Here is a 57,671-nt window from a genome sequence, read left to right on the forward strand (position 1 = left end):
ACTGGCGCCGACAACACCAGGCCGGTGCCCGCAGCAGCCACTACCAGCGTCAGACCGCCCAGCAGCCGTGATCAAGATCTACAGCTGGAGTACTAGCTGACCGTCTTTCCCCGACCCGGCGATCCGGAGCGTATATACGCGTCGGGGGCCGCCATCGCTCTCCTACGTGGCGACGCATACGTGCTCCGGGCGTGCCTTAAGCCGCTCCTCAGACCCGCGGTCCGTTCAGCCCCCTGGGACGCTGTACTCCGGCCGTTCCAGGTGCGACAGCACGGTCTGGTGGGCCCGCCAGCCGTCGGGGAACTTCGGCGGGACGTCCAGGTAGAGCGGCGAGGTGGACGGATGGCTGTCGAGGAGCTCGCGGATACCGGCGCGGCCGATCACGATGCAGGCGTGGCGGTGGCGGGAGAGCAGGACGCAGAGGCGGCCAGTTTCGAGGTGGAAGGCACTGGCATCGGCGCGGCCGGACAGGGGGTGCCAGACGAGGGTGACGTCGAACTCGCGGCCCTGAAGGCGGTTGGCGGTGTCGACGGTGATGTCGGCGAGGTGAGGACCTTGACGGTCGAGGTGTTCCCGGACGGCGGCGACCTGGTCGTTGTGAGTGGCGCCGATCGCGATGCGGGAGGCGGTGAGCTCTGCGGCTACCCCGGAGGAATGGGTGACGGCGCCCCGCTGCAGCAGGCGGTTGGCGGTGTCGGCGAGGGTGGCAGCAAGCTCGCCGTCGGTGCGCAGGGTGTGGCGGTGGGGTAGTTCGAGGTAACCCCATCCCGTGGCGGCGGCCTTCTCGAGAACCTGGTCGACCGGCGTGCCGCCGAGGGCAGCGGTGGCGAGGGTGAGGATCCGGTCGCCTTCACGGGTGCCAGGGATGAAGGGGTAGAAGGGGTAGAAGGCCTGCTCTACCAGAGGCGCGGTGGAGGCCGGCAGTCGCCAGGAGATGGGCAGTTGGTGAAGGGGCATGCCGGGGTTGTGGGCGAGGGCGACGTCGACGGCGTTGCGCAGCGGGTCCCAGGTGAGGCCGGCCCAGCGGTCGGTGTCCACGGTGGCGAAGGGGTCGAGCTGGCCGGGATCACCGACGAAGAGGGCGTGGTCGAAGAGTTTGCCGGTGCGTAGCAGCGCGTCGGAGCGCATCTGGTAGGCCTCGTCCACGATGGCCCAGTCCCACGAGACGTCCTTGACGAAGGCCCACTTCGCCGCGGTGGCGACGACGACCGGGAAGTCCCGCAGGTCGCCCACGTCGGCGGATAGGGCGACGTTGTCGAGGCCGAGGATGCGGCGCGGGGCGCTGTAGCCGGTGGCGTGCAGGCGGCCGATGCGCAGGTCGGGGCGGTCGGTGGCGAGGCGGGTGACGAGGTCGTCGACCTGTTCGTTGGTCTGGGCGACGATCATGACGGGGCGGTTCTGGTCGGCGAGGTGTCCGGCGGAGCGGACGACGAGGGTGGACTTGCCCGCGCCGGGCGGCGAGTCGACGACGATGCCCCGCTGATTGGTGGTGTCCAGGTCGTGGAGCACGGCGGAGACCGCGGCGTCGGCACGGGCGCCGGGGCTGCCCGAGTTCTGAGGGGCGGGGGACGTCGGCGTGGTCATTCCCAGACCTCCTTGGCATCGTCGTCGGTCGGCTGGTAGCCCTCGCGCGGGCCCCCGTGCGTCCAGGGGACGTCGGTGTCGTCCGGCACGGCGGCAGTGGTGAAGTGGCCACCGAGGACGGTGTAGAGGAGTTCCTCGCCGAGTTCGGGGACGGCGCCGGCAAGGGCCGGGGGTTTCTGCTTGCCGAGCCCGCCGGAGAGTTCGAGATCGACGTCGAAGCCGTCCTCCACCTCGCGGATGTCGATGATCAGGGCCTTTTGGCCGGTGCGGGCCGGACTGCGCACATCCTTGCCGTCTCCGGTGCGCGGCCTGGTCTCGGTCCGGAGCGTGATCAGGGGCCGGAACACCGCGCGCTTGGGCCCTTGGACCATGCGCTCGGCGTCCCTGGCCACCACCTGGCCGGCGAAGGCGGCGCCGTCGAGTTCGTACTCGGCCATGACCAGCGGATCGTCGAAGGCGCGGTCGGTCTGGTAGCGGGCGACGGCGTCCTCGAGACGGGCGAGGCGGCGGGCGGCGCCCGCCGCGTGGTCGCGGCGCGGCTGCGGTGCCCCGCCCTCGGCGATGTACTGCGAACGCATGGTGAAGGCCGTGCGGTCGTACGCCCAGCGCTCGGCAACGCTGCGGCCGGCCGACAGGTCGCGCAATAGGTCGATGCCGTGCCACATATCCCGCCACGTGGGCTGCAGTTGGGTGCGCAGTTCGGATTCGAGGGCACGGACGGCGGCGGCCTGGCGCTGCTCGTCGTCGCTTGCGCCAGCGGCGTCGTAGGCCGCGATCAGTTCGACCAGAGTGCGGTCGAAGACCGGGTCGGTGGCCGGGCCGGCGGGCGGGTGCTGGCTGGGGTCCTCGGCGAGCAGAGCGGCTTCGGGGCCGGTCAGGTCGGCGGGCGGGTCTATCCAGCCCAGCGCTGCGGCCAGGTTGCCGTCCTCGCTGCTGCTCTGGCCGGTGGCCCAGTGCGCGGTGAGCAGCCCGGTCATGCTCAGCAGCAGACTGGACCCGGGGAACTCGCTCTGGTCGCAGGCCCAGGTCAGCCAGTTGCCGAGCAGCGGCACGGCCGGGTCGACGGCATGTTCGCCGGTGGTGCGGCGCAGGCGGGTGGAGCGGCCTAGGAGACGGGTGAAGGCCAGACCGCCGGGGTTGGGCAGGAGGATCTGCGGGGCGTCGGCGTAGCGTTCGCGGGTCTCCTTGCCCCGGGCAGCCGTATAGGTCTCGGTCTGCTCACGGCACCAGTCGAGGTACGGCAGGAGCAGCGCGGCGAGTTGTTCGGTGAAGCGGAAGCGCTGGGTGCGGTTGCGCGGCTGGGGTACAACGAGCAGGTGCGGCTGGTCGCGGTCGGTTCCGGCCATGGCGGCGAGCGGCGCGCAGGCCTCGCCAGCCAGCTTGAGCGGGATGAGGACGAAGGGCCGCTCGGCGATGTGGGTGTGCCGGACGGTGGTGACCGGCTGAGCGCGGCCCGCCTGCTCGGCACGGAGTTTGGCGAGGGCGGTGAGGGTGCTCATGCGGCGCCTCCGATCCGGCGTGCGCGCAGCCGGTCGGCGGCGCGGAGGCGCTCGACGATGTCGGCCTGGGTGGGGTCCGGTTCGAGTGCGGCGTCGATGAGACCGAGCGCGGTACGGGTGGAGTCGATGCCGGGCAGTTCGTTGCGCACAGAGGTGCCCAGGCGGGCAGGTTCGCAAGCGGTGGTGGCCTGGTCCCGGCAGTACTGGGCGAGTTCGCAGAAGTCGAGGCAGGAAGGGCTGTAGGCGGCGGTGAGGTCGTCGAGGGCGTCCGCGAGTTCCCGGCGGGTACGGGCCGGCCTGCCGTCCCGGCCCACGGACAGGTCGAAGCTGGCGTCGGCCGGGAGCATGGCGGCGAGGTCCTCGGCCCGGTCGAGGCGGCCGAGTTGGAACTCGATCGCGTCCAGCTTCTGGCGCAGGTCGACCAGCCTGCCGTACGGCTGGTTCGCGAAGTCCTTGGGGCAGATGAGCAGGAACTGGTCGGCGACGGCGTCGGCGGCCGCTTGCGCGTCCAAGCCGACGGCAAGGAGGGTCTGGCGCAGCGCGATGACGTAGACGGCGGCCTGTTTGGCCGCCTCGGCGACCTTGCCCGGGTCGGCCTGGCCGTCGATCGCGGCGAACGACTTGATCTCGGCGACGTAGAACCTGCCGCCGATGCGGTGGGTGACGGCGTCGGGCTCGAGGTAGGCGGTCTGCCCTGCGACCTGGAGGGTGAGGACGGGGTGGTCCAGGATCAGGCGCTCGTCGACGCCTTTCGTGACGCGACCCAGCAACCGGCGGGTCTCGGCGGCGCGGAGCTTGAGATCGGTGTTCTGGCCGACCGTGTTGAGGTCGGCCACCCCGGCCTCGCGTACGGGTACGTCGAGTTCGGTGCGCAGCAGGGTGAACAGGGCGGCGTAGCCGTCGGCCTTGACCAGCTCCTCGAATGCGTTGCCGCGGGATATCGCGAACGGGGACTGCCCGAAGCGGGCGTCGAAGCCGACGCGGGCGGCGAGCGCGTTCTTGTCGACGCCCGCGGCGTCGAGCACGGCGCGGCGGGCGCAGCCGGGGTTGGCGGTCAGCGCGGTGATCTTCCGCGCGGTGTACGCCTGCGGGGCGATCGGTCCGCGCAGGCGCGAAAGCCTGTCATCGGTGCTGGGCGGCGGCGCCATGGCATCTTCCTGGGCGGTGCGTGCGAGCAGGGCTGGAACCGGGATCGGGCGGGTCGTTATGAGCCGTCGGTGCCCGTGTGGTCGGCGAGTCCGAGCGCCGGCGCGCCAAAGAGTTTCTGCGTGTCGGTCAGTTTGCGCGCGCGCTGAGCGGCAGCCTGCCGCTGTTCGGCGTCATCCGCGGCGTGGACCTCGGATTCGGTCGTGGCGGCACGGATGACCCGTTCCGGGTCGGCGGCACCGAAACCTTCGTGGGCTCCGGGTACGTTCTGCGCGAAGCGGTGCAGGAGTCGCCAGGCGGCGTCCGATGGCTGCTCGCCGGTCGCCTGGATGCGCTGGATCTGCTCGGCGACCCTGACGGCCTGGGTGAGGAAGTCGGTGCGCGGGCCGAGCGGCCCGACGATCCGCTGCTCCAGCGGCCAGGTGGACAGGGCGAGGAGCCCTCTGGCAGGGGTCAGCCGGTCGTGGGTGAGGGCCGCGCAGATGTAGTAGGGGCGCGCGTAGGCCTGTGCGGCGAAGGACCGCTCCTCATCACGTCGCAGCGACGCCAGGCGGGTGGTGACGATCGTGTCGGCGAAGAACGCCTCGTGAGCGGCGGAGATCAGTTTGGGAGCGGCGCTGGCACCGAGGACGGTGAGCGCCTGGTGCACCTGCTCACGTACGGGGATCACGCCGCCCACGGCACGGGCGAGCGTCCTTGCCGGAGAGTCCGGTCGTGGCCGCAGCGGGGTTTCGGCCGGCGGCGCCGCGCCCGGGCCCGCGCCCGTTGTCTCCGCGTCCAGGGCGTCGTTCCACGCCTGCTCCACGTCGCGCAGTTCACGTCGGGCCTTCGTCGCGGCGGCCTTGTCGCCCGCGCGCGTTGCTTCGCGCAGAGAGGCACGCAGGTCCGTCATCCGCTGTTCGAGTGCTTCGAGTGACTCGGGCATGACGGCAGCATAGCCCAGACTCCACTCGCTTCCAATGTTTTCCAAAGGCTTCCAAAGTTAGGCCGGATCGCGCTACGCTCCTGGCAACCGCACGGCTCCAGCCCAACGGGCAGAGCCTGCGCACATCTTTGCCATGCGCCGTGTCAGGCCCCACCCTGCCGGCGGCCGCAGCGCACTCCCGCACCCACTGGCGCCATTCGCGCTACCCAGGCCACTTCACCAAGGAACCGCCATGAGCTCTGCCATACCTCCGTACCCGCCGAACCCGTCCACCCCGCAGTGGGTGATGCGGCACCCGACCGCCCACTCCCCGGCTCCGCAGCCGCCGGCAAGCCCCCGCGGCGCAAGGCCTGGCTCACCCACGGCGCGGTCGGAGTCGTCACCCTGTTCCTCGGCACCGCCGCGGGCGCGGGGGCGCCGAGGCCGACGGCAACTCGGTCCCCGCTCCGGCCGCCACGGTGACCGCCACCGCCAAGGCGGCCGCCGGCCCGGCCCCGACGGTGACGGTAACCGCTACCAAGACGGTCACGGCCAAGCCGCCCAAGCCCAAGGGCCCCGCCACCAGCGTCGCCGGGGACGGCGAGCATGTGGTCGGCACCGACATGAAGGCCGGCACCTACCGCACCGCCGGCCCCGACGGCTCCCTGTGCTGCTGGGAGCGCGCCAAGGACTCCACCGGCGACTCCGACTCGATCACCGCCAACAACAACCTGCAGGGCAGCGGCCGGGTGACCATCCGCAAGGGCGAGGTGTTCAAGTCGACCGGCTGCCAGAAGTGGGCCAAGGTCGGCTGACCACCCGACACCCCTCCACGAAAACCCCGAGCTCATCACCCAAGTGAGAGGGAGAAACACAGCTTGACCGAGTCCGGCGAGCCCGAGCTCAGCATCTACTACCGGCACCTGGCCGCGCTGCTGCAGCGCAGCAACGAGGAGAACTTCCGCGCCCTGCTGGAACAGGCCCGCCGCGTCTCGCGGGGCGAGTACGAGACTGGCCTGTACGACCACCAGCAGGCCTTCCGGCTCCTGTGGCACCACCTGGACCGCAGCGGCTACCTGCGCCGCGCCCACCGTGACGCCCGCGCCCGCCTCACCTCCGGCCACGTCGCGCCCGACGAACGCGCCGACCTCGACCTGTTCCTCACCATCTACGGCCAGGCCCACCCGGCAACCGCTGCCGACGCCTGACCCACTCGCTCCACCCGGTGGGCTTCACGCGTTGCCCCGCCCTCTCTCCCGCTGCCCCCGAGGGATACCTACTCGTAAAGGAAGTCATCCGTGACTATCCCCGTCGACTCGTCGCGCCTCTCCCTAGTGCGTGAGGAGTCCACGTACCTGGCGATCTGCACCAGCCAGGGCGGCCGGACCGTCTACACGACGCGCATCCCGCTCTCCGACCTCTCGGTCATCCTCACCATCCCGGACCCGGCCAAGCCGGACCCGGACAACCGAAAGGTGGACATCACCCACGCCAAGGGCTTCGGCCAGTACCTCGCCGACAACCCCGGCTGGGTGGCTCCCGCCCTCCTCATCCGCGACACCGGTGGCTGCCGCTTCGAGCCGATCAGCGAAGACGGCTCGGTCGGCTACCTCACCGTCCCGTGGTCCATCGGTGGCATCGGACGCCTGATCACGATCGACGGCCAGCACCGCATCCTCGGCGTCCACCTGGAGAAGAAGCGCATCACGGACGAGGTCTCGCGCATCGACCGGGAGAACCACCGCGCCAACGAGGCCAAGAAAGCGAAGCTGGAGCAGGACCGCGAGGCTCTGATCGGCCGGATGCAGCGGCTCAAGGACGAGTTCGTCGGTATCGACATCTACGTGGAGCCCGACGGCGTCAAGGGCCAGCAGATGTTCGTCGACGTCGCTGACAACGCCAAGGGCATCTCCGGTGCCGTCCGGGCCCGCTTCGACACCTCGCGCATCGCCAACCGCACGCTCAGCGACATCGTCACCCACCCCCTCTTTTTCAGCAAGATCGACATCGAGCGGGACCGGATGACCCTGACCAACCGCAACCTGATGGGCGCCAAGCACGTCGCCGACATCACGCGGGCCGTCATCGCCGGTCCCGGTGGCCGCGTCAGCAAGAAGGTCGAGTCGCTGACCGACAACGAGGTCATCGAGAGCGTCCGCGGCTTCCTGGACGTCATCTCCGTCGCCTTCTCCGCGCTCGCGGAGATCACCGAGGAGGACGTGGACAACTACGACCCCTCGCTCTCCGAGAAGAAGAAGAACGAGCCGCCGGCGCCCCCCAGCAAGGCCATGAAGCTGCGCGAGTCCTCGCTCCTGGGCTCGGTGGGCATGCTGCGCGTCCTGGGCGGCGTCTACCGAAACCTGCGCGAGGACGGGGCCGAGGACGGCGATATTCAGGAGTTCTTCAAGCGGCTTGACCGGCACATGACCGCCCCGGTCACCGAGGACAGCATCTGGCGCACCACCGCCGCGACCGAGGACTTCGAGCCGAACGCCTCCGCCCCGATCATGCGGCAGCAGAACGTCGTGCACCTGACCAAGGTGATCACGGACTGGTACAGGAAGGCCCCGGCCGCCATCTGAATCGCCGGCAACGCCGCAGCCCCACCAGATCTGGCCGGCTCCAGGGGCATTGCCACCCAGTGACGGTGCCTGATCCACACGACCACGCTCGGCGGGCGTCACGCGCGTCCGCCCTCTCTCCCGCTGCTCCGTTGCGAAGACAAGGAGGCAACTGTCATGGGTCGTCGTTCTCCCCTCGCCCACGCACCCCACCCCACCCCACCACGTCCACTCGCCGCCAGGTGTGCGTGAACGACAAGGTCAAGGCCGTCGCCGGGCCGATCGTGCTGGCCACGGACGCCTCGGTCGGCCCGGACCAGGTGGCCTCCGGCTACCTCGCCACCACCGGCCACACCGGTCTGCGTGCCCATCTGTACCCGAAGTACCTCGTGCGCCCCCGCTCGCGCGTCGTCGTCACCGAACTGCGCGCCGTGTACTGGGGCATCAAGGCGGTCCTCCATACGCACCCGGGCCGGCCCATTGAGGTCCGCGTGGACAACCTGCAGGCGCTGCGGCATCTGCACAGCTGGCAGCAGGGCTGGACGGACATGCCCGAGGGCTACGACACCCACCTGCGCTCCCAGGGCCGCCGGCCCAGCCTGCTCAAGCTGCAGTTGCTCACCGAGTACACGCCGCACCTGACCTTCGTCCACGAGAAGGCCCACGTCGGCCACCCCCTCAACGAGGCCGCCGACTCCCTCGCCAAACTCGGCCTGCGCTGCGTGCGCGGCGCCGTCCCGCCCACGGAACTCCCGCGCCTGGTCCCGATTTGGGCCACCGGAGCCCTCGCCGACTACCGGCGCTCCCAGGCCGCCTGACGCAAATTCCAGCCTCACAAGTCACACGCACCCGCAAGGTGCATCTACATCCCCTGGAGGGACCATGAGCCAGCAGCAGTACCCGCAGCAGCCCCAGCACGGTTGGGGCAGCCCGCAGCAGCAGGGCTACGGCACTCCGCCGTTCCCGCCGCAGCCGCCGAAGAAGTCGAAGGCAGGGAAGATCGTCGGCTTCGGCTGCCTCGGCGTCGTCGCCCTCTTCGTTCTGATCGGCATCGCCGCCGCGGCCGGCGGCGGAAACGGCGACGCCACCGACACCGGCGCCAAGGACAAGGCCATCACTGCCGGCCGCACGCCGAAGTCCCACAAGGCCGAGGCGACGCCCGCGCAGAAGACGAAGACGCAGGCCGAGCAGTTCAAGGCCTGCGTCGCCAAGTCCGGTACGGCCACGGAGAAGAAGGCCGTCCGGCACGTAACGAAGGTGACCGGCGCGGACAAGCGGAATGACATCCTGGACTCGGCTGAGGTCTACACCGACTTCACTGGTGGACTCATGAGCGACAACCAGGGTGACGCGAAGCTCATCGCCTCTGCGTTCACGTCCTGCTACGAGTCCAAGAACGGGCTCGTGACCGTCTACGGCCAGGATGGCGACATCATCGCCAACGCCAACTACTGATCCTTCGACCAAGGCCCCGCCGATCCGTGACGGGGGGCCCTTGGTTGTTTCAACCCTGCAGCCCGCCCCAAGATCCGGCACCGTCTGAAATCCGAACCTGCCCGCTCAGGGGGTGACGGTGGCGGTCGGCAGCTCCTTCTTCAGCGGCAGGTGGACCGACCCAACGCCGCCTGACTGGCTGCCCGAAGCAGGTCAGTAGGCCTTCGAGTGCGGCCGCGAGGCGATGCTCCCGCCGCCTCCGCGCCGCCCCGGTCACGACCTGCTGCGTGGTTTTCACTCTCCGATCCCTTACCTGAAAGACAACCGTGAACCGAGCCAACATCATTGCCATTGCCGCCTGCGGGTTGACCGCCCTGTCCATCACCGCGGCCACAGTGGACCACGTCAGAACCCACTCTGCGCTCGCCACCGCCCGCCGCCAGGCGGCTGCTGCCGACCACCGCGCCCATCAGGCCGAGTCCCGCCCGCCCAAGGTCGTCACCCATACACTCACCAGGACTGTGGACAAGCCCGTGTTCGGCCGTTCAACGCTCCTCGGCGCCTACGCGTCCGGCGTGATATCGGGGGCGTGTACGCCGACGATGGCAACATGACCTTCACCGCGAACGACAGCACCTGCTCGCAGCAGTACGCACAGATCTCGCAGCTTCCCATCGGCGGCACCATCCACCGCGACGCCTTCATGAAGGCATGCCTGACCAATGTCAACGACACCGCCAAGACCGACCCCGCGCCCTGACCGGCGGCGCTTGCCGCCGATGCTAAGCAGCGGACGACGCACGCTGTGCGTGGCCCCTCTCGACGAGGCGGCTGGCTCCCTCGTCAGGGGAAGCGTGTCTTGCTCGGGCGGCGCCGGAGAGTTCAGCACCGGCGGACGGGCAGGACGCCCGTTGATCTGCTCCATCGTGCCTGGCGGGGGCGGGTGTCACTACAGCGAAACGCACCCACCGCGTCATCGCCTCTGAAAGGCCTTGACGCGGTGGGGGCCCGATGGCGATCAACTGTTTTCGCAATGCGCTCAGCGCAATCAAGGGGGTGCTCGTGGGCGGCGGAAGGCCTATCCGCACGTGTTTGAAGTGCCGCAGCTTCATCGAGGTCGACCAGGACGGCCGCGTGGTCGCCCATGACAGGCTGCTCAGTAGCCTCCCCTGCCATGCCTCCGGTCAGCTCGCCGCACTCGTGTCGGTCGAGTGGGGGCCCGGGCCTCGACGTAGCCAGCAGATCGCGGGCAAAGAACGCAAGCATGATCAGCGGAAGCAGCCCGTATACCTCAGACCCCCTGAGTGGATACCGGATTATCAGGGCGAGCATCTGCCGACGATCGGCTTGCCCGCCAATGGGTGGTTCGGTGTCTGGTTTCCGGCTCACTCGATGTGGGAGCACGAGCGGAAACTCAGGAACTGGGTCGGAAGCGATCGATCGTTCCGGTGGAACGGCCGCGAGGGGTGTTGGACAGTTGCCGGCGCTCACTTCCCCCGCATAAGCCGGGAGCTGATCCGCAGGTACCCGAGCGTCCTCATCGGTCGTGAGTACAATCCACACGAAAGATGCAACTCGTCCTGCCAGAACGCCCGGGGCTTTCTGTGCACCTGCTCCTGCCGTGCCAAGTATCACGGTGGTGGGAAATGGCGAAGTGGGTGGAGGACCCTGGGCGAGTTCAGCGGTCAACGCGCGGGGAAGCCTTGGCACTGGATGGCCGTTGCCGTTGCTAGCTGATCGCCCTGCAAGGTGCAGCGCAGGGTGCTCGGCGTCAGCCTGCGGGAAGGCTGCCCCCAGTGCTGTCGCAGCCGCTCTGCCTCCAGCAGGCGGCAGGCGCCCAGCACGTTCGCGACGCGAGCTGTGCCAGGACCGTGCCGCGATCCCGTCAGCCTGGCCCGATGCCCCGTGGGGGCGCCGCTGTCAGGGCAGCTGTGAGCGCGCTTGGGTCCGCGATCTTCCGCATCAGTACGACCTCGCGTGCCCGACGAGCGAGCCGCAAGGCTGCAAGGCAGCCCTCTCACGTTTGCCATCCCTGTGGCGGACGGCTCTTCACCACCCGCCGTACTGCACTACGGGTTTCCGCCGGGGTGGTCGTTGATCCAGGTCAGCCCGCCGAGGTCGAGGCGGGTGCGTGCGCGGGTGACAGCGACGTAGGCGAGGCGGGCGTCGGCATCATCGATCGGCCCGGGTAGCGGGTTTCCGCGCTCGTCGGTCTCGTCGCTGTCTTTGGGTGGGTGGAAGTCGTCGGCGATCTCGACCTGGGGCCATTCGCGGCCCTTGGCTTTGTGCGCGGTGGAAACCGTCACCTGCGCGTTCTCTTCCCGGTCAAGACGGTTGACCGCGGCCAGGACGGCGTCCGTGCCGTGAAAGTCGACGAGGTCGACCAAGGGCTGCAGGTCACTGCCGGCGGGATCGTGCTCGGCGTAGTCCTGCAGCTGGCCCCAACAGGTGAACAGCACCAGCTCGGGGTGGGAGGTCCGGCGTCCGTCCTGCAAGTCCCGGGCGGCCAGCGCCAGAGCACGCAGGGCCTGGCCTCCCCCGACCAGCGCAACCCTGCGGCCGAGAGCGAGGAAACGGAAAATCTGGGCCATGGCGCCGATGTTGCTGCGGCACAGCACTGCGTCCGGCTGGGTTACCTTGCCTACCTCGGTGGGGATTGACCGGCTGCCTTCCAGGCGGATCGGAGCGTCGGCGATCGCCAGCCACCGGTTGGCCTCCAACGCCAGCAGGGGCCCGAACCGGAAGGACCGGGTCAGCGACAGCGCGGTGCCGTCGAAGCCGGTCATGATGTCCTTCGCGCCACGCCAGCCGTAGATGGCCTGCGCCGAGTCACCGACCATGACCAGCTGGGCGTGGCCGCGCTGGTTGAGCAGGACCTGTTCCAGGACGGGGTTGGTGTCCTGGGCTTCGTCCAGGAGCACGAAGTCGGTGCGGAGTTTCGGGTCGGACAGGGCCCACAGTTTGAGGTAGTGGTCGTGTTCGAAGCGGACGGCGCCGGTGTCGGGGTGTTGCAGGTCGGCCCAGGCGGCGCGGGCGTAAGGCAGGATGCGGCGGGCGAGTTCGGCGTGGAGGTCCTCGGTGTCCAGGCCGCGTAGCGGGGGCACGTGGTGGCGGTCGATGACGGGGTCGGCGGAGTGGCAGAAGCGGGTCACGGTGCGCTGGGTCGTGGAGGTCAGCGTCGTCGGCCACACGGTGCGGTCGCCGATGCGCATGGGCTTGGTGATGCCCAGAGCGTCGGCGGTATGGCGGCCGGGAAGGCGGGGTCCGTTCAGGCGGGCCTGGTAGCGGTGGCCGATGGCGGCGTAGGCCAGGGCATGGGCGGTCTTACACAACACCGTGCCGGGGAAGCGGCCCGCGGCGTCCTGGGCGATGGCCCGGTTGAACGCGACATACAGGCCGCGGCGTGAGGTGTCGGCGGCGAGCTGGGTGAGGGTGGTGGTCTTGCCGGTGCCGGCGCCGGCCTGGATGACCAGGTGGTCCCCGGTGGCGAAGGCGTCGGCGGCCGCGATCTGTTCGTCGGTGGGCTGCAGCATCGTTGAGCATCGTCGTTCTGTGAGTGCGCGGTTCGTGGCGCGCAGGGGTGGTCAGGTGATGTCGTCGTCGATGAGGAAGCCGCGCATCGGCACCGGCGGCAGGCCCTCAGGGTGAGCGGTCGGATGGCGGCGCAGCGCGGCCAGATCCCGGACGATCGCCGCGTAGTGCACTACGACCGGCTCCGCCGGTACCGCGACACGTTCAAACTCGGTGACCAGGTGCTTGGCCTGCTCGAGGAAGGAGGCCGTGCTCGTTCGCTGCCGCCGGGCGAGCTCGGCCGAGACGGCCGCCGCAGTGCAGGGCCCCTTGTGGTGATGAACTGCGACCGCAGCAGGGAAGACCTCCCGGCAGGCCGGGCCGCTGAAGTACGTCGCATGCAGTACCGCCACCAAGTAGGGGACCAGCTGCGGGTAACGGAGCAACGACGCCAGGACCACGCGCTCGGCATGCTCATCACACAGGGCAGGCCCGGGCGGGGGCTGGTCCGGGTCGGGAGTACCGACCAAGGTCTTGGACACCAGGGGCCTCCGAACGGCCAGGACAGGGGCAGCGAAACCGACGCAGCAATTGCTGCGGCACGGGCGTGGCCGTGGTGGCCGCCGGGCCCACGCGGGCGGAGCAGCCGAGCGGAACGGCCACTCGAGGGCAGCGGGCTCACCTCAGACCACGGCCCGGGGCAGGCGGCGGGTCGGGAAGCCGGTCGCGGATATACAAGCGTGGCGGACCGGGTCAAAGGGCTCCCAGGCAACCAGAGCGCTGTCCGCAGCACCGCGAACAGTTACATGGGCCGTACAACGCTGGGCGCGCCAGCGCAACTGTTCGGCGTACGGCAAGCCCGTGAGGTCGTACAGGGCCATCACCTCCGGATCGGCCGGCAGGTGCCCGTCGCCGGGGCGAAGAAGCGGATCGACGAGCTCCAGCTGCCACGTGCCGGGCAGGGCCCCGGAGTCCAGGACCGGCAGACAGCAGCGACGGCGAGCACGGGTCCGGGTCACACACTGGACGTCCTCGACAGGACCAGGGGCCAGATAGCGCGCGCCAAGGATGCGCACGACCGGCCGGACCGGCACATCGTCCGGCGCGGCCCGGGCCGGCTGCCCAGGACGGGGCGTGAACAGGCCGGCATCTTGCAGGCGGCGGGAGTTCAGCGCGAGGGCCCAGCACATCCCCTCCAGAAGCGGGCTGCGGTTGCCCACCGGGGACGCGGGACACAGGGCGTGGTGCCGCACCCGGCACCAGGCACTCCCGTCATGGGAAGCATGAGCGACACCCGAGGAGACATGCCAGCGCTCCCCCGGCGGCACCGACCCTGCGGGGAGCTCTACCGGATGCAGCGGAACAGCAGTACTGCCTGGGCGCTGGTACCACTCCACAGGGTTCCCGCAGAAATCACACCGGCCGCCCTGCGCAGACCGCAGCAACCGGCTCGGACTGTCCTCGGCAATGCGCAGAGACCGGCGCGGCCGGTAATTCTTGCGGCTGCCGTCCCAGGCGAAACCATCGTCAGCGAAGGAGTTGTTCGTCGAGCGCATGACCGCAGACGGTGGCGTCCAACACGCCACAACACGGACGACCAAGCCGAGGAAGTCACCCTCCCGACCCCTTCGAGTCGCACAAGAGTTCGCTCAATAGCTCATGCGTTCCATCGGGCCCCTCGAAACGGTCGATACACACAAGGGTGCCGTACACCCCGCCCCCTTCGACCGCAAGACGCGACTGACCGCCCATCCTGTCGGCGCACTCAACACCCGTCGCTCATGCGGGCGGCTGTGACAGCGGCCGCGGAAACGCGGCCTCGCCCTATGCCTGCTCCAAGATGATCTCCGCCGCATGGGCTCATCGCCGAACCCGACACCCTCGAGGCATCGATTGAGGCGGCCCTTGTCAACAGAACGACCGTAACCAGCGCCGCAACGGCGCGTTCGTCAGCACAAGCGTGTGGAGACCGCGGCCGTACCTGCAACTCACCTGGCTCGGAGGAGGCTTAGCGTCCGTGCCCAGGCACGATCGGCAGCCCGTTGTGCAGAATTCAGCCGTCACTCGCCGCGGTCTATGCCGATCTCGTACGCGATCTCCCAGCGGACGTCAGGCACCACAAGGTCGGCCGTCTCCACAGGCCGACCGTTGCCGTCGTAGTACGTGCGCTCGATCCGCATCAGCAGGTCTCCGACGCTAATCCCCAGCAGGTTGGCCTCTTCTTGCGTAGCGCGCCCCGGCCGCGGCACCTCGACGGCGGTATCGACGGCGACGCCGATGGTCCGCATCCGCTCCACAACTCCCGCGCCGGCGAGCGGGCCCATCTCCGGCAGCACAATGGGCGTGCCGTCCGTGAGAGCCATCGGCTCCCACGACGTCGACAGTTGCACCGGCTGACCGTCAGCCATGAACTCGTACACCGTGCGCACGCAGTGATCCCCGGGCTGAATGGCAAGGCGCTGCGCAACGTCCTCAGGAGCGGGCACTCTGGCCTGACTGTGCGACTCCCAAGTGCCGGCCTTGCCTTGCTCATTCATGTCCGCGCGGAACGGGCTGCCGCCGCGGCACTCGCGATGGCGGGACCGGATCATGCGCATGCGCTCGCGTGGTGGGCGAACAAACCGTCCGGAGCCAGCCCGTCCTTCGAGTAGACCCTCGATGACGAGCCGGTCCAGGGCGCGTTGCGTCACGTTGCGGCCGACGTTGTATTCGGTCGCCAAGACGGCGCCCGATGGGAGTTTTTCGCCGATACCCCACTCCCCTGCCTTGATGCGGCGACGCAAATCGTCGGCCACCTCCAGGTAGGGGGCTTCGCGGGGCATGGGACTCTCCGTGCTGCCCCAGCGAGGGGGCGAGTTGAGGCTGGCGTCGTCATTGACAAAGCTACTGCATAAGGGAGAACCTACTTAAGTAGCATTACGCAGTGCGATCAATCAGTGACCAGGGGATACCTGTGCGTCCACGCATCGAAAGCATCGCCGCACGACTCCTCGCGGCCACCGGCACAGAAGTCGAGCGCCGGGAGGACCAGACAGGCGTTCGCCTGATCGTCGCTCTCCCAGAGGAGCTCGACGAACCGCACCGCGCCTTCCTCCTCGCCGCTCTGGCAGACGCCGACGACTACGGCCATGACCACGCGGGAGACGGCACGCAACAGGCGTGGGCCCTGATCACCGGAGGTACACAATGAGCGACCGGCACGCCGGCAGATGCGGCATCGCTTCCGTCATGGCCAAGTTGGGGATGCCACCCCGCCTGGGCGGGGCGCGCGAGCTGGTCACTGCCCAGACAGACGGCCCGGACGAACAGACGCCCCGGCTGGACGCATTCGCCGAGATTCCGGCAGCGCCCCCTGACATCGATCCAGCCCGCCTCCGTGGTGAAGCCTGCCTTTGTTGCGGCTCCACCTGCGGTCACTTCGACGGCGCGGGCATGGTGCGCGTCGCCGTCGACGGCGGGTGGCGTGTATGGCCGATCGTCGCCTGCCCTGAGCATTTCCTGCGGAGCGCAGCGTGACGGCGGCGACCAGGCCCATCGCGCTGATCCACGACCGGCTCACGCGTCCAGGGCCGAGTCTGCTCATCGAACGTCTGAGCGACTGCGAGCGGTATGCGGCCGATGTGGGCTGGGAGTACAAGGGCATCTGGATCGAGCACGGGCCCCATGCATACAGCGCCACCGATCGGCCGCAGCTCGACGCCCTGGTTCACCTGGTCCGTGTCTTCTCGTCTGCGCGGCCTGTCATCTGTCTGGTCAGCAGCTGGGACCGGCTGGGCGATGAGGCATCCCGGGGGCAGCTTCATCTGCGGGTGCGGGAGGCCGGCGGGTGGTGCGCGACCGTCGGCGGCGCCAGCGACAGGGACGAGGGCGTGGCCGGCCATGCGGTGCGGCACCCGATCGGTGCCGCGGAATGCCACCGCTTGCGTGCCACGGCGCCGGTGCCGCCCCGCCTCTTGGAGGAGATCTGATGCGCTCACATTTGGCCGTGTTATCCCGTACCGGCTCGAGACGTCGTGCGTCCCGTGCTGCCGGGCCGCACGGGTCTAGTGTGCTGGGCTTGGAGTGGCTGCTCGGCAACAGTGCCGCCGTGCCGCTGCTGTGGTTGCAAGTCGCCGCCGCCCAGCACGACACCCGGCCTCCGCCCGCGCTGAGTGCGCCTGACGTCGCCACCGAGGTGGTCTGACGCCCGGCCCCCTTTGGTTCCTCCCTGTTCTTCGGGGAGGACGCCCCGATCCCCGACGGGGGCGCGCACGGCCCGTACCAGGGGGGCCGTGCGATCCCGCCGCGCGCGCTGGCGAGCCTGCCCGGATCATCACCCAGCGCGCGTGGCGGGCCCCACCAGTTCCACCCACGATCTTGGAAGGCAACCGTGTTCGCTTCTTCCCTTCGGCTTGCGTCCGCAGTACCGCTGCCGCCGGTCCGGCCTGACCGCCCCGCCGCCGCGGCGCGTGCCGCAGAGGACCCCGGACCCGGCCACCGGCCCGGCGGCATCCGCGTGCCGCGGCAATGGTCCAGCTCCATGCCGGACCGGCGACGGCACACGCCCTCAGGCACGGGGGCTGGGTGGGGCGCGGGTTTGGGTGGCGCCGGTATCGACGCCCGGCAACCCGCGGCGGCCCGGCGCCGGGGAGGGGCGAGAGCTGATGCGGCGTGACACGAGCCCGGATCCGGTGCCACGGACGTGGACGGTGGAGGTCCGGCCCATGGGTGCGGGGGCGGTCATGACGTGCGAGGAATGCGACCGGCTCGATGACCTGCCGGGGGCGGAGCCGGTGCGTGGCGCGGTCGTGGCGCATCTGGTGGCGCATGTCCGTGCGGCGCCGCTCGCGTCGCACCTGCGGACGTGCCAGTGCGGCCAGAACGGCTGCCGCTGGCATCCGCGGCACCGTGGTTGTGACGGCCTGGTCCGGCTGGTGCTGGTGCGCTGCGCGGGGGGCCAGCTGTGGCGTCTGGCCGACACCTGCCACGCCTGCGCCACGGCCACACCGCAGGCCGCCATCGTGCCCGAGCCGCACGGTGCGCCCGTGATGGGCCCCGCCGCTGCCGGGGGCGCGGAACCGGTGAGTTGTGTGTCGCCGGTGGTCGTGGACTGGAGCGGCGAGCCTGCAACAGAGCTGTGGGGGTGGGATGACGGAGCAACGGCCCTGTAGGGCCCGCATCGAGGCAGGCTGTGGGTGGCGACGCTGCGGCCTGGGGCTCGTCACCTGCCCGGGGGTGCCGCTGCCGGGTGCGGCCATGCCAGCGAGATGCCCGGCAGCTTCGGCCCCGCGGTACATGCCGCCCCGCAGCGCCCCTGGTGGGGACCATGAGCGATCTAGTGAAAGGGAGACGACGTGAACGAGCACTACCTGCGCCAGCAGTTGGTGGACCACCTCACGGCCGACGGCAGTGTGCGCTCGCCGCAGTGGCGGGAGGCTGTCGCGGTCACCGGGCGGCACGAGTTCCTGCGCGGCGGCTTCTTCCGCCAGGTGCCTGGTTCGGCTCCCACCGCGTGGGAACCGGTCATGCCCGGCGATGAGGGCTGGCTGCCCGGCTGTTACACCGACACCTCGCTGGTCACCCAGATCGCCGGCACCATCGTGCCCGGCGACATATACGGCCGGATCCTGCGCCAGCCCACCAGCTCCAGCACCGCCCCCGGCCTGGTGGTGCGGATGCTGGAAGACCTCGAGGTCGAAGACGGCATGCGCGTGCTGGAGATCGGCACCGGCACCGGCTACTGCACCGCGCTGCTCTGTCACCGCCTCGGCGACCACCTGGTCACCTCCACCGAAATCGACCCTGCGGTGGCCGTCAGAGCCGCGAATGCGCTCGCCACCCTCGGCCACGCCCCCGACCTGATCACCGGCGACGGTCTTGCCGGGCACAAGGACGGCGCCCCGTATGACCGGGTCATCGCCACGTGCGGCGTGCTCACCATCCCGGAGCAGTGGATCGCCCAGACCCGCCCCGGCGGCCAGATCCTGGCCACCCTGTCCGGCTGGATGCACTCGGCGCAACTGGCCCGCCTGACCGTCCACGACGACGGCAGCGCGACCGGACAACTCATGGGCGGGCAGGTCTCATTCATGCTCGCGCGCACCCACCAGCCCCCACCCCTCGGAAGGCTCCCCGACACCGACACCGGCATCGATCGCGACACCACCATCGACGCTGGCATCCTGGACGACTGGGCGGCCCGGTTCGTCGCCCAGACCGCCGCACCCGCAGCCCAGCGCCTCCACCTCGGCGACCGGGGCCAGCTACTCCTCGACGCCGACGCGGGAAGCTGGGCACTGCTCCAGCCCGGCCCGCAAGGCTGGCGGGTCCGCCAAGGCGGCCCCGACCGCATCTGGGACCCCATCGAAGACCACCTCCTACGGTGGCGCCACGACGTGTCCCCCGCCCTGGACCAGTTCCGGGTGACCGTGTCTGCGGACGGACGCCATTCCTACACCTGGCCCCACGCCCGGTGACACGGGCGCGAGGGCCGGCCCGCGCGCCAGGAAAGAGCACCAGGAGAGCCGGACCGCGGCCGCACGACGTTCATGCCGCGCCGAGCCGCATCCGCGCCCAGAGCAAGACCCAGCGCTCCGACCCGGGTCAGCCAAGCGGTGAAGAGGAGCCTTGGCCATTCGGGAGGTGGCGCGTGACGGCGTCAGGCGCGCAGGCAGCGATCTCGAAGTTCGGAGATGACGGCCTTCTCGGACGCGTTGACGGCACCGTCCACAGTGGCCACCCGGTCGGCCGCATCGAGGATGTCGCTCAGATCCCCCGACTCGGCGTCTATGCGCCGCCACACCTCGGCGGGGTCGATGTCAACAAGGTGAGCGAGCTGTTCGTCAACCACCTGATGGTGATCCCGCACCACCCTGACCAGGTGCCGGATCAACAGCGCCTCATCGTCGGCGATTTTATCGTCCGCCATGATGACGAGCCACGCGACCCACAGCATCAACTGCGGGTGCCGGCTCCGCTCGCTCAGGCCCTCGGCGAGTTCGATCACCCGCGCCTCGTTCCGGAAGACGGCTTGCGCGTGCCGCCCCGCGAGCAGCGTCGTATAGCGGTTCAGCACCACCGCAAGGGGAACGCCGACCAGGGGGATACCGATCTTGATGACATTGCGTTGCAGGAGGAACTTCCCGACGACGGGGAGCCCCCGCCCGGCGGCCAGTACCGCTCTGGAGTAGAAGCGCTTGATCAGCGGCCGCACGAGGGCCGGAACCACCTTGATCGCACCTTCCCGGACCGCTTCCCCACTCTTGATCGTGAAGGCCACTCGAATGAGCTTCCACATGTCTTCGGGGTCGGACAGGTCGAGCGGGACCCGGTAGAGCACTGCGATGTCGTAGGCCAGGCGCAGCTGGAGCCGGGTGATGAACGCGACATCGACCATCATCGTTGCGACGGCGGCCGGGACAGTCGCCGGCGAGGCACCACCAAGGCTTCCGAGGGTGGCGACGACGGCCGCCGTATAGGCCCCGGCAGACAGCCCGCCTTCAAGCGCGGCGTACCGAGCCGCCATCTTCATCCGCTGATCGACGATGGCATCCGCGGGTACGCCCTCATACCGTTCCTGGAAGTACTGCCAGTCGACCTTGTCGGTGTAGGAGCTCAAGGCCTGAGCGCTGAGCTTGGTGAACCAGCTGCCCGACTTGATGTCGTCCGCGCTCAGTCCCTTGACGAACTCCCGTATCTCTTCCCGCTCGTGCTCGACAGCTTCCCGGTCGGCATCGTCATCCCCGTCGGTGTCGGTGTCGACAGTGTCAATACGGGCTTCGGTCATGGTCAGTCCCCCCCAGGGTGGTATAGCGTGGAGCCAGGTTGCCAGCTTGCGGACAACGCTGACGTCTCAACACGGTGACTCAGTAACCGGCACATCTGTCGAACGGATGTGCCGTTGAGTTGAGCTGCACCCTAGCGCGTCACCATGCCGCTGATGCCGACGCGTCGATCTCCGTCATGATCGCCTTCACTGCGGTCAGCTGCGCCAGACACCATGCAACCCCCAAGTCGGTTCTACACCGTGAACAGCACCGCGCCGGCCGCCTTGACCACCTCGTCCGCCGCACGCTTCTCGGGCGATGCGACCGACGCACCCGCGCACGTCCAGCCGAAGCCCAACCGGACACCGCAAACAGCCCTACCCGGTCTGGGCGATGACGGGCACCATGGTCCGCCGGCACACCCGCGGCCACCCCGTGACACGCCCCCGCCCGCGACCGCTCTCCAAGGCAACCAGCTGAGCCCTCACCTGCCCGTTCTGGTTGGATGCCGCCATGAGCGCAGGCACTCACCCGGAATCCGGTCTGACGAAAAGCATCTGGAGCGACGCCGACTTCGACGCAATGGGATGGCATTACTGCACCATCCACGGACTCTGCGTGCAGCCGGGCGCCTCCGACGACTCGCTGCCGCGCCTGCTCCTGGACATCGACTACATCGTCCGCTGGGTGCATCCAGTCGCCCCGCAGACGCACTTCAGCTTCTGGATCGCACCGTCCACGCTCGTGTTCGACGATGTCTGGGACGTCGAGGGCGACCTCGACTTCAAGCAGATGGCCTTGAGCCTCGACATCGACCACCTTCGGCGCTCAACCCCACAGGACAGTCACGCCGACCCGCAATGGCACATCCAAGGTCACTTCTTCAACCTCACGTTCCGGGCCACGGGATTCCACCAATACCTACGGCAGGCACCCCAGCACGCGCAGCGGCTCGACCTCGGACACAGCGAGCGCGGAGGGATCTCGTTCGCGGAGACCGCCTTCGCCTAAAACCAGCACGCACGCCCACCCATCAGGCACTCAGATCTCAACCGCGGTCTCAGGGAAGGACAAGCAGCCTCAAGAGCCTGCAACCCGTGGGTCGCCGCTATTGCGGGTCCTGCTTGAGCAGACGCTGCAGGCGCTGCGCGCGACGCTGACCGATGTGCGGCCGCGTCTGCATCTGCCGCAGCGACACGCCCCTCGATGCGTTACGGCCGCCGTCGGCGCGGACGGCCGCGTCAAGACGGCGTGCCTCCTCCAGGAGTACGTCCCTGTCCAGGCCGGACCGGCCCCCCATCACCTGCGCATCCGCATCCAGGGCGGGTGCCTTGGCGTGCGACTGTGCATCCAGCTGCGCATCTGCCTCGTCGTCGTCTGCATCCGGCTGCGCATCTGTCCTGTCGGCTGCATCCGGCTGCGCATCCGCTGGAGCCGGCTGGACCGGGATGCGGGCGTGTACGGCCTCGGTCCAGGGCGAGGCTGCGGCGGCTGGATACGGGCCGGGCATGGACTCCGCACCACGAACCAGCTCTTGCTCCTGCCCGGCTTCGCTGCCCGGGCTGTCGACTGATGCCCCGCCGGCGACCGAAGGGGTAAAGGCGTGTGCGACCTCCCCCGACCTGTCCACCGTCGTGGCAGCCCCTTCCGTCTCTTGTGGCTTCCACCCAGGAAAAGCCCGGCGCCGCTCCTCTTTCCAGATCGAGGGCACCTCCATGGTGGCAAGGTCGCCCGCGTGACGTCGGGCAGCGAGCAGATGCAGCAACTTCTCGCACTGCTCGGAATCCTCCCCGACCCCGGCGCGGGCGACGGCGGCCCCAAGCCGCCGGTCCCTGACGTTTGGCAACCAGCCCAACCAGCGCGGAAGTTTCGGCAACGCCGCAAGACGCACCGCCGTGCGGGTGGACCGATCCCGCGTGATCTGCTCGGCGTCGCGGCCGCGGTCGGCCAGACCCAGACGCGACAACAGGCGCTCGCGCAGTTCACGGGCGATGACCGCCGGGATGCTGCCGGATTCGGCCCCGGGTTTGGCGTGCCACAGGTCCAGGCCGAGCGCGAGATGACACAGCAAGGCGGCCAGCACCGGCCCGACAAAGGCCCGAACGGTGCCACCCCAGATGTCCGGGCTCTCGGTGTAGGCGGGGATGACCTGAACCGTAGTGATCAGCCACACCAGCATCCCCGGCGCACCCAGCTTGCTCTTGAAGCGCATGTTGCTGCGCGCCATCAGTGCGCAGGGACCGGCGCGCCCGGTAATTCTTGCGGCTGCCGTACCAGGCGAAACCATCGTCAGCGAAGGAGTTGTTCGTAGAGCGCATGACGGCAGACGGTGATGGCAGACACGCCACAACATGGACGACCAAGCCGAGGAAGTCACTCTCCGGACCCCTTCAAGTCGAACAAGGGTTCGCGGAATAGCTCATGCATTCCATCGGGCCCCTCGAAACGGTCGATGCACACAAGGGTGCCGTGCACCCCGCCCCCTTCGACCGCAAGACGCGACTGACCGCCCATCCAGCCGGCGCACTCAACACCCGTCGCTCATGCGGTCGTCTGCGACAGGGTCCGCAGAAACGCCGCCTCGTCCTATGCCTGCTCCAGAACGATCTCCGCCGCACGGGGCTCATCGCCGAACCTGACGCCCTGGAGGCATCGATTGAGGCGGCACTTGCCAACAGAACGACCGTAACCAGCGCCGCAACGGCGCGTCCGCCAGCACGAGCGTGCGGAGAAGGCGGCCGTACCTGCAACTCACCTGGCCCGCAGGAGGCTTAGTGGTCGGCTCCGGAAGTTTTTCGGGGGTTGACTCCGGGGTTGGTCGGGTGCCTGGTGTCCAGCCAGATGTCCGGGGTGGCGAGCTGGAGGCCGCAGGCACAGTCCAGGGCGTCCTCGGGGGTGCCGGCGAAGGTGCCGGTGGGCAGGAGGGTGTCCTCGTACTTGTCGGTGCTGGCGAGGTAAAGGGCGAGGTCCCAGGTGGTGGCGGATCGGCCGTAGCGCAGGCGCGTCAGTTTGATGCTGCCGCCGACGGCGAGTTCGCCGGCCACATGTTCCTCAGATCCTTGTTCCGATGCTGCGCGCGTTTTCGCCGTCGTATCCGTTGACACCGGTCAGCCGGAGACCTACGTTGCGCCATACCGACCGGTTGGTACCCTCTCCCGCCCATGTCTCTGTATCCCTGGAAGGACTGGCACATGAAGGCAGCACGATTCGCGTGGCGGCGACTTGAGCCTCTCCATGGCATGGTCTACTTCGTTCCCGAGGCCAGGAACCGGTACACAGAACTGGGACTCCAGGGCAGGGCAGGATATTTCGCCTCCCGTGGTGCGGCTCTCGGCCGCGCCTCCGCGGAGCTGGTCATCGCGACCTTCTACAACTTCTGCCCGGATGTCGTACGGGGGGCGCTACCGGCCGCCTGGGACGCGGTCACCCCCGAGCAGATGTTGGCCGCCCGGCTCGCCGGCGCGGGCGAGGCCTTGCGCCGGGCCAAGATCCATGAGCTTCCGGGACTGGACGAAATCATCGGCCTTGCGCGGCGGGCAGCCGAGGCGGCGTGCGAACACCCGCAGGGACGCCCGCTGTTCGCCGCTCATGCCGCCCTGCCCTGGCCGGACGAGCCGATCCTGCAGTTGTGGCACGCCCAGACGCTGTTGCGGGAGTTCCGTGGCGACGGCCATATAGCGGCGCTACTCACCGAGGGTGTCGGGCCCCTGGAGGCCCTGGTGCTGCACGGTGCCAGCGGCCTGGTTCCCGCCGCCGCGCTCAAGCTCAGCCGCGCCTGGCCGGAGGAGCAGTGGGCCGCCACCGAGGAACGCCTACACGAGCGTGGTCTCCTCGACGGGGATGTCCTCAGCATCGAAGGCAGTGCCCTGCGTCAGCACATCGAGAACCGCACCGATGCCCTGGCCCTGCCCGCCTACGGCGTCCTGGGCGAAGAGGGCTGTGAGCGTCTGGCCGAACTCGCCGACACTTTCGGCCGTGCCGTCACCGACGCTGGCCTTCTCGACCGCTCCGGCTTCCTGGCTGCCCTGCGCGCTTCCGCCTGAGCAACACCGCCGTTCGCCCAAGTCCTCCCTCGCCCAGAAGCTCACGGCACGTGCCCGCACGGCCTGGACTCAGCCGGTCGCCGTGCACGTCCGCCACCGAGGCCAGTCCGCCTATGTGGACGGCAAACTGGCCTACGGCGACAGCATCGAACTGATGCGCCTGCGCCACAGCCGATCCGCCACCACCTGGGGCTTCGCCCTCTACCTTGCCAACACCGACAAGTACGAGGACACCCTCCTGCCCACCAGCAGCTTCGCCGACACCCCCGAAGGTGCCCTGGACTACGCTTGCGGCCTCTACCTCGCCACCCCGGACATCTGACCAAACCCCGGACACGACACCGGCTTTGGAGTCAACCCCCGAAGGACTTCCGGCGCCGACCACTTAGCGTCCCTGCCCAGGCACGACGGGCAACCCGTTGTGCAGACCTCAGCCGAGATTCACTCGCCGCGGTCTATGCCGATCTCGTACGCGATCTCCCAGCGGACGTCAGGCACTACGAGGTCGGCCGTCTCCACAGGCCGACCGTCACCGTCGTAGTACGTGCGCTCGATCCGCATCAGCAGGTCTCCGACGCTAATCCCCAGCAGGTTGGCCTCTTCCTGCGTAGCCCGCCCCGGCCCCGGCACCTCGACGGCGGTGTCGACGGCGACGCCGATGGTCCGCATCCGCTCCACAACTCCCGCGCCGGCAAGGGGACCCATCTCCGGCTGCACAATGGGCGTGCCGTCCGTGATGGCCGTCGGCTCCCACGACGTCGACAGTTGCACCGGCTGGCCGTCAGCCATGAACTCGTCCGTCGTGCGCACGCAGTGATCCCCGGGCTGAATGGCGAGGCGCTGCGCGACGTCCTCTGGAGCGGCCGCACCAGCCACAGCAGGTTTCTCCTCAGCACCCCCGCCGTCTGGCCACCCTCCGCTGGCGTGGCGCCGAAAGGCATACGTAGGTCGTGCCGAAACGGCCGCAACTGGAAACGGTGTCGAGGTGCCCACTGGCCATTTTACGGCTCGAGAGCAGGACGCGAAGGGACTGAAGGTTGTCCTGTTCCCCCGTTCTCCGCGGCCGACGGCCGTCGGCCGCGGAGAAACGGCTCGGTCCGTGGGTAAGTCCTCCTCGGATCAGTCCCGGCTGGCCCCTTCGGGCCACACGATCTGTACGGGGACGCCGACACGGCGCGCGTAGGCGACGACGTCGGCGGTGCCGCCGTATCCACGGGCTGGCTGCCCGTCCCACACGGCGATCAGCTGGTCGGCGAGCCCCACGACGATCTCGCTGCCCGCCTGGTGAGCCTGCGAGGTGGACTCGCGCATCCCGGTGTGGTGGACGTCGGCGGCGCGGGCCATCAGCTCGTCGTACACCGGGTAGTGCCAGTCGGGCAGGCTCTCGCGGTACTCGGCGGCAGGGATGACCACTTCGAGGCGGCCGCCGTGCTGGAGAACGGCCTGCGCGAACCAGGCGTCGGGGCCGTCTGCGATGCAGCTGATCCCCACCAGGTCCTCCGCCGCGGTGGCGTCGACCAGCTTGGCGAGTTCGGCCCGGACTTGGGCCTCGACCGCCAGCGACAGCCCCCGGTGGCCCGTGATGCCCAGGCGCATGCTGGCTTCCCCCTTACAGGTAGGTGTCGTGCAGCAGGGTGTCGAAGTCGCGCACGATACCGGGCGGTGTCGGCGAGGCATAGGAGCGGCGGAAGGCACGGGCGCGCTCAACGACGCGCCCGGACTTGAGCCGCACCCCGTCGTGGACGGCACGGGTCGCCAGCGCGAACGCGGAGTCGACGCGGCCGGTGGACAGGTGGCCGGTGGCGACGTCGAGGGTCAGAAGTGCGCGCTGCTTCTCGTGGCCGGACGACAGGGCGGTGGTGATCTCCTGCGAGGACAGGACCCAGCGGGACCGGCCGAGGCGCGCCCCGCACACGACGCGGCAGGAAGCCACCTTCCGCTCGTCGAAGGAGAAAACCCACGGCCACGGCGGCGGGTCCTCGCGCGGCACGCGCGCGGTGTGCTGCTCACAGGAGCGCAGGGCGCGCTCGGTGGCGCGATCGTCGCCGGCGGTGGCGTGGGCGACGGCCTCAATGGAGGCGAGCCAGGCGGCAGCGATGGCCGGAAGGTCGGGGCCGAGCTGGCGGCGCGCTCGGGCGATCAGGCGCAAGCCCTCGGCGGTGTTGCCCGCTTCCACCTCGAATTGGGCGAGGCTGCCGGTCTGGTAGGCGCCGAGCAGGGAGTCCCCGGCGGTGCGGGCGGCCTTGATGGCCGAGCCGTACCAGGTGCGGGCGGAGCCGTGGTCGGCCATGTCCCAGGCGAGCCAGCCGACCAGGGAGGCGGCTTCGGAGCCGACGGCGGCCATGCGGGCCCTGTGGGAGGCGTCCGGGGCCTGGGAGGCGACGCGCTGGATGAGGCGCAGGTGGGCTTGTGCGGCGTCGGCGAGGTCGCGTGAGCCGACGGTGGCGTCCAGGCGGCGGAAGGCGGTTGTGGCGACACGTAGGGCGGCTGCCTGGCCGCTGTCCCATTCGGGGCGGGCCGGGATGTGGGCTATGGCTGGCGTCGCTGCAACTGCGGCGACGCCGGCGAGGAATTCTCGGCGTTCCACCGTGCTGTTCCCGTTCCGGTCGTAGTCGGCGAGACCGACCAGGTTCGGAGGGATGCCGAGGTGGCTGGCCGCGCTCGCCAGGAGGCTCATGTTGTAGGTGCCGACGCCGCGGTCTTCGAGGCGTGACATGGCCGACTGAGACAGGCCGCAGGCTTCCCCGAGCTGGCGCTGGGTCAGGCCTAAAGCCTTGCGAGTCAGCTTGATGACGCGGCCGTAGTCGCCGCCTCGTGCGGCGTCCCGGACCTGCTTGTTGCCGGCCCCGTCCATGCGTTCCCCTCCCACGCTACGTACCGACGCTCAGCATCTACCCGCCTCGTATGCGATGGGTGCATATCCGCATGCGCTGCCTGCATCGGAGATGGCGGCGGCCGTGACGGACCGCTTTCCTACAGTCAGTGTCCGACACGACGTCAGGTCGGCGCTGACCTCTTGGAAAACCCGACCGGGGCGATGGTGCCCCTTGAAGGGGGAGCGGAGCCGTGATGACGACGCACGGGACCTCGCAGCGGTGGCAGATGTGGTTCACGCCGTTTCCCAAGACGGTGTACATCGCCCGCAGACAGGTGGGGCGAGTTCTCGCCGGCTGGGATGTCCCCGAGAGTGCGATGGACATCGCGGTGCTGATCACCAGCGAGCTGGTCACCAACGCGATCCGGCACTGCGACACCCGGCACCTGGTGCACGTCCATGTATCGAACGATGGCGCCCAGTTGCTGCTGGAGGTGTCCGACCCTAGCCGCCAGCATCCCCGCCCTGTGATCGCGTCGAGCGAGGCCGAGAGCGGGCGGGGGCTGATGCTCGTACGGGCGGCCGCAGCCGACTTTGGGGTCCGTGACCGCGATCCGGTCGGCAAGACCGTGTGGGCGACTATCGCCCGGCAGCCCGCCCTGTGAAGCCCCGGCCGGCGGAGTCCCCCGTCGCACTGCCGGGCCGGTTCCCCTCCCGTTCCTCGCGTCGATGTCGAAGGTGGTTCTCTGCAGTGACCGTTGAGGCTGGCGAGCAGCTCCCGTTCCATGTGGCGTTCGAGCCGGAGCGCGGCCAACTCGTCGTGATGGTGACGGTCGGCGTCCCGCCGAGGCAGCAGCTGGGACCGTCTAGGCGATGAGGCGTCCCGCGTGCCCCTTCAGCTGCGGGTGCGGGAGGCCGGCGGGTGGTGCGCGAACGTCGGCGGTGCCACGACAGGCTCGACATCGCGACCGGCACACGGCGCAGCATCCAAGCGGCAAATCGGAGTGCCGCAGCGACCACGCCACGGCGCCGACCCCGTGGTTCCTCCCCGTTCGTCGGGGAGGACGCCCCGCCCCGACGGGGGCGCACGGCTCGTACCAGGCGGGCCGTGATCCCGCCGCGCGCACTGGCGAGCCTCCCCGGATCATCACCCGGCGCGCGTGGCGGGCCCATCTAATCCACGACCTTGGAAGACACCGTGTTCCTTGATGTTCTTCGGCTTCCGACCGGAGCCCCGCTGCCGTCCGTCCGGCCTGACCTGCGCGCCGCCGGTGGGTGTGCCACGGACGAATGCGGACTCGGTCGCCGATTCGGTGGCATCCGTGTGTTGCGGCGACGGCCCGGGCCGCTGTCACCTCAGCGGCGGCGCGCACGCTGGGGTGCGGGAGCGGGGTCCGGGAGGGGCGCGAGATTGCGTGCCGCCGGCCTCCGCGCCCGGAAGCCCACTGGAGGCCCGCGACCCGGCATCTGGGGAGGGGCGGGAGCTTATGCGGCGTGACACGAGCCCGAGTCCGCTGCGGCGGGCGTGGACGGTGGAGGTCCGGCCCATGGGTGCGGGGGTGGTCATGACATGCGAGGAATGCGGCCGGCTCGGTGACCTGCCGGAGGCGGAGCCGGTGCGTGGCGCGGTCGTGGCACACCTGGTGGCGCACGTCCGTGCGGCGCCGCTCGCGCCGCACCTGCGGACGTGCCAGTGCGGCCAGAACGGCTGCCGCTGGCACCCACGGCACCGTGGTTGTGACGGCCTGGTCCAGCTGGTGCTGGCGCGCTGCGCGGGAGGCCGCCGGTGGCGTCTGGCCGACACCTGCCACGCCTGCGCCACGGCCACACCGCAGTCAGCCATCGTGCCCGAACCACAGGTCATGCCCGCGGGCCACGGCTCAGTCCAGGGCCCGGAACCGGCGAGCTACGTGTCCCCGTTCGTCGTGGACTGCAGCGGCAGCCCCGCAGAGGTGTGGGGGTGGGATGACGGAGCGACGGACCCGTAGGGCCGGCATCGAGGCGGCCTGTTGTGGGCAGCGGCAGGCGGCCCGGGGCTCCAGGGCTGGAGGTGCCGCCGCCGTCGGGTGCGGTTGTGGCTGTGCCGGGGAGATGTCAGGCGGGTTCGGCCGCACGGCACCTGGTGCCTGCAGCTCGGTTGGTGGTGGTCATGGACGATCTACTGGAAGGGAAGACTTCGTGAACGAGCAGGACCTGCGCCGGCAGTTACTGGACCACCTCACGGCCGACGGCAGTGCGCGCTCGCCGCAGTGGCGGGAGGCTGTCGCGGTCACCGGGCGGCACGAGTTCCTGCGCAGCGGCTTCTTCCGCCAGGTGCCCGGGTCGGCCCCCACCGCCTGGGAGCCGGTCATGCCCGACGACAAAGATTGGCTGCCCGGCTGCTACAGCGACACCTCGCTGGTCACCCAGATCGCCGGGACGATCGTGCCCGGCGACATCCACGGCCGGATCCTGCGCCAGCCGACCAGTTCCAGCACCGCCCCCGGCCTGGTGGTGCGGATGCTGGAAGGCCTCGAGGTCGAAGACTGCATGCGGGTGCTGGAAATCGGCACCGGCACCGGCTACTCCGCTGCCCTGCTGTGCCACCGCCTCGGCGATCACCTGGTCACCTCCATCGAGATAGACCCGGCGGTGGCGGCCGCGGCCGCTACCACGCTGGCCACCCTCGGCCATGTCCCCGACCTGATCACCGGCGACGGTCTGGCCGGACACAAGGACGGCGCCCCCTACGACCGGATCATCGCCACCTGCGGCGTGCTCACCATCCCGGAGCATTGGATCGCCCAGACTCGCCCCGGCGGCCAGATCCTGGCCACCTTGTCCGGCTGGATGCACTCCAGCGAACTGGCGCGCCTGACCGTCCATGACGACGGCACCGCAACCGGACGACTCCTGGGCGGGCAGGTCTCCTTCATGCTCGCCCGCCCCCACCAGCCCCCACCCCTGGGGATGCTCCCCGATCTCGACGCCGGCACCGAACGCGACACCACCACCGGCCCCGACGCCTTGGACGACTGGGCGGCCCGGTTCGTCGCCCAGACCGCGGCACCCGCCGCGCAACGCCTCGATCTCGGCAACCTGGGCCAGCTGTTCCTCGATACCGCCACCGGAACCTGGGCCCTGCTCCGCCACGACCAGCACGGCTGGCGGGTCCGCCAAAGCGGCCCCGACCGCATCTGGGACGCCGTCGAAGACCGCCTCGCACGCTGGCGCCACGACGGATCCCCCACCCTGGACCAGTTCCGCATCACCATCACACCCGACGGACACCACGACATCTCCTGGCCCGGCAACCGGTGACCTGACAGAGGGCGGCCCGGTTCCGCCGCGCACGTGAGAGCGCACCTGACGGGGCTGCGGCGCACCATGCTCGTGGCGCATCAGCTGCCTGACCCGGGAGCACGTCCGGCGCACCGCCACGCGCCAGGACCTGGGCAAGGGACGCGTCCGAAGCCGGACAGGGACGGGTTGGGGGTGTCCTTGGCATCCGCCTCCCGGCGCAGGCCCCCTCCACGGTGACAGAGCCATCGGCGCGTATCGCGGTCGGGCTCTACGGCTCGGACGGGGCACCCCTGGTGGCCGGTCAGGTAGTGGCAGGGATGACGGGGCGGCAGATGACATCGGGGCGTACACCACGCGGGAGGTCGGCATAGTCCCAGGCAGTGCGGTAGGCGTCGGCCAGGAGTTCGGTGCTGCGCCGGATCGCGTCGGTGACGGTGTGTCCGCCAGCGAGCAGTACGGCCAGGTGGTCGTGGAGGTCGTCATCGACGGCAATGGTGAGCCATCCGCCCGGTGGCGCAGCGCCTAGCAATGGGCATGGCTGGCGTGGCTCGTCCTGGCGCGCGCCGGACTGCGCGGTGGCGGCGAGGTCGCGGCGCACGGTGTCCTTGCTGATGCCGAGGTGTGCGCCAATGGCGCGGGCGCTCATCCCTTGGTCGGCGAGATGGCGCACGGTGGCGCGGCGCTGAGACAGCGATGGTTTCGCGGTCTGGGTCACGGTTGCCTCCCGGTAGTCGGTTTCTGTTGCTGTCGAGTCCTTGCGGCTGGTTGGGGGCGGGTCATGCGCGTTGCCCCGGGGGCGGGCGGGTGTCGGGCGCCGACGGGCCAGGTGGCCGGGCCGGTTGCCGCTGTGGCCGGGTCGTGGGGGCGGGCTGGTGCGGTGGGGCAAGACCAGCGCGGGCGGCGGTGCCGCGCTGCCGCACGGCGTCCAGGCGGGCTTGGATGCGGGATTGGGTGTAGCGGTCGAGGGCGTCGGTGAGGTGGTCCCATTCCCGGCCGTCATCGCCGGTGGGGCGGGGGCCGAGGACGTCCGGGCCGGCGTGGTCGCGGCGCCGCCGGTAGTCCGCGATGGCCGTGATGAGACGGGTGTAGGCGTGCTGTTCGCCGGCGTGGTCACGGCCGGGGGCGGTGATGGTCTCGATCCAGGGTTCCGGAGCGGGCCCGCCGGTGAGAGCGGCGGTCAGGGCACGACGCGCCAACACGGCCGCCTGGACAGCCTGGGCGGCATGGGCGGCGCGAGGGGGGTAGGGGGCGGTCAGGCCGTCACCGCCGCCCGGGGCAGGTGGCGGCTGGGTGAGGCGCGGGGGCTGGGTCGGAGCGGGGCCGGGCGGCAGGCTGAGGGGCGGTTCAGGCGGTGGTGGCGGCACGACCGGGGCCGCGACTTTGGGCGGCGGCGCAGGAAGCTTCAGTGGCGGGATCGGCGGTGGGGGCAGCGGGGTCGGGACGGCAGCGGCGGGTGGTCTGGCAGAGCGGGTGCTGGGGGCGGCCAGCAGCGCCGGGGCCGGCACGCCGGGGGCCTGGGTGCGGGCAGGAAGCCGGGCGGGGGCCAGAGCGCGGATGCGGGCGGTCATGGCGTCCCAGGCCGCGGCCTCAACCGGGTCGTCGGGGCGGGGGCCGAGACCGGGAACGGTGGTGAGGGCGTGGCGGATACGCCACAGCTCGGTCAGGGCGCAGGTCAGCGCCCAGGCCGTACGGCGTTCGGGCGCGTCGGCCGGCGGGGGCGGCCCCAGCGGCTCGGCCCAGGTAGGCGGCGAACCGGCCAGGGTGCGGCCGCGTTGGACCAGGGCCCAGGTCAGGATGCGGTGGCGTTCGGCCAGGTGGCGGCGCCAGTGGCCAGGGGTGCCGGGATGGTCCTGCGCGGTGCGGTCGGCGACCCAGTCAGGCACGTCGGCCGGGTGCCAGGGCCGCTGCGCGCGCCGGCCCGGCAGCCCCACGCGGCGGCGGAGTTCGGCATGGAAGGCGTCGCTGAGCGCATCGGCCCCGGCAAGAACGGTCCGGGCGTGCCGCAGCCGCTGATCGGTGTCGAAAACGCGGACGCTGTGGTGGCGGCGTATCGCGGCCAGCGAGGACTGCGACAGGTGCGGGGTGCGCTCACGTTGCCAGTCCTCGCGCGCCGCCTCCCGCGAGGGCAGGGCGCAGCGCAGGGCGTCCTCGGCGGTCAGCGCGGCAACGGTGTTCGAAGCAGCTGGCGACAAGGGGGTGCCGCTGCGTTCGGCATCCCGGCAGACAGCGCGGACAGCAGCCAGGTGGGTGTCCAGTTCGGTGCGGGTCAGCGGACCGTAGGGACGGTGCGGCCAGGCCGCATGGGTACGGCCGCTGCCGGTGGTGACCGGGACCGGCAGCATGCCGGCGGCGGCTTCGGCGGCCTGCAGTTCACTGTGAGCGGCCGCACGCAAAGATGCGGCCCTGGCCATGAGCGCGTGCAGCCGGTACGACGGCACCACGGCCAGCCCAGCCGCAGCCGAGGAGGCGGAAACGGCCACTGGGGCCGCCGAAGTGGCGGCTGGAGCCTGCCCGGCCGGACCCGTCACACCCGCCTGCCCGGCCCGCGCGGCACGCGCCAGGCGAAGCAGGCGCCCGGCGAGGCCCGCGCCGCCCGCAGAGCTTCCACCATCCTCCGTGGAGTCCCGGACGTCATCGGTGACGTCCGGCCCGTCGTTGGTGGTGTTCGGGCCGTCGTCGGTGCTGTCCGGGCCGTCGCCGGTGGTGCTCGGGCCGGGTGTGATGACCTGCGCGAGCAGGCCGGGCAGGTCGGATCCGGCGCGTTCGGCATCGAGCAGCGCGCGGGTCACGGCGGGGAAGGTGTCCGCGGCCAGGACCACGGCGGCCCCGTCCGCGCCCAGGGCCTGCTCCAGCACGGCCGTCAGGCGAGCGGTGGTGGCCTGGGCTGCGGCATCCGCATACTGCGCGGCCAGCGTGGCCGGGTCGATGGCCCGCTGCTGCAGTTCGGTGGTGGTCTCGGTCGCCGACACCTGCGTGCCGCGCCGGGCCGCGATCGTCTCCAGCACCCCCGCAACGTCCTGCCCGTCATAATCCAGGGCCAGGTAGAGACGGTTCGTGTGCCGGCCGCGAGTCAGCTGGACGTAGACACCCTCACGAGCCGAGGCGGGCGTGGCCAGGGCGTGGGAGGTGTCGACGGTCATGCCCTGGGCACGGTGGATGGTGGAGGCGTAGCCGAGCTCGCAGTACGCGGCCACGTAGCCGGCCGGCAGCCGCAGACAGCCGCGATGGATCGTGTGACGGACAATCAGGGCACCGTCGGACTCGACGGCCTGGACGGTCCAGGTGTCGCCGTTCTTCACGAAATCGCGGGCGCCACGCACGATCCGGCGGCGTTCGTTGCGGCGCGTGACGATGATGTCGCCGGCATGCGCGCGCAGCCCCCCGCGCAGGACGGCTGCGGGTCCGGCCGTAACAGTGCCGCGGGAAAGATGCCAGACCTGCGCCCGGGCGTTGAGCGCGGAAACGGTGGCGGTGTCGGCGGCCGTCATCACCGTGCTGCGCCCGGCCACGGTGTCTTTGGCCCACGCGTCGAGCACGGCCTGCTGCATCACGCCGGGGGTGCCGGCGGTGATCCGGCCCCGCTCCCGGTACCAGGCGAACACCTGCTCCGGGCGGTCGTCGTCCCGTAAGACCAGCGACGCGTCGGCCTCACCGTCGGTGCGGAAGCGGTGCAGGCGGTCCAGTTCGATCACTCCCCCGCACGAGGCGATCAGGCGCAGCGCGCCGCCGGACTCGACCGCGGACAACTGGCGGGGGTCGCCCAGCAGCCGCACCACCGCCCCAGCCGTGGCCGCATCGGCCAGGACCCGGTCCAGCAGGCGGGTACCGGCCGCCCCGGCCTCGTCGACCACGACCACATCACCCGGCTGCAGACCGAACCCCTCACCGGCCAGGTGGCCCTGGGCGGCCAGCTCACGCCCGCGCAGCCACGAGTGCAGGGTGTGCGCAGACCGCCCAAGGTCGGTGCCCAATACGGCGGCGGCACGGGCGGAAGGCGCCAGCGGGACCAGCCGGCCGCCCGTCGCGTCCACCGCGCGAGCCAGCAGCCGCATCGCGCTGGTCTTCCCCGACCCGGCCGGCCCGATACCCGCCAGCAGCAGCCTGTCCGAGGTCGCGAAAGCCGCGGCCAGCTCACGCTGCCCGGCATCCAGCCCGCCACCGTGCTCCTCGGCCACCCGGGCGAAAGCATCCCGGCCGACCGGCGCCACCACACCCCTGCCGGCTGCGGCCACCAGCCGCTCTTCGGCCGCCAGCAGCGAGGCGGTGGTGTAGGTCCGCGACCCGATCCCCTGGTAGGCGCTCTCGCCGTCCGCGCGGGTCAGCTCCGGCAGCCCAGGGTGAAGATCGGACGGAGTCAACTCCACACACTCCGCTCCGGCCAGCGCCCGGTCGGCGATCGCATCGGCGACACCAGGCGGCGCGGTCGCCCCCGCCAGCGTCCGCATGAGATACCGGCGGGCCTCCGCCAGCACATGCCGACGACGGAACGTCGTGCGGTACGCGGACACTTCCGCGAGCACCACCGCCGCCGCCCCCACCACATCCACCTCCACCACACCGTCACCACCCGCCCCTACGACCTCCGCCCCCGTACTGGGAGCATGTTCACCAGCGGCGCCGGAAGCCCCTTCCAGGTCGGCAGCCATCCCGGTGGCCGCCCCACCGGCGCCACGCGCAGTAGCTGCCTCACCGGCGGTGCGGGCGGCGGCCTGCGCCGCCCGCACAACGCCGTCCACCGTCGCCTGGTCCGTGGCCGCGATCGCCCGCCGCCGCCAGCCGGCCAGCAGATCGTCCAGCGACCGCGCCGTTCGCTTGGCCTGTTTCGTAGAGGCCCTCGCCCGCTCCTGCAGCCCCTTGCGGGCAGCCAGACCGGGCTGCCGGCCATGACGGTGCCGGTAGTCCGCCTCCAGTTCCTCAACCACCTCCCGTATCGCGCTCCCGCGCTGGGAGAACAGCTGCCGCAGCCACACATCGATACCCATCACCTGCATCACCGGGCGCTGCCCGGCCGTCACTTCCACCGGCCCGGTCCGCAACTCCAACCGCTCACAGATCAGTTCCAGGGCCCGCTGGTTGAACAGCTCCGACGTCGAAACGATCTCCCGGTACAGCAGGCGTGCATCGAGGTTCTGCCACTTCCCGTCCGGGCCCTGGACGCGCGGGCTGATCACGACATGCTCGTGCAGCATCGGGTCCCCAGCCCGGGACTCGTAGTGCAGATACACCGTCGCCAGCACACCGGGCCTGGCCTGCAGCTGCGCCTTCCCGCCGGTCCCTCTCCGCACCGCCAGCGCATGGTCCTCGATCCACGCGACCGTCTCGGTCCTGGCCTGCGACAGCACCTCCAGCACGACCTGACGCACCTGCTCGTCGCCCAGCGCGAACAGCAGCGACAACTCCTCGCTGGAAAACGTCAGGTCATACCCGGTACGCGCCTGGCGCTGCTTTCCGGTGCGAGAGGCCAGGAACCGGGCGAGTTCCTTCCCGTCATCCGGCGCCCGCCGGTACTCGGCGCGGAACGCCTGCGCTGCAACCTGCATCTTCAGGTTCTTCGTTTCGGCCCCGGTCAGCGGCCGGCACAACTGCTCACTCTCGTGCTGCAGCACCTGCTCGATCTGACGGTCCAGCGGGGTCCCTTCGGCAAGCTCCGGTAGCGCAGGGCCCAGCTTCGCCGCATCCCATGCCCGCTTCTTCGACGCGCCGGCCCGTGTTTCGCGCGTCAGGATCGCCTCGGCGTCCGGGTGCATCCCCAGCCCGAACAACGCCCGCATCTGCGGCTCGCTCACCTCACCGGCAAGCCCCAGCACCGCCGCGCCCCGCCCATGCCACCGCCCCGCCGGCACCCCGGGCGTGCTCGAGGACACCGCCACCCCACCACCGCACGCCCCATCGCAGGTGGCGATGTCACGCCGGTAGTAGGAGTAGCCCGCGGCGGAGATGCCCTTCATCGTCATGCCCACCCCGCCACGGCATCACAGCAATCACCTCCCGCTACGGCCCAGCCCGCCGGCCTCCCCTACCCCGGAAAACAATCACGGACGGCGTACCGCACGACGGGACCGGCCCCACCCGCTGCCACCCCGACCGCCACAGTGCCAGAGGTGCGAACGACACCAACCCACACCATCCGGGGACCACCCCGCCACCCCAACCGCCGGCATCCATCACCACACAAGCCACCCCGCCGGCAAGCCCCTTACAGCGACCAGCCCCGCACCCCGCCCGACACGACCGCATGCCCCACAACCACAGCAAGGCCAGGCGCCAAACGCGAGCGGCCCAACGGCAGACGAACCCAGACCCGGCAGGCCGCAACCGCAGACTGAAGTTCCCCCCTGCACGTGGACAGCGTGTGGTCACGCTGCGGGGGTGAGGTTTTGTGTTGTCAGTGCCCTGGTTTCGAGCGGGGTGACGTAGCCGTAGACGGGGTGTTTCCGCAGGCGGGTGCTTGTTGTACTCGACCTCGATGAAGCGGAAGACATCGGCGCGAGCCTCTTCATGGGACGCCCAGATGGTGGTCCCGATCTCCGCTTTCAGCAGCCCGAAAAAGCTCTCAGCTGCGGCGTTATCGCAACATGAGCCCGTTCTGCCCATATTGTGCCGCAGCCCAAACTCCCGTATCAGGGTGCGGTATTCGTGGGAGGTGTACTCCGTTCCGCGGTCCGAATGCGCGATGCAGCCCTCTCGCAGATCACCTGGTCCGGCAGCCATCCGCAGGGCGTCGGTGACAAGGCCGACCCGGTGGTGGTCCGCCATCGCATATCCGACGACCTCGCGGGTGGCCAGGTCGATGACCGTGGCGAGATACCACCATCCCGCCAGCGTAGGCAGATAGGTGATGTCGGACACCAGCTTCGTGCCGGGCTCAGCCGCGGTGAAATCCCGCCCGACCAGGTCCGGCGACGGGCCGGCTTTACGGTCCGGGCGGGTCAGACCACGGCGCTTGCGACGGGTGACACCCTCGATGCCGTGCTCCCGCATCAGCCGTTCGATCCGATTGCGGTTGACCCTCCGGCCCTTCTTGCGCAGGGCCGCTGTCACCCTGGGCGCCCCGTAAGCCCGGCGGGATCCGGCGTGGATGTGCCTGATCTTGGCAACCAGCTCGTCCTCCCGGCGGGCCCGCTCCCCGGCCGCTTCCCGGGAAGCAAGGTATGCGTAGTAGCCCGAGCGGGACACTCCCAGGACCCTGCACATCAGGGCCACGCTGTGACCACCGGGGTTCGCCTCGGTGGCCTTCTCCGCATCGATGAACGCGTAGCGCAGGGCTACTTCGTCGACTCCCGCGCGAAGAAGGCCGCGGCTTTTTTCAGGACCTCGATGGTCTGCTGCTCTTCCCGGTTCTCCCGCCGCAGCTCTTCCCTCTCGTCACTGGTCAGAGCACCCGCAGGCCCCTGCCCCCGGTTCGTCTTGTCCTGATTCACCCAGTTCCGCAGACCCTCCGGGCTGACCCCGATCTCCCGGGCCACCTCGGTCACCGGACGAATACACCAGCGCGACCGCATCCCGCTTGAACTCGGCCGTGTACCGCTTACTCGTATTGCTCTTCTTGCTCACTACCTGGAACTGCTTCCTCCGGGACCTGTCGTCCCAGTATCAGGCTGTCCAGCTCCAAGGGGGAACTTCAAACCCAGGCCCCCCTGCATCCCACCAAAAACCCATTCTCAATCAACCATCGAAACCCCAGCTCACACCCGACCCCCCACCACACCACCTACCACTCCCTGGATCCACAGGAGAGAACCAACGGCCCGCCGCCCGGGGGGCGACGGGCCGTCATAAGGCGACTCAGATCAACTCGGCTACTTCCTATCCTTGCGCTGCCGTCTGCTCGAACCTTTTCCGAGCCCACGGAATCCGTCGCGCAAATTGATCCAGTCGAGGATGGCGGCCATCATTCTTCCCGCTCCCTTGAGCAAACGCCACAGGACCGAGTAAGTTTCATCCACCTGGTTCCCCAGCCTTCCGCTAGTGACAGCGCTTCCGTTGTCCCCAGCAGATCTGTCACGTACAGCTACCGTGACCTCGATATCCGGTGTACTTCCTGCATATGTTGTCCTTGGAGGTGTAGGTCAAAGCCCTGTTGTACTCCTTCAGGTACGAATAGTTGTTCCAGTATTTCCGTCCATTGCGGTAGGCCGAGGTGACCCCCCAGAAGCTGGCAGCACATCCGAACCCATTCCTCCAGCTGCGGACGCACATCTTACCGACCCGGCGCGGACGCTTGAAGAAGCGGTAACCGTACCTGATTTTTTTCGCCGGATTGATCAGTGATGTACCGGCACGAAGGCCGTAGTAGTAGTGCCGGTAGTTGGGATTGCGGCTTGTCCGTCCCCACCAGCCGCGAGCACGCTTGTACCACCCGTACCGGCCGTCGAGGTCGTACCGATTGATGGGGTCGCCGCTGCAGTATTCGTAGGCGTTGGCGTTACCACCGGCCACGGGATCGATGGACAGGAAGCGGCCGGTAGTCGAGTCGTAGAGCCGGACGCCCATGAGGGTGGCACCGGTGACGGTTTCGCTAGAGCGTTGCTTGCTACCGAGCCATCCGTAGCGGATGGCGGCTGTGCCGTCTTCGGGGTTGCCGTATTCGTCGTAGGCCAGGGCGACCGGCGGCTGTGCGGTGTCCAGGGGGAGCTGGACGGTGGTGTCGCCGTGGATGTCGGTCAGCTGAAGGACGGTGTCTCCGGTTGCGCTGGTGGTGGCGTCGAGGTCTGCGCTGATGCCCTGGACGTTGCGGCTCAGGCTGCCTGCGGCTTCCTGGGTCCAGTCGGGGCTGTCGCCATCGCCGCCGTAGTGGTTGGTCTTGGATCCGGTCAGGGTCCAGGTGCCGCTGGTGTTGGTTTCGGTGGTCCATGCAGCGAGGCGGCCGGCCGCATCCAGGGTCCAGGTCTGCCGGCTGGTGCCGGAGGTCTGGTTTCGGACCAGGTCGTTGGTGTAGTAGCCGATGGTGGCGCCGGATGCCTGGGTGGTGGTGCGGCCGAACGCGTCGTAGACAGTGCCGGCGGTGGTGAGCCGGTCAGCGCTGTCGTATGTGTTGGACGTGGTCGTCGCGCCGGTGGAGGTGCAGGCCGCGTCGACGTCGCTGGTGGCGACGGCGAGGGCGGTGCGGTTGGTGTTGTTGTCGAAGGTGTAGTCCCGTCGGGTGCAGGACCCGTCGGGCGCGGTGTCGTCGGCGCGGGTCAAACGGCCGGCCTGGTCGTAGGTGTAGGTGCGGTCGCGGGTCTGGCCGTTCGATCCGGTCTGGCCAACGATTTGGTGCTGGACGGAGTGGTTGGCGGTGTCGGAGGCGACCACGAGCCCGTCGCTGTCGCGGGTGTAGACCCGGGAGGTCTCCTGGCCGGTCTCGTCCTGACCGAGGGTGAGGGTGTAGCCGCCGGGCAGGGCCTGGGTGGTCAGGTCGCCGTCCGCGTCGTAGGTCGCCGAGAAGGTTCCGGCGACCGAGTCGGTGCGGGAGGTTTCCAGGCCGCGGGGGTCCTTGGCGGTGTCGTAGGTGTAGGTGGTGGTCGACGGGGCGGAGTCGGTGGTCTGCACCACCCGCCCCAGCGCGTCATACGCGCTGGTGGTGGTGTTGCCGGCGCCGTCGCTGTAGGAGATCTCCCGTCCGAGCCGGTCGTAGCTGTGACTGATGGTCTGGCCGCCCGCGGTCACGGTGGCCACGTCGCCGCTGTCCGGGTCGTACGTGGTGGTGGTGTCCGGTACCGCGGTGCCTGCGCCACCGGTGATGCTGACGGTCTTGACCCGGCCGGCCCCGTCGTAGGTCGAGGTGGAGGTGCGGGTCGAGCCGTTGGCGGTCTCGGTCACCTTGGCGGCGTTGCCCCACCGGTCGAACTCGACGGTCTTGGTAGGCAGCTGACTGGGGTTGCTGCCGCCGCCGGTGACGGCGCCCGCCGGGCCGACTGAGCAGACCTGGTCGGCCCATTCGGGACGGCCGTTGCAGGCACCGGTGCCAGTGGCGGACCAGTAGGTGGTCACCGTGGTGCCAGCGTCGGTGCCGTTGGACTTGGGCAGGCTGGTCTTGATCACCCGGCCCTGTGCGTCATACGCGGTGGTCGTGGTGAGTGCGAGCCCGCTGGGGTCGGTGATCTGCTTGGTGGGCAGGCCCTTGACCCAGTCGTACTCGGTCTTGGCCGTGCGCACGTCGCCGTCGGAAGGGTAGCCGTCCACGAACGCGCTGGTCTTCACAGTGGTGACCTGGTTGGTAACGGTGGCGGTGCCGTCGGTGGGGCGGCCCTCGTCGTAGGTGTTCACCGTGTGCGAGCGAGCGGGCCAGACAGTACCGGCCGGCAGGTCAGTCCCGCCGGTACCGGCCTTCAGCGCCGTGGTCAGGGTGACCTGGTGCAGCGGGCCGTACTCGTCGGTCTCGCGCTGGCCGTCGGTGGAGTACACCGAGCGAGTGGACAGCTGCTCGGCGCGCTCGGCCGGACTCAGCCCGTCGATGCCCAGGCCGGTCAGTTCCTCGAGCAGGGCGCCGCCAGTTGCCAGGGCCAGTTCACGGTTGCCGGCGGTCAACTCGCGGACGGTGTTTCCGAACTGGTCGTACTCGGTGGTGGTGATGTGCCCGCCGGGGGTGGCGGTGTTGACCTGGCGGCCGGAGGCGTCGGTGTACGTGACGATTGCCCGCTTGTAGTCCGCCGCGGCCAGGTCCGAGCCGGTGTTCGAGACGGGGACGGAGTCGACGGGGAAGACGGCCGTGGCATCGGCCGGGACATCCGTCTGGCCCCAGGCGGCCACGTCGGAGGTGCCCATCTGGTTCGGGGCCTTGTCACCGGACAGCGGCACATCGTAGACCACGCTGGTGGTCGCGGTGGTGCCGTCGGTCTCGGACTTGCTGCCCGCCTTCAGGTTCGGCCGGGACGCGGACCACAGCTTGCCGCTGTCCTCACCGATGCCGCCCTTGTAGGCCAGGTTCCAGGGCAGTTCGCCGGGCGGGGTAAGCGTGGTGACGCGTCCCGCGCTGTCGTAGGTGTAGGCGGTCTTCAGCGCAGGGGTTATCCGCGGGTCCCACTCCTCGCGCAGCCGGCCGGAGTCGTCGTAGGCGTACTGCGTGACGACCGTGGCCGTCGCGGCGGCCGCTCCGGGGTCGGTGGCCCACTGCCTGATCTGCTTGACGCGGCCGGTGTAGTCGCCCAGCGCCGAGGCGGTGGCGGTGGTGGAGGTCGCGTAGACGAACTCCAGCATCCGGCAGCCCTTGGTCGAGGATGTGGTCTCGCACGTGGCGGCGGAGACGGCCGTGGTCGGGGCGATCAGGTACTTCGGACGGGCAAGGGTGACGCTGCCGGAGAGGACCTTCTCGGAGACCACCTTGGTGGTGGAGTTGTCGGTCGGCAGGTAGGTGCTGGAGACCACCCAGGTGGAGGTCGAGGGGTCGACCCGCGTGAACGTGGTCGTGGTTCCCTCGGTGTCCTTCAGGGTGAAGTCCTGGGCCTTAGTCAGGTCGTTGCTGGCCTTGCCGGTGTTGTCCTTGCTGGTCAGCGTCAGGTCCTCAGAGCCCGGCTCGGGCTTCCAACCGCCGGAGGTGGTGGCGGTGAAGCCGGTGTCGAATCCGTCGACGTCGGCGAGGGCCACCGAGGTGGTCGACGTCTTGTGGACGTTGGCCCAGCCGGAATCGGTCAGCTCCGCGGTGGTACCGGAGGTCCACTGGGGGCCGTAGATCGCTACCTGCCCCTCGGTGCTGGCACCGGCGTTCGGGCGCCGCGAGGAGGCGGTACGCGAGGCGGACAGGCCAAAGCCGGATGCGTCGCTGGCCGAGAGCGTGAAGTCACCGGTGAGGGTGTTCACCGAGCCCGGGCCGATGTCCTGGCTCGGGGCGGTGCCGGCGTTGCGGTCCACGGTGACCGTGACGGACTGGCTGTAGCCAGTGGTGGTGCCATCGGTGAAAGCCGCGCGGATGTCGATCGGCCCATCCTGCGTCAGTGACGACGTCACGTTCCACGTCAGACCGGCCGGGGCGCCACCTGTGACCTGCAGCGGCCAGGCATTAACAGAGCCACCCGTGGTCACGGTGACATCACCGACGGGCACGTCGTGCCAGGTGTCGGTCTCACCGCGCCGGTACTGGTAGGTCACGCCGGTGTAGCTGGTCTTGCCCTTGGAGGTCAGGCTGACCCGGCGGGCGCTGGAGTCGCCGTCGCCAGGCGTGAGCAGCGCGGCGCCGTCGGCCCCGACACCGAAGCTGTACTTCGTGACCGTGGTGGAGAGGTTGCCACCGGAGTCGATGGTCTGCGCGTACAGGGTGTGCCAGCCGTCAGCAGGGCTGATGGACACGGTCAGCGGGTCGCCGCCGGTGCCGTCAGTGGTGTCGTCCACGCGCTTGGGCAGGGACGGCTCGTCCAGGCCCCACTTGAAGCCCTGACCGTCGGTGGCAGTGGTGTCCAGAGTGCAGGTCACCGCCCCGGGGGCCTTGGCCGTCCAGGTGTCCTTGCCGTAGGTGTCGCACAGCACGGTGGGCGCCGCCGGCAGGGCGGTGTTCAGCACGAAGTTGGTGTAACCGGACCAGGTGCCGTAGTCGGTGCCGTCATATGCCCGCACCCGGTAGCGCAGGTGCGTTCCGGCGGGGAACGCGGAGGCGGACGGGATCGCCAGCGTGGAGGTCGAGCCCGAGGCCACCGTCGTGCCGTACCCGGTGTAGGTGTAGGTGGTGTCCGCGTTGGTCGGGTTCGGAGTGATCTCGAACTGGCCCTTAACGGTGGACCCGTCAGCGTCGGTGACCTTCGCCGACAGGGTCGGGGTCAGCGAGGTGACATACCGGCTGCCGTTGTAGGCATTGACCACGCTCGGCTGGATCGCGGCCGACGCGGTGGTGGCGTAGGAGTTGTAGGTGACCGTCAGGTGCGGCTCGGTGGCTCCGTCGACGCCGGAGTTGTAGTTCGCCGAGCGGAAACGCCGCCAGGTCAACGTGTCGGACTCGTCAGCGCCACGGACCTGGAGGCCGTAGTTGGCCGAGCCGTCGGCCCATGCCTGCACGATAGCGTCGATGTCGAAGTTCATCGTGCCGGCCGGGCAGGAAGAGCTCCAGCCCAGCGCAGCCTTGTTGGTCACCGCGCCCGTGGTCGTAGTCGACGGCTGAGCGCCCCACGTCACGGTCGAAGACGACCAGCTGCTCGTGATCCGGCGGACCTGGGTTCCGGCTCCCGTGGTGGAGCAGGTCGAGGCGTAGTACGAGTACAGGGCGAGGTTGGTGTCGGTGATGTGCTTGCCCTTGAACTTCGCCACATCAAACATCAGGTACGAGCGGGCGATGTGGCCGCCGGCGTCGTAGGTACCCGACTTCAGCTCCGTGGAGGAGACCTGCGAGTCGGTGTAGTCCGGGGTCTGGATCCAGGTGTCGGTGGTCTCGGCCAGCGTGGAGGTGGGGTCGACCGTCACCGGGTACGTCGCGGTGGCCAGGAAGTCCGCCGCGGGCGTCAAGACCAGGGTCTGCTGGCCGTCGCCGCCGGTTTCGATCTTCGTGGCGACGCGGGCCTGGTGCTCCGGCTCGCCGGAGACCTCGTTCTTGGTGGAGTCCCACATCATCGGGGCCGGCGCCTCGGCCACCAGCTTCCCGTCGGAGTCCTTCAGCAGCAGGTGCCCGGAGTCGGCCTGCGACAGCTTCAGCCCGTCCAGGTCCAGCGGGATCCGATAGGAGACCGGGCCATCCGGCTGCTGATCCAAGACCACATTCTGCGAGAAGCCCTGCGGCAGCGCGGTCACCGTCAGCGTCTGACCGGCGCCCAGATCGTAAGAGGCGGTGTCGTCCTTCACCTGCGGGGTGGGGAGCTTGTCCTGCCAACCCAGGCCGAAGGACTTGTCCCCCTTGGCCACCGACGCCAGGGCCGTGTCACCGCCGTCAGAGACCGCGATGTCCGCGGCCGCCGCCTGCGGGGTCAAGGACGCGCCGGTGTCGGACAGCGACGTGTCAATGTCCTGCCACCTACCGTCCTGCTTGACCCGGATAGGCCCGGCGTACGCCGCGGTCTGCAGCTCACCACTCGGCAGTGCCCACGTCGTCGAATCCGACGTCCGCGCCGAAAGCACCTCGATCTTCCGGTCCTGCAGCCGGGCCATCAGCACTGCTGACGCCTCGTCCTTGGCCTGTGCCGGGCCGTCGACCGTGGCCGCCGAGGTTGCGGTGGGTGCTTGCTGTGCCAGCGCCACCGCCTGCCCAGTGGACTCCACCACCAGGGCCGTCTCAACCGCCAGCACCAGGGAAACAGCCCCGGCTATGCGCCGCAGACGTCTGCTCGCCGCAAGCGAGACAGGTCTGAACGGGCCAGGCGGCCCGCCCTCAAACCAAGAAACCATCACATCTCCTTCAAGGGATCCCCATGGGATCAGGAAGGAAAGATCTATCTCGCCGCAGACACCAGTTCCCCACCGGGGCCCAGAAAACCTTCCGAAGCCCCTCTCGCAGCCACCTGACCAGCGGAGCTATGGCCAATTTCCCAAGGACGCAGTGCTGCGCACACACCCACAGAAGGTCAATGGATCGCAAAGTTGAACATGGTTCAGATTTTATCTTTGTTGCGTACGCGTCAAGTCTTCCCCATCCGATCGACCTCTTTGCAGGCAAACTTGTCGCTAGCCGCAAGCAAAGCCAAGGCAAACTTCATATGGGCATTTTGCGTACCGTTCCCACCTGAAATCCGATCAGTCGGAGCCCCAGGCAACCACCGTCCCTGCAAATAGCGCCCACTGACGCCCTGACAGCTGGGCCTCGGCATCACCAATCAGCCCGCGGACAGACACGGTCGCGGCGGCGCGGCAAGGCCTTGGGCCACCGCGTGGACAGAGCCCAATGTCAGCCCGACTTCGAACCGCTGCCTCGGCTCAAGCGCTGGGCGGCCAAGTCACGTCGGTCACCGACGCACCGGGCAAGGTGAACCGTTCCGGGTTCGGTAGAGATCTCAGCTTGACGTTTAACCTCGCTGAGCTTTGTGTGCCGCCGTCCGCGAACCGTGGCTGCAGGCGATCTACGACTGCGGGTACTGACCTGTCACCGAACCTGGCTGCACTGCTACCACCCGTTCCCGAGCATCGTCGCAGACACCCCGGACGCTTACGACCTGGTCGGCGATTGAGACCGGGGCGCGCTGGCCTGGCGGGTCGGCTGGTGGGTGATCAGCAGGTGGCCGGGCGGGCGAGTACCAGTTCGGTGCTCGGCTTGCGCGCGGTGGCCCGGCGGGCGGCGCGGTCGGAGACCAGGCCGGCGACGGCCCGGTGGGTCTCGGCGTAGTTCTCGCGGCGCCCGGTGAAGCGCTGCGGGGGCCGCCATTGCCGGTGTTCGGCGTTGGCGTGCTCGACGCAGATCCGGGCCGAGGACTGGCGTCGGCGGTGCTCACGCCAAGCGTGCTGCTCGCCCAGCGATGCGTCTTTCTTCGGCTTGCGCGGCGGGGCGCTGACCTGGTCGGGGAACTCGTTGGCCAAGCCCCGGTATCCCTCGTCCACCTCCGCCCGTACTTTCGGATGGAGGCGGAGCTGCTCTGCGACACCCTCAGTGCGCATCGCGGTCTGGTCGTGCATGCGGCCAGGTCGGTCGGCCCCGGACCACAGCGTTCGGCCCTGGCCGTCACTGATGGTGGTGGTCTTCATGGTGTTCTGTTTCTTCTTGCCGGAGACGAACGCGCGGCGTCCGGGACGGTGTGCGGCCGGGCGTCGCACCTGGGTCTCCATCCCGTCGATTCGCAAGGTGACCCCTTCGGCCTCGGCGTAGGCGAAGACGTCGGCCACGGTGCGCAGGCGCAGGCCGGGCCGGTCGGGGACGGCGAACCCGCGGGCGGCGAGCAATGGCCGGATCTCCGCAATCGCCTCGGTGACGGTTGAGCGGGCGACGCGATACAGCACGGCGAGGGCCGCGTGCGGCAGGCCGGTGCGCAGGTGGACCAGGGTCAGCACGACGCGGTCGGTGAACACCAGGTCGTGCTTGGGCCCGGCTCCGGCCTCGCGACGGCGGGCGCCACCACGTGGTTCATGCAGCGCGGCTTCCCTCCGGGCCTGCCACGGCGCGGCCAACTCCTCGATCAAATCGCCGAGATGCCGACGATCGAGCCCGCAGAAGGCAGAATGGGACAAGGCCGCACGGGCCCACTTCTTGGTCATACTCGAAGAACCCGTGCAGCCATCATCACGTCACGGCCCTGTCGCCCTCAATCGCCGACCAGGTCGTTACGCGTGCCAGACCGCGCGGCGCTCCCAGGTGTGATGTGCGGGGCATCAACCTGTCACCCGCAGCGTTCACGGCGAGATCACGCACACCCCGGCGCGCCGGTACTCACCGCCCCCTGGCGCAGACCGGGACACCACACGGCCGCGTCGACCCAACCGCCGGACGCACCTCTGGCACTATCCACCCACCCACAGGCCCCGGCAACGGCCCGGCCCCGGCACGCGCAGAACACCCGAACCGGGCTCTCCCCTCCGCCGTGCCACCCACCAAGGCCCGGGTCCGCCGGCACCCGCCCCGGGGCGCACCGGCCGTTTGTCGCTCAGCCTGGCACGCAGGTGGTCGAGGAAAGCGCCCCTGGGGTCCGTTCAGCCGCGCGAAACGCTGTACTCCGGCCGCCCGGGGTGCTGCAGCACGGCCTGCTGGGCCCGCCAGCAGTCGGGGAACTTCGGCGGAACCTCCAGGTAGACCGGCGAGGTGGACGGGTGGCTGCCGAGGAGCTCACGTATGCCGGCGCGGCCGACGACGATGCAGGCATGGCGGTGGCGGGAGAGAAGGACGCAGAGGCGGCCGGTATCGAGGTGGGACGCAATGGCGTCGGCGCGGCCGGACAGGGGGTGCAAGACAAGGTGACAGTCGAACTCGCGGCCCTGAAGGCGGAGCTCGACTCCCGCGGTGGCGTACGACTCCGTCAGGTGCAAAACACCGGTCTTGTACGTGGCGGCCGCAGCGCCGAGCACGACCTCGAAGGCCCGTGTGGCTGCGGTCCGCACCTCGTTCAGCGGCTCATCGGGCCCGAGATCAAAACTGAGCCCACGGATTGACACAAAGGGGAGCCACGAGCGGATGCCGGTGACACACAGCTACCGGCGTAGTTGGCCGAGTCGGCTGCGGGTCAACCTCCGATACGACGGAGTGCGTCATCAGGCGCCCGCGTGGACGTGTGCGGCCCACACCGACGGCAGGTTCGGATACTTCGTCCTGAGCTGCCTGACCGTGCGATGGACCGCCGCCGACGCGCACAACGCACCGGATCGATCCGCGATCAACTCGCTGTAGATCTGCTCACTGAAGGCTGGCGCCACGGCGTCGTCGACGCGCCAGAGTGTGCCGACCACCTGGGAAAACCCGGCTATCTGAAAAGCCGCCAACGGGTGGATCGCCTCGTCGGACAGGCGCACGGTGGTGCGGGCCGTATCGCAGGCCGACAGGAAAGCGAACTCCGCGTTCCGCAGGCGCAGCCCGGAAATGTCCAACACCCGAAACGGCGTGCGATCGTGGTCGTGCAGCGCGAGGTGGCTGTCCGACGGGTTGTCCGGGTCGCTGTACCCGTGGCAGGCGAAGTGCGCCCAGCTACTGGCCGGCAATGCGTCGAGAACGGCGTCACGAGTCGCGTCCGCGCCGACCAGGACCGTGGCGCCGGGTACGAGAGCGGCCAGGTGGTCGGCTTCGGCCTGTGTACCGGGCAGGTCCGGGGCGTCCGGGGTGTGCGGCATCGCGACCACCAGCAGCCGCGGCTCGTTCCGGTCGTCGCGGCGGCCCGCGCGGGCGTGCCCCAGGGCGCGGATCGTCGGCGTCGTCGAGGAGATGACGCGGTCGAGGAGCACAGGTCCGCCGTCGCGGTGGTGGCCCGCCGCGTGCAGCGGGAGCAGGCTGAGCGATCCGACCGGGGCCCACCAGATCCTTGGCCACGGACCATCCGCCGCCGGTTCCGCCGTCAGCCCCAGTTCGCCCAGCACAGGGCCCACGACGGTGTCCCACAGCCACTCGAGCGTGTCATGGATCGCCTGCTCGGCGATCAGCCGCCCTTCCGTGAACGCGGTGTGCAGAGCGCGTACGCGGTGACTCACGGTCTCTTCGCTCAGACCGTCCAGCGCGCGTGACCGGACCCCGTCCGCAGTGATGATCAGGGCGTCACACCGGTGCCGGCTGACGTTGATGTACACGATCGGGCCCTCGTGCGCCTGCGCGGTGAGGTCGGTGAGCAGCGGCGGCCGTAGGAACCGCTCCATCCCGGGCAGCGCACGGATCCGGTCGGTCACCGCGTCGAGCTCGTCGGCGAGGGCCACGCGGTCGCTCGTGGTGTCGGTTTCGAACTCTACGGTGAGCGTCTGGAAGCGCTCGGCCAGCTCGGGTGCCTGCTCGCGCAGACCGGAAAGATCGCTGCGGCTGTCGAGTGCCTGGGCAGCGAGCACGCAGCGCCCGGATTCAAGCAGGGTCACCGCGCTCTCCTCGTCGCCGACGGCCAGCGCGCACGCAGCCGCGTCGGCGGCAACCCCGGCGAACCGGCCGAGCCAGTACTGGGCGTCCTCGCGGCCCAGGCGGCGCCCGGCAAGCCGGGGCAGCAGCCGGACCGCGGCGGCGTACCCCTCGGCGGCCACGTCGAACTGCCCCGCCTCGGCTGACAGAGCGCCCCACCGGTCCGCCGCTTCCGCCCGACTCGCCGTCGGCGATCCGGCAGACGCCGCGGCCTCCCGATAGCAGCCGAGTGCCTCGGCCAGCGCGTCGCCGTCGCCGAGGTGCCGGAAGCCGAGCGCTAGGACGTCGGCGACGCGGGTCAGCGAACTCGCCCGCCAATAGGCGTCCTGCTCGGGCCTCCGCGCCGCACTCCGGGCCAGGCCGACCGCCTCGGCGAGGACCTGCGGATCCGGCGGGTCCCGTCGCGCGACGGCGGGTGCGACGGGGTTCGTGCACCAGTCGCCGAGCGCAGCGGCCAAGCTCGAGGTGTACCGGGGCCAGTGCGGGCTGTCCTCCGCAGTCGCGGCCACGGACGCCCGCCGCGCGGCGATGGCGTCCTGCAACGCGTTCCGGTCGCCGAACTTCTCGTACGCCATCTCCAGCACACCGCCGAGATTGGCCAGCCGCACTGCCCGGTCCGGGTCGCCGTCCGCCGTCACATCCGTGGCCGCGCGGTGCGCGTCGATCGCCTCGTCGAGCACGCTCGCCTCGCCCGTCCTGGCGAAACAGTCCGACAGCATGGCGCCAAGGTTGGAGAGCCGCTGGGCCTGCCCGGGGACGAGGCTCGCGCCGAGGCGGACGGACTCCCGCGCGCGGTCGACCGCCTCTGACAGAACCTGCAGTTCGCCGGTCACCCGGAACCGGGTGTGCAGCACGACGGCGAGGATCTCGAGTAAATCCGGGTGGCGGTCCTGCCCTGCGGTGACCTCGGCGGCACGGCGAGCAACGTCGATCGCGTCTACGACGTGAGCCAGCTCTCCGGTTGCATGGAACAACGCGTGCAGGTTGACGGCGAGGTTGCCCATGAACTGGACCCGCCGCGGATTCCCCGCGGATGTGCACGCGACCGCCTCCCGCTCGATCATGACGGCCTCCGCGAGCGCGACGCGGTCCCCGAACGCTTCACCGCGGGTGGCCAGCGCCGCAGCGAAGTGGTCCAGCCGCACGCCGCGGCGTGGGTGCCCGGCGGGGGTCGCCGCCGCCACCGAGCGTCCCAGCTCGATCGCCCGCTCGAGCAGGGCCGAGTCCCGGGTCAGCTCGAACTCGGCGGCGTAGCGGCCGCACGCTTCGGCTTCGGTGTCGGCGCGTTCCCAGTCGGGGGTCCCTTTCGGGCGCTCACCGGTGAGCGCGGCCCAGTCACGTTCCGTGGTCGTCAGCTCGACGAGGTTCTGCGAGTGCCGCGGATCGGTGACCGGGGTGTGGGCCACCAGCGTCTGCCGGACCCGAAGCAGTTCGGACAGATCATCCCGCGCTCCGCGAGCCTGGTAGCGGTCGTCGAGAAGGTACGCAAGGTTCTTCAACCGGTCGAGCACGTCGGACGACCCGGCCGGCGTGAGCTCCACCGCTCGCCGCGCGGCGTCGACAGCCTCCTCCACGACACCGGTCTCCCCGGTCTCATGGGACCAGTCGCGCAGGACCACGGCGAGGAAGTGCAGACTCCTCGCGGCAAGCACGTCATCGGGGGAGCACTCGACGGCGGCCCGCGCGTGCTCCACGGCTTCCGCCAGGGAGGCGAGGTCCTTCGTCACAGTGAACGCCGTCCGCAGCGCCACAATGAGGTTACCCAGGTAGAACGCCTTCTCCGTGGACGGTTCCTCGTCAACGGCCGTCCGGCTCCACTCCAGCGCGTCGGCCAGGGTTCCGCGGTCCTGGTTCTGCCGGAACGCGGTATGCAGCAGCATGCCGATGTTGTTGGCGTAGCTGGCCGAGTCCTCCGGGCTTTCGTATGCCAGGAAGTAAGCCTCCGTGACCATGCGGACGGCTTCCTGCAGGAACTCGAAGTCGCCGGTCTGATGGTAGCGGGTCTGCAGCAGGCCCCCGAGATTGGACAGGACCAAGCGGCGCTCGGCCACGTCCTCCGCGGCCAGCACGGCACGGCCGAGGTCGATCGCCTTCTCGACCGACGCGGGGTCCGCGCTGTGCCGGGCCACGTGGAACGCCTCCCAGAACCGCTCGGCCAGGCCGTTCACGGGCCCGCTTCCCACCCGTCAGTCCTCGTTGCCGTTCGAGGTGCCAGCCGGGCCGCCAGGCGCCTCGTCCGGCTCGGCGACCGTGCGTTTCGGGGTGTAGCCGCGATCCGCGGCCTCCTGCAGCAGTGCCACCTCTTCAAGCGAGAGCTCGGGTTCCGGCGGGGGCACGGGTTCGTGCGCCATTATTGCTCCTCCTCCGGCACGGTCACCGGCTCTCCGGGTTCGACGAACTCCAGCACGTCGAAGTCTTCCGCCCGCAGCCGCAGGCCCGCCGTCCCACGCACGCGCGCACCAAACGCCCCGTCGGCACCCATCACGCGCGCCGATTCGAGGTACAGCTCGGCCGGGTGGGGGTACGAGGAGGCGTACGACCGGTTCCCGTACCAGCCGCCCGCCCAGTTGCCGTCCTTGAGCCGCACGCGCACGAAGCATGGTTCGCGGTCGCGGAATGCGTGGTCCCAGGCGCTGGGCGTGCGCAGGAACCGAGCCTTGCGCCGCTGCCGATCCACCAGGGAAACGGTGACCGCCGCCATGGCCGGCACGACGAGGAACAGCACCACGGCGACGAAGCCGACCACTCGCGGCCGGTCCACAAAGCCGTCCCAGCCGCCGCCGGCGCCTCGAGCCAGGCTAACCAGCGCCGGCCCCGCCACCACCGCGTACAGGGCGTCCAGCGCGATCGACGCGACGATCGCCCGCAACACCCGCTCACCCAGATCACGCTCACCGGGCACCGGACCACGGCGGCGTTCCCGGACGAACTGATAGGTGACCCCGGGCAGCACCAGAAGGACGAGCAGAGCGAGTTGCACGACGGTCGCAGGCGCCTGCACTCACCACCCCCATGTCTCACGGACTCCGCTCGATCAGGCTACTGGCTTGCGTCTCCGCGGTCGGCGGAACACCCCTTTCCGCGGCTACTGCGAGGCAGCGGGCCGGCCTCGGCGACGGCGGTCCGCATGAGCCTGTTGCTCTGCGGCACGGGGCTCTGTCCTACGGCCGCGCGGACGTAGCCGACGACGGCTGGGGCCGATGGGGTTCGCCGTAGGGAGGACGCGGCCGTCATCGGGTGTCCACCTGCTCATGGTCGGGACGGCCCAGAGGGCGCCATGAGTAGAACGGCAGGCTGCGGTCGCAGGGCCCTTGCTCGACCCAGCAGATCAGTGGGGCGCGTTTGCCGACGGCTTCGACGCCGTCATCGGGGACGGCCGACACCGGAAAAGTCGGGTACGTGGCAGCGCCGGGGATCACCGCCTGCCGTCACGTCGGAGGGCTACCTGAAGGCGTGGAACGCGACGATCCCCTGCCACCACACCCGCCGATGCCCCTGCGGCCATTCCGCGCCGCTTTCCCGTACACACTGGCCCGCATACCCGCCGTCGCGAACCGTGGCTGCGGGCGATCTACGACCGCGGGTACCGACCTGCCCGGACGCCTACGCGTGCCAGACCGGGCGGGGCTCGCGGGCGTGATGTGCGAGGGCATCATCCCGTCACGCGCAGCGTTCACGGCGAGATCACGCACACCCCGGCGCCGGTACCCGCCGACCCTGGCGCAGACCGGGACACCACACGGCCACGTCGCCCCAACCATCGGACGCACCTCTGGCACTATCCATCCACCCACAGCCCCCGGCAAACGACGCGGCCCCAGCATGGGCACAACACCCGAACCGGCTTCTCCTTTCCGCCGTGCCACCGGGCCGCGACCCTCGGCAAGGGAATTACGCCCGCGGTCGAAGGCTCAGAGCCACCCCCGCCGGGCCGCCGCCAGCCCCGTCTGGAAACGGGTGGACGCCCCGAGTTCCGTCATCAGGCGGTGGATGCGCCGCTGCGTGGTCCGGGCGCTCCAGCCCTGCGTGCGGGCGATCGCCGCGTCCGTGAGCCCTGAGGCCAGCAGGCTGACCAGGGCCAGTGTCTCGGCGTCCGGCTGCCCCGGGTCCCCGGCAATCGGACCCGCCGCCTCCCCCAGCGGGATCGCCCGCTCCCACTGCGCCTCGAACAGCGACTGCAGAGCCACCAGCATCGGCGACGGATGGATCAGGTACGCCGCGGACTGGCCGCCCGGCGCCAGGCTGAACGGGATGATCGCCGCCCGGCTGTCGCTGATCACCAGCTTCAACGGCAACTCCGGCCGCATCCGGGCCTGTTCCCCCGCCCGCATGCTCGGCATGATGTCGTCCTGGAGCCTGCCGGGCCATGCCACCGCCTCACGGTCGTAGATCACCCGGTGGGTCACCCCGGTCCGCTGCCGCTCCAGCTGGCCATCAAGGTTGCTGCCGGGCCGGTCAACGTACGGAGGGCGGTCGAAGGCGCACACCTCGCGGCGCGCCCCGGTCGTCAGCCGGTGCACCGCCTCGCTGATGTCCTCGCGGTCCGTGAGCAGTTCCGCGGCCATGTCCGGGTGGCTGATCCTGGCAGCCTCCCGGTGCGTCTCGACCAGCCGCTGCACCTGCGCCCGCGCCTCGCCGAGCTGCTGCTCCCGTTCGTGGATCAGCGCGCCGACCGCGACATCGGGAGCCGTGGCCGAGAATCTCGGCGGCCGCCCCGCGCTGCGCACCGCCAGGCCGTCCCTGACCAGGCCGGACAGCAGCTTCCCCGCCGCGGGCGCGGCCAGGCCGCACGCGTCGGCGACCTCCGCCGCCGTGCACCGCGGCATTCCCACCAGCGCCGTGTATACGCGCTCCGCGTCCGCCGTGAACCCCAGAACGTTAAAATCCATGCCCTCTCCCACACCTCCGTGGCACCAACCGGCCACCTGGCGGAGGTAGGCCACCTTTCCCACCTTGCGTCTCATCCGCCGCACTTGACATCTTCCAGCAACGAGCGCGCTGCCCTGCGTTGAGGTGGGCGTCAGCGCGCCACGGTGTGTCCCCCCCGCACACCCTCGCCCCGCTGAAAAGGTGTCCCATGTCGCGTGCCCATCCGCACGGAAGACGGCGGCTCGGTGCCGTATCCGTCACGTCCGTCGTGTTCCTGGCCCTCACCGCCGCGCTCCCGGCCTCCGCCGCTCCCGCTCCTGCCAGCCGTACGCCTCTCGGCGACGCGTCGCCGCAGAAGGCGCTGCCCGCCCAGCGCGCCGGCGTCGTCCCGGGCCAGGTGCTGGTGACCCTCTCCCCGCAGACCTCCGTGACCGGCCGCAAGCTGCCGGGCAACAGGGCACAGGCCCACGCCCCCGGGACCAGCAGCGCCGCCGTGAATGAGAAGCTGAACGCGGTCGGCGCCACCTCGCTCCAGCCGCTCCTCCCTTCCCTGTCGGCCGTGGCCACCGAGTCGATGACCACATCGGCTCGCACGCGCCTGGGCGATGACGCCGCCGACCTGTCGCGCACCTACGTCGTACGGACCGGGAACCGCGACTCCGCCGCCGTCGCCCGCGCCCTCCAGGGCACGCCGGGGATCACCCACGCCGAGCCGAACCGCTTCGTGAACACGATGAACACCGGCGGGCAGCCACTGCCCGCCACCGTGAAGGCGTCCGCGAAGCACGCACCACCGGCAGCGCCGAGTGCCTCCCCTATCCCCACCAACTTCGCCCTCGCCGACTCCGCCCAGGCCTTCCTCAACGCCGGCGGCGTGAACGCGGTGGGCGCCTTCGGCATCCTCCAGGGCCGCTACGGGCAGCAGCCCGGCGCCGGCCGCACCATCACCAACGTCTCCATCGGCGACCTGACCGACCAGTCGATGGCCGACGCCGGTGACCCCTACGTGCAGGGCCACGGTCCGACCACCGTGCTCAAGGACGGTCAGCGCTACCTCGACCTCCCCTCGATGCCGCTGATCCCCGCCTACGTCGCGGCTCCCGACGGAAGCCTGAGCGGTACGGCGGCCACCAAGGACCAGGACCCCGGCCTCGGCGAGGTCCTCCTCGACTTCAGCGTCATGGCGCCCCTGGCCCACGACCGGCAGCGCCCCGACCGGACCGGAAGCGACTACACCGATCTGCTCGGTGTCGCCCCCGGCGCCGACTACCGCCTCGTCGTCCCGCAGCAGCCGACGATGGACCAGATCGCGACCGCGCTCCTGGCCGCCGCCCACCAGTCCCCCAAGCCGGACGTCATCACCGCCAGCCTCGGCTTCGGCACCGACGCCCAGGGCTTCCCGGGACGCTACCTCGAGGACGACCCGTACATCCGGTCCGTCGTCGCCTCGATCGTCCAGAAGGACCACGTCGTGGTGGTGATCTCCTCCAACGACGGAACCCGCCTCTACACCCCGGCCGCCGTCGGCCCCGACGGCGGCAGCACGCCCACCGACACCGCGAAGAACGACAGGGAAGCCACCGACATCAACGACGTGGCCTACTCCACCACCCCCTCGCGGGTCCCCGACAGCGGCGCGATAGCCGCCGGCGGCACCACCCTGGACGACACCCTCGCCTCCCGGACCGGACCCGCCACCACCGCCGAGACCCGCATCAGCGGCTTCGGCACCTTCTCCTCCGGCTTCGGCGCCCGTATCGACCTCTCGGCGCCCAGCGACAACATCGTCGCCTTCACCCACACCGAGCGAGGCGACGCGCAGTCCGTCACCCCCGTCCTCAACGGCGGTACGTCCGCGTCCGCACCCGAGATCGCGGCGGCCGCCGCCGTCGTGCTCCAGGCCGCCGGGCTGGCCGGACACCACCTGACGCCCGCGCAGGTACGGGACGTGCTGAAGCGGACCGGCCGTGAGGTCGCCACCCCGGCGCAGATCGACCGCGAGCTCAACGTCGGCAAGCAGATCGACGTCACCGCCGCCGTCGAGGATGTCCTCGGGCACCGCGGTGGCCAGGTCGCGGCCGTACGGCTGTCGGTCGCCCACCGGGTCACCAACGCCGGCCTGGGCGGGCAGTTCCTGGAGACGACCAACCCCAACCGCATCGACCTCGGCGACATGGCCTCCGGCGGCAACGGCATGGGCCTGGTGGGCCCGGTCACCTTCGCCGGTGACGTCACCGGCCTCCCCAAGGGCGCCAGCCCCACGTACACGCTCACCGTGGGCGCGCGGACCTGGCGGTCCGCCACCCCGGCGATCCGGGTGACGCCGACGGAACTGCTGGACGCCGCCGGACTCCCCGTGGTCTCCGACTCCGACCGCACGATCACCGCCACCTACCGCGTACAGATCGGCGGCCGGACCCAGGCCACCGTGCGCCGCACCCTCACCGTCGGTCCCAGCGACGGCCGCTACGTGGAAAGCACCGCGCCCAAGACGTCCGCGGTGGTGAAGGCCGGCCACTCGGTCACCGTCACATACGACCTGACCGGCGTCGCCAAGCTCAACGACCCGCAGCTCGTCGTGTCCACCGTCGGCCACTGGAACCCCGCCCTCGCGCCCCTGTTCAGCGCCGCCTGGCACCAGTCCCTGACCGCCACTTCCGGGACGGTCACCATCCCCGCCGACGCGTTCGGCGCCGGGGGTGGCCTCTACGGCATCGGCATCGCCCAGTCCGGATTCGGGGGCAACCCCAGCCTGACCACCTACGGGGAGTTCGCGCCGGTCCGCGTCGATGGCGGAACCGCCGAGCAGCGCCCGCAGGCACCGCTGGTCACCGGGCAGGACGGCATCCCCGCGCACAGCACCCAGGTCACCCGCGCCAAGGCCGGCTTCGCCGTACGGTACGACGTGCGCGACGTGCCGGGGGCGAAGTACGCGCAGGTGGAGTTCGCGGCGCCCGCCCCGACGCTCCACAACTCGTTGAACACCTTCACCAACGCCAACGGCACGGCCCTCGACGACAACGGCGTCGACGCGCCCTCCACAGCCCACCGTGTCCTGCCCGCCACCAAGGGCAGCATCGACCTCGACGCCCTGCGGCTGGGCCTGTCCTCCTCCACTGTCTACGGCGTGCGCGTCACGGCCCTCGACAGCAAGCACCGGGTCATCGGCCAGGCGTCTCCCGTCTCGACCCTCGAGGTCGACGACGGCGTCGCCCCGGCCGGAAGCACGGTGCTGTCCTTCGCCGCCGCGGGCGACGACTCGGTCGCCGCACTGCGGACCGTCTCCGGTGCCACCGAGATCCGCCACTACTCCACCAGGACCGGCGTCTACGGCCCGGTCATCGCCTCGGACAGCGGCGACGGATCGGAGTACGAGGTCCTCGGCATGGCCCCCGCCACGCACCGCGCCCTTGCGGTGCACCAGGCGGAGCCCGGCGGCGATGTGCAGGTGGAGACCTGGAACACCGCCACCGGCACCCTCGTCGGACGCACCACGCTCGCGGCGGCCGACTACCGCTTCGTCGTCGGACGCGTCGACGCCGTCCGTTCCCGCGGCGCGCTGCTGCTGCGGGCGGTCGCCGACAACACCGACCTGGTGCTGCCCGTCGACCTCGCGAACGGCACCACGCAGGATCCCATCCCCGCCGACCTGCAGGGCGTCGCCAAGGGTTCGTACAGCCTCCTGGACATCGACACCTCCACCGGGGACGTCTACCTGGCGAAGGGCGCTCCTATCGCCCTCTGCCTGGGCGGCGTCCAGATCCCGCGCGTGGACACACAGACCCGCAGCGTCAGCCTCGTGGGGACCATGTCCGGTTGCAGCAACGGCTTCGGCTCCGACGGCGCGGGCACGCTCTACAACCTGTCGGCCACCGCGATCAG

Annotated in this window: 42 protein-coding genes and 2 pseudogenes (1 of these 44 running past the window's edge); 19 read left to right on the forward strand and 25 right to left on the reverse strand. The window is 70.1% G+C overall.

Annotation, left to right across the window (positions count from 1 at the left end; translation table 11 throughout):
- Positions 1–225 precede the first annotated feature (225 nt).
- The 4 genes from ACFYYN_RS24700 to ACFYYN_RS24715 are packed head-to-tail and all read right to left on the reverse strand — an operon-like array spanning position 226 to position 5,154.
- Complete coding sequence (locus tag ACFYYN_RS24700) at positions 226–1,584, reverse strand: AAA domain-containing protein (RefSeq protein WP_500547525.1); 1,359 nt, start codon at positions 1,582–1,584, stop codon at positions 226–228.
- On the reverse strand, positions 1,581–3,083 hold the full coding sequence (locus tag ACFYYN_RS24705) for a hypothetical protein (RefSeq protein ID WP_500547526.1): 1,503 nt from the start codon (positions 3,081–3,083) through the stop codon (positions 1,581–1,583). Before ACFYYN_RS24705 ends, ACFYYN_RS24700 begins: the two co-directional genes overlap by 4 nt.
- Positions 3,080–4,231, reverse strand: coding sequence for a hypothetical protein (locus ACFYYN_RS24710; RefSeq protein WP_500547527.1), 1,152 nt, complete (start codon positions 4,229–4,231; stop codon positions 3,080–3,082). The genes ACFYYN_RS24705 and ACFYYN_RS24710 overlap by 4 nt, the downstream gene beginning before the upstream one ends.
- A gap of 56 nt (positions 4,232–4,287) precedes the next feature.
- Positions 4,288–5,154, reverse strand: a complete 867-nt coding sequence (locus ACFYYN_RS24715) for a hypothetical protein (RefSeq protein WP_500547528.1) — start codon at positions 5,152–5,154, stop codon at positions 4,288–4,290.
- Between the two features lie 458 nt (positions 5,155–5,612).
- Between ACFYYN_RS24715 and ACFYYN_RS24720 the strand changes: the two genes are divergently transcribed.
- The 6 genes from ACFYYN_RS24720 to ACFYYN_RS24745 all read left to right on the forward strand — a co-directional run bounded on the left by ACFYYN_RS24720 (position 5,613) and on the right by ACFYYN_RS24745 (position 9,888).
- Entirely contained in the window at positions 5,613–5,948 is a 336-nt protein-coding gene (locus ACFYYN_RS24720) for an Rv1352/Rv1906c domain-containing protein (protein WP_500547529.1), read from the forward strand.
- Between the two features lie 63 nt (positions 5,949–6,011).
- Positions 6,012–6,341 (forward strand): hypothetical protein, encoded by a 330-nt coding sequence (locus ACFYYN_RS24725; protein ID WP_500547530.1) that lies wholly within the window; start codon positions 6,012–6,014, stop codon positions 6,339–6,341.
- Between the two features lie 90 nt (positions 6,342–6,431).
- Positions 6,432–7,715, forward strand: a complete 1,284-nt coding sequence (locus ACFYYN_RS24730; RefSeq protein WP_500547531.1) for a DNA sulfur modification protein DndB — start codon at positions 6,432–6,434, stop codon at positions 7,713–7,715.
- A 227-nt stretch (positions 7,716–7,942) separates the two neighbouring features.
- Positions 7,943–8,512 carry a ribonuclease HI gene (locus ACFYYN_RS24735; RefSeq protein WP_500547532.1) on the forward strand — a complete coding sequence of 190 codons (570 nt, stop codon included), beginning with the start codon at positions 7,943–7,945 and terminating at the stop codon, positions 8,510–8,512.
- Positions 8,513–8,576: 64 nt separating this feature from the next.
- Entirely contained in the window at positions 8,577–9,149 is a 573-nt protein-coding gene (locus ACFYYN_RS24740) for a hypothetical protein (RefSeq protein WP_500547533.1), read from the forward strand.
- Positions 9,150–9,717: 568 nt separating this feature from the next.
- Entirely contained in the window at positions 9,718–9,888 is a 171-nt protein-coding gene (locus ACFYYN_RS24745) for a hypothetical protein (RefSeq protein WP_500547534.1), read from the forward strand.
- A gap of 1,309 nt (positions 9,889–11,197) precedes the next feature.
- Here the strand turns inward: ACFYYN_RS24745 and ACFYYN_RS24750 are convergent.
- From ACFYYN_RS24750 to ACFYYN_RS24765, 4 genes are all read right to left on the reverse strand, one after another.
- On the reverse strand, positions 11,198–12,658 hold the full coding sequence (locus ACFYYN_RS24750; RefSeq protein WP_500547646.1) for a UvrD-helicase domain-containing protein: 1,461 nt from the start codon (positions 12,656–12,658) through the stop codon (positions 11,198–11,200).
- A 54-nt stretch (positions 12,659–12,712) separates the two neighbouring features.
- Complete coding sequence (locus ACFYYN_RS24755) at positions 12,713–13,180, reverse strand: DnaB-like helicase N-terminal domain-containing protein (RefSeq protein WP_500547535.1); 468 nt, start codon at positions 13,178–13,180, stop codon at positions 12,713–12,715.
- A gap of 141 nt (positions 13,181–13,321) precedes the next feature.
- Entirely contained in the window at positions 13,322–14,194 is an 873-nt protein-coding gene (locus ACFYYN_RS24760; protein ID WP_500547536.1) for a DUF6083 domain-containing protein, read from the reverse strand.
- Positions 14,195–14,698: 504 nt separating this feature from the next.
- Positions 14,699–15,460 carry a GntR family transcriptional regulator gene (locus ACFYYN_RS24765; protein WP_500547537.1) on the reverse strand — a complete coding sequence of 254 codons (762 nt, stop codon included), beginning with the start codon at positions 15,458–15,460 and terminating at the stop codon, positions 14,699–14,701.
- Positions 15,461–15,591: 131 nt separating this feature from the next.
- On the opposite strand from ACFYYN_RS24765, the gene ACFYYN_RS24770 reads away from it, so the two are divergent.
- From ACFYYN_RS24770 to tgmC (ACFYYN_RS24795), 6 genes are all read left to right on the forward strand, one after another.
- Positions 15,592–15,828, forward strand: a complete 237-nt coding sequence (locus ACFYYN_RS24770) for a hypothetical protein (RefSeq protein WP_143681639.1) — start codon at positions 15,592–15,594, stop codon at positions 15,826–15,828.
- Complete coding sequence (locus ACFYYN_RS24775) at positions 15,825–16,154, forward strand: hypothetical protein (protein ID WP_500547538.1); 330 nt, start codon at positions 15,825–15,827, stop codon at positions 16,152–16,154. Before ACFYYN_RS24770 ends, ACFYYN_RS24775 begins: the two co-directional genes overlap by 4 nt.
- Entirely contained in the window at positions 16,151–16,606 is a 456-nt protein-coding gene (locus ACFYYN_RS24780; protein WP_500547539.1) for a recombinase family protein, read from the forward strand. Before ACFYYN_RS24775 ends, ACFYYN_RS24780 begins: the two co-directional genes overlap by 4 nt.
- Positions 16,607–16,695: 89 nt before the next feature.
- Positions 16,696–16,821, forward strand: a complete 126-nt coding sequence (locus tag ACFYYN_RS24785; protein ID WP_500547540.1) for a hypothetical protein — start codon at positions 16,696–16,698, stop codon at positions 16,819–16,821.
- Positions 16,822–17,359: 538 nt separating this feature from the next.
- Entirely contained in the window at positions 17,360–17,788 is a 429-nt protein-coding gene (locus ACFYYN_RS24790) for a hypothetical protein (RefSeq protein WP_500547541.1), read from the forward strand.
- A gap of 183 nt (positions 17,789–17,971) precedes the next feature.
- Entirely contained in the window at positions 17,972–19,093 is a 1,122-nt protein-coding gene (tgmC, locus tag ACFYYN_RS24795) for an ATP-grasp peptide maturase system methyltransferase (protein ID WP_500547542.1), read from the forward strand.
- Between the two features lie 182 nt (positions 19,094–19,275).
- Here the strand turns inward: tgmC (ACFYYN_RS24795) and ACFYYN_RS24800 are convergent, their stop codons facing one another.
- Positions 19,276–20,403 carry a hypothetical protein gene (locus ACFYYN_RS24800; protein WP_500547543.1) on the reverse strand — a complete coding sequence of 376 codons (1,128 nt, stop codon included), beginning with the start codon at positions 20,401–20,403 and terminating at the stop codon, positions 19,276–19,278.
- A gap of 493 nt (positions 20,404–20,896) precedes the next feature.
- On the opposite strand from ACFYYN_RS24800, the gene ACFYYN_RS24805 reads away from it, so the two are divergent.
- Positions 20,897–21,394 carry a hypothetical protein gene (locus ACFYYN_RS24805; RefSeq protein ID WP_500547544.1) on the forward strand — a complete coding sequence of 166 codons (498 nt, stop codon included), beginning with the start codon at positions 20,897–20,899 and terminating at the stop codon, positions 21,392–21,394.
- 97 nt (positions 21,395–21,491) lie between these two features.
- Here the strand turns inward: ACFYYN_RS24805 and ACFYYN_RS24810 are convergent, their stop codons facing one another.
- Together ACFYYN_RS24810 and ACFYYN_RS24815 are read right to left on the reverse strand one after the other, a co-directional pair.
- A complete protein-coding gene (locus tag ACFYYN_RS24810; protein WP_500547545.1) occupies positions 21,492–22,610 on the reverse strand; it encodes a hypothetical protein in 1,119 nt (372 codons plus the stop codon).
- A 544-nt stretch (positions 22,611–23,154) separates the two neighbouring features.
- A complete protein-coding gene (locus ACFYYN_RS24815) occupies positions 23,155–23,427 on the reverse strand; it encodes a hypothetical protein (RefSeq protein ID WP_500547546.1) in 273 nt (90 codons plus the stop codon).
- Positions 23,428–23,574: 147 nt separating this feature from the next.
- Here ACFYYN_RS24815 and ACFYYN_RS24820 point away from each other — a divergent pair, with 147 nt between their 5' ends.
- Entirely contained in the window at positions 23,575–24,426 is an 852-nt protein-coding gene (locus ACFYYN_RS24820) for an SCO6745 family protein (RefSeq protein WP_500329737.1), read from the forward strand.
- Positions 24,427–24,541: 115 nt separating this feature from the next.
- Positions 24,542–24,748 carry a hypothetical protein gene (locus tag ACFYYN_RS24825; protein WP_500547547.1) on the forward strand — a complete coding sequence of 69 codons (207 nt, stop codon included), beginning with the start codon at positions 24,542–24,544 and terminating at the stop codon, positions 24,746–24,748.
- 119 nt (positions 24,749–24,867) lie between these two features.
- Here ACFYYN_RS24825 and ACFYYN_RS24830 read toward each other — a convergent pair.
- From ACFYYN_RS24830 to ACFYYN_RS24840, 3 genes and pseudogenes are all read right to left on the reverse strand, one after another.
- Positions 24,868–25,293 (reverse strand): annotated as a pseudogene (locus ACFYYN_RS24830) (UTRA domain-containing protein); the annotation flags it as partial.
- A gap of 252 nt (positions 25,294–25,545) precedes the next feature.
- Positions 25,546–26,022 (reverse strand): hypothetical protein, encoded by a 477-nt coding sequence (locus tag ACFYYN_RS24835; protein WP_500547548.1) that lies wholly within the window; start codon positions 26,020–26,022, stop codon positions 25,546–25,548.
- A gap of 13 nt (positions 26,023–26,035) precedes the next feature.
- Entirely contained in the window at positions 26,036–27,280 is a 1,245-nt protein-coding gene (locus ACFYYN_RS24840) for a helix-turn-helix domain-containing protein (RefSeq protein ID WP_500547549.1), read from the reverse strand.
- A 215-nt stretch (positions 27,281–27,495) separates the two neighbouring features.
- Here ACFYYN_RS24840 and ACFYYN_RS24845 point away from each other — a divergent pair, with 215 nt between their 5' ends.
- The 3 genes from ACFYYN_RS24845 (at position 27,496) to tgmC (ACFYYN_RS24855) (ending at position 30,541) form a co-directional block, all read left to right on the forward strand.
- Positions 27,496–27,906: an ATP-binding protein gene (locus tag ACFYYN_RS24845; RefSeq protein WP_500547647.1), complete on the forward strand. Its 411-nt coding sequence runs from the start codon at positions 27,496–27,498 to the stop codon at positions 27,904–27,906.
- A gap of 900 nt (positions 27,907–28,806) precedes the next feature.
- Positions 28,807–29,229, forward strand: coding sequence for a hypothetical protein (locus ACFYYN_RS24850; RefSeq protein WP_500547550.1), 423 nt, complete (start codon positions 28,807–28,809; stop codon positions 29,227–29,229).
- Between the two features lie 190 nt (positions 29,230–29,419).
- Entirely contained in the window at positions 29,420–30,541 is a 1,122-nt protein-coding gene (tgmC, locus tag ACFYYN_RS24855) for an ATP-grasp peptide maturase system methyltransferase (RefSeq protein ID WP_500547551.1), read from the forward strand.
- A gap of 283 nt (positions 30,542–30,824) precedes the next feature.
- Here tgmC (ACFYYN_RS24855) and ACFYYN_RS24860 read toward each other — a convergent pair whose 3' ends face one another.
- The 11 genes and pseudogenes from ACFYYN_RS24860 to ACFYYN_RS24910 form a co-directional block, all read right to left on the reverse strand.
- Positions 30,825–31,238 (reverse strand): helix-turn-helix domain-containing protein, encoded by a 414-nt coding sequence (locus tag ACFYYN_RS24860; RefSeq protein ID WP_500547552.1) that lies wholly within the window; start codon positions 31,236–31,238, stop codon positions 30,825–30,827.
- Between the two features lie 61 nt (positions 31,239–31,299).
- Positions 31,300–36,477, reverse strand: a complete 5,178-nt coding sequence (gene mobF, locus ACFYYN_RS24865) for a MobF family relaxase (protein WP_500547553.1) — start codon at positions 36,475–36,477, stop codon at positions 31,300–31,302.
- Positions 36,478–36,514: 37 nt separating this feature from the next.
- Complete coding sequence (locus ACFYYN_RS24870) at positions 36,515–37,786, reverse strand: IS3 family transposase (RefSeq protein ID WP_500547648.1); 1,272 nt, start codon at positions 37,784–37,786, stop codon at positions 36,515–36,517.
- Positions 37,787–37,788: 2 nt separating this feature from the next.
- Positions 37,789–37,998, reverse strand: coding sequence for a transposase (locus ACFYYN_RS24875; RefSeq protein WP_500547554.1), 210 nt, complete (start codon positions 37,996–37,998; stop codon positions 37,789–37,791).
- Positions 37,999–38,524: 526 nt separating this feature from the next.
- The gene (locus tag ACFYYN_RS24880; RefSeq protein WP_500547555.1) at positions 38,525–44,704 is read right to left on the reverse strand and encodes a DNRLRE domain-containing protein; all 6,180 of its coding nucleotides are present in this window, start codon (positions 44,702–44,704) and stop codon (positions 38,525–38,527) included.
- Positions 44,705–45,619: 915 nt separating this feature from the next.
- Entirely contained in the window at positions 45,620–46,597 is a 978-nt protein-coding gene (locus ACFYYN_RS24885; RefSeq protein ID WP_500547556.1) for a transposase, read from the reverse strand.
- Positions 46,598–47,029: 432 nt separating this feature from the next.
- Positions 47,030–47,323, reverse strand: a pseudogene (locus ACFYYN_RS24890) (helicase); the annotation flags it as partial.
- A gap of 261 nt (positions 47,324–47,584) precedes the next feature.
- Positions 47,585–51,088: a CHAT domain-containing protein gene (locus tag ACFYYN_RS24895; RefSeq protein ID WP_500547557.1), complete on the reverse strand. Its 3,504-nt coding sequence runs from the start codon at positions 51,086–51,088 to the stop codon at positions 47,585–47,587.
- A gap of 18 nt (positions 51,089–51,106) precedes the next feature.
- Positions 51,107–51,271: a hypothetical protein gene (locus tag ACFYYN_RS24900; protein WP_500547558.1), complete on the reverse strand. Its 165-nt coding sequence runs from the start codon at positions 51,269–51,271 to the stop codon at positions 51,107–51,109.
- Positions 51,271–51,900: a DUF6338 family protein gene (locus ACFYYN_RS24905; protein ID WP_500547559.1), complete on the reverse strand. Its 630-nt coding sequence runs from the start codon at positions 51,898–51,900 to the stop codon at positions 51,271–51,273. Before ACFYYN_RS24905 ends, ACFYYN_RS24900 begins: the two co-directional genes overlap by 1 nt.
- A gap of 931 nt (positions 51,901–52,831) precedes the next feature.
- Positions 52,832–53,809 carry a helix-turn-helix domain-containing protein gene (locus tag ACFYYN_RS24910; RefSeq protein WP_500547560.1) on the reverse strand — a complete coding sequence of 326 codons (978 nt, stop codon included), beginning with the start codon at positions 53,807–53,809 and terminating at the stop codon, positions 52,832–52,834.
- A 188-nt stretch (positions 53,810–53,997) separates the two neighbouring features.
- Between ACFYYN_RS24910 and ACFYYN_RS24915 the strand changes: the two genes are divergently transcribed.
- A protein-coding gene (locus ACFYYN_RS24915) for a S8 family serine peptidase (protein ID WP_500547561.1) crosses the window boundary here: on the forward strand, positions 53,998–57,671 show its 5' portion. The gene runs 394 nt beyond the window's last position; 3,674 of the gene's 4,068 nt are visible here — the first part of the coding sequence; the start codon lies at positions 53,998–54,000; its stop codon lies beyond the right edge, outside the window.

The sequence above is a fragment of the Streptomyces sp. NPDC001902 genome, assembly GCF_042891295.1.
Lineage (GTDB): Bacteria > Actinomycetota > Actinomycetes > Streptomycetales > Streptomycetaceae > Actinacidiphila.

Excerpts from the sequence above, each read along its gene's own strand:
- ACFYYN_RS24910 (WP_500547560.1), bottom strand. The coding sequence starts at position 53,809 with ATGGATTTTAACGTTCTGGGGTTCACGGCGGACGCGGAGCGCGTATAC.
- ACFYYN_RS24710 (WP_500547527.1), bottom strand. The coding sequence starts at position 4,231 with ATGGCGCCGCCGCCCAGCACCGATGACAGGCTTTCGCGCCTGCGCGGA.
- ACFYYN_RS24775 (WP_500547538.1), top strand. The coding sequence starts at position 15,825 with ATGAGCGACCGGCACGCCGGCAGATGCGGCATCGCTTCCGTCATGGCC.
- ACFYYN_RS24805 (WP_500547544.1), top strand. The coding sequence starts at position 20,897 with ATGAGCGCAGGCACTCACCCGGAATCCGGTCTGACGAAAAGCATCTGG.
- ACFYYN_RS24765 (WP_500547537.1), bottom strand. The coding sequence starts at position 15,460 with ATGCCCCGCGAAGCCCCCTACCTGGAGGTGGCCGACGATTTGCGTCGC.
- ACFYYN_RS24705 (WP_500547526.1), bottom strand. The coding sequence starts at position 3,083 with ATGAGCACCCTCACCGCCCTCGCCAAACTCCGTGCCGAGCAGGCGGGC.
- ACFYYN_RS24900 (WP_500547558.1), bottom strand. The coding sequence starts at position 51,271 with ATGGCGCACGAACCCGTGCCCCCGCCGGAACCCGAGCTCTCGCTTGAA.
- ACFYYN_RS24700 (WP_500547525.1), bottom strand. The coding sequence starts at position 1,584 with ATGACCACGCCGACGTCCCCCGCCCCTCAGAACTCGGGCAGCCCCGGC.
- mobF (WP_500547553.1), bottom strand. The coding sequence starts at position 36,477 with ATGACGATGAAGGGCATCTCCGCCGCGGGCTACTCCTACTACCGGCGT.
- ACFYYN_RS24835 (WP_500547548.1), bottom strand. The coding sequence starts at position 26,022 with ATGCGCCTGGGCATCACGGGCCACCGGGGGCTGTCGCTGGCGGTCGAG.
- ACFYYN_RS24800 (WP_500547543.1), bottom strand. The coding sequence starts at position 20,403 with ATGACCGAAGCCCGTATTGACACTGTCGACACCGACACCGACGGGGAT.
- ACFYYN_RS24760 (WP_500547536.1), bottom strand. The coding sequence starts at position 14,194 with ATGCGCTCGACGAACAACTCCTTCGCTGACGATGGTTTCGCCTGGGAC.
- ACFYYN_RS24790 (WP_500547541.1), top strand. The coding sequence starts at position 17,360 with ATGACGTGCGAGGAATGCGACCGGCTCGATGACCTGCCGGGGGCGGAG.
- ACFYYN_RS24850 (WP_500547550.1), top strand. The coding sequence starts at position 28,807 with ATGACATGCGAGGAATGCGGCCGGCTCGGTGACCTGCCGGAGGCGGAG.
- ACFYYN_RS24845 (WP_500547647.1), top strand. The coding sequence starts at position 27,496 with ATGACGACGCACGGGACCTCGCAGCGGTGGCAGATGTGGTTCACGCCG.
- ACFYYN_RS24820 (WP_500329737.1), top strand. The coding sequence starts at position 23,575 with ATGAAGGCAGCACGATTCGCGTGGCGGCGACTTGAGCCTCTCCATGGC.
- ACFYYN_RS24810 (WP_500547545.1), bottom strand. The coding sequence starts at position 22,610 with ATGGCGCGCAGCAACATGCGCTTCAAGAGCAAGCTGGGTGCGCCGGGG.
- ACFYYN_RS24840 (WP_500547549.1), bottom strand. The coding sequence starts at position 27,280 with ATGGACGGGGCCGGCAACAAGCAGGTCCGGGACGCCGCACGAGGCGGC.
- ACFYYN_RS24885 (WP_500547556.1), bottom strand. The coding sequence starts at position 46,597 with ATGACCAAGAAGTGGGCCCGTGCGGCCTTGTCCCATTCTGCCTTCTGC.
- ACFYYN_RS24715 (WP_500547528.1), bottom strand. The coding sequence starts at position 5,154 with ATGCCCGAGTCACTCGAAGCACTCGAACAGCGGATGACGGACCTGCGT.
- ACFYYN_RS24740 (WP_500547533.1), top strand. The coding sequence starts at position 8,577 with ATGAGCCAGCAGCAGTACCCGCAGCAGCCCCAGCACGGTTGGGGCAGC.